The sequence below is a fragment of the Cellulosimicrobium sp. BMG9.23 genome, assembly GCF_059159985.1.
Map to the genome: position 1 here is coordinate 1 of NZ_JBZGBZ010000002.1, position 57671 is coordinate 57671.

Annotated in this window: 38 protein-coding genes and 1 tRNA gene (1 of these 39 running past the window's edge); 12 read left to right on the top strand and 27 right to left on the bottom strand. The window is 72.4% G+C overall.

Annotation, left to right across the window (positions count from 1 at the left end; translation table 11 throughout):
* Nucleotides 1-598 (bottom strand): hypothetical protein (locus AC4H2G_RS02125; RefSeq protein ID WP_494364115.1); only part of this gene is annotated, 598 nt, incomplete at its 3' end.
* 344 nt (nt 599-942) lie between these two features.
* Here AC4H2G_RS02125 and AC4H2G_RS02130 point away from each other — a divergent pair.
* The gene (locus tag AC4H2G_RS02130) at nt 943-1737 is read left to right on the top strand and encodes a metallophosphoesterase family protein (RefSeq protein ID WP_494364116.1); all 795 of its coding nucleotides are present in this window, start codon (nt 943-945) and stop codon (nt 1735-1737) included.
* Nucleotides 1738-2039: 302 nt separating this feature from the next.
* On the opposite strand, the gene AC4H2G_RS02135 is transcribed toward AC4H2G_RS02130, so the two are convergent.
* The 4 genes from AC4H2G_RS02135 to AC4H2G_RS02150 form a co-directional block, all read right to left on the bottom strand.
* Nucleotides 2040-2276, bottom strand: coding sequence for a helix-turn-helix transcriptional regulator (locus AC4H2G_RS02135; RefSeq protein WP_494364516.1), 237 nt, complete (start codon nt 2274-2276; stop codon nt 2040-2042).
* Nucleotides 2277-2800: 524 nt separating this feature from the next.
* Nucleotides 2801-3019, bottom strand: coding sequence for a hypothetical protein (locus AC4H2G_RS02140; RefSeq protein ID WP_494364117.1), 219 nt, complete (start codon nt 3017-3019; stop codon nt 2801-2803).
* A gap of 411 nt (nt 3020-3430) precedes the next feature.
* Entirely contained in the window at nt 3431-3922 is a 492-nt protein-coding gene (locus AC4H2G_RS02145) for a recombinase family protein (protein ID WP_494364517.1), read from the bottom strand.
* A 409-nt stretch (nt 3923-4331) separates the two neighbouring features.
* Nucleotides 4332-4769, bottom strand: coding sequence for a hypothetical protein (locus AC4H2G_RS02150; protein WP_494364118.1), 438 nt, complete (start codon nt 4767-4769; stop codon nt 4332-4334).
* A gap of 589 nt (nt 4770-5358) precedes the next feature.
* On the opposite strand from AC4H2G_RS02150, the gene AC4H2G_RS02155 reads away from it, so the two are divergent.
* The gene (locus tag AC4H2G_RS02155; RefSeq protein ID WP_494364119.1) at nt 5359-11901 is read left to right on the top strand and encodes a DUF7507 domain-containing protein; all 6543 of its coding nucleotides are present in this window, start codon (nt 5359-5361) and stop codon (nt 11899-11901) included.
* Between the two features lie 158 nt (nt 11902-12059).
* Nucleotides 12060-16526, top strand: coding sequence for a DUF7507 domain-containing protein (locus AC4H2G_RS02160; RefSeq protein WP_494364120.1), 4467 nt, complete (start codon nt 12060-12062; stop codon nt 16524-16526).
* Between the two features lie 86 nt (nt 16527-16612).
* On the opposite strand, the gene AC4H2G_RS02165 is transcribed toward AC4H2G_RS02160, so the two are convergent.
* From AC4H2G_RS02165 to AC4H2G_RS02185, 5 genes are all read right to left on the bottom strand, one after another.
* Nucleotides 16613-17572, bottom strand: coding sequence for an HAD family hydrolase (locus AC4H2G_RS02165; protein WP_494364121.1), 960 nt, complete (start codon nt 17570-17572; stop codon nt 16613-16615).
* On the bottom strand, nt 17569-18858 hold the full coding sequence (locus AC4H2G_RS02170) for a DUF1254 domain-containing protein (protein WP_494364122.1): 1290 nt from the start codon (nt 18856-18858) through the stop codon (nt 17569-17571). Before AC4H2G_RS02170 ends, AC4H2G_RS02165 begins: the two co-directional genes overlap by 4 nt.
* A 94-nt stretch (nt 18859-18952) precedes the next feature.
* Nucleotides 18953-20338 (bottom strand): DUF1254 domain-containing protein, encoded by a 1386-nt coding sequence (locus AC4H2G_RS02175; RefSeq protein WP_494364123.1) that lies wholly within the window; start codon nt 20336-20338, stop codon nt 18953-18955.
* A gap of 148 nt (nt 20339-20486) precedes the next feature.
* Complete coding sequence (locus AC4H2G_RS02180; RefSeq protein ID WP_494364124.1) at nt 20487-25964, bottom strand: hypothetical protein; 5478 nt, start codon at nt 25962-25964, stop codon at nt 20487-20489.
* Between the two features lie 163 nt (nt 25965-26127).
* Nucleotides 26128-26577 (bottom strand): hypothetical protein, encoded by a 450-nt coding sequence (locus tag AC4H2G_RS02185; RefSeq protein WP_494364125.1) that lies wholly within the window; start codon nt 26575-26577, stop codon nt 26128-26130.
* A 125-nt stretch (nt 26578-26702) separates the two neighbouring features.
* Between AC4H2G_RS02185 and AC4H2G_RS02190 the strand changes: the two genes are divergently transcribed.
* Complete coding sequence (locus AC4H2G_RS02190) at nt 26703-27170, top strand: Ig-like domain-containing protein (protein WP_494364126.1); 468 nt, start codon at nt 26703-26705, stop codon at nt 27168-27170.
* Nucleotides 27171-27973: 803 nt separating this feature from the next.
* On the opposite strand, the gene AC4H2G_RS02195 is transcribed toward AC4H2G_RS02190, so the two are convergent.
* The 6 genes from AC4H2G_RS02195 to AC4H2G_RS02220 form a co-directional block, all read right to left on the bottom strand.
* On the bottom strand, nt 27974-28135 hold the full coding sequence (locus AC4H2G_RS02195) for a hypothetical protein (RefSeq protein ID WP_494364127.1): 162 nt from the start codon (nt 28133-28135) through the stop codon (nt 27974-27976).
* A gap of 75 nt (nt 28136-28210) precedes the next feature.
* Nucleotides 28211-29608 carry a tyrosine-type recombinase/integrase gene (locus tag AC4H2G_RS02200; protein WP_494364128.1) on the bottom strand — a complete coding sequence of 466 codons (1398 nt, stop codon included), beginning with the start codon at nt 29606-29608 and terminating at the stop codon, nt 28211-28213.
* The gene (locus tag AC4H2G_RS02205) at nt 29608-29844 is read right to left on the bottom strand and encodes a helix-turn-helix transcriptional regulator (RefSeq protein ID WP_494364129.1); all 237 of its coding nucleotides are present in this window, start codon (nt 29842-29844) and stop codon (nt 29608-29610) included. The genes AC4H2G_RS02200 and AC4H2G_RS02205 overlap by 1 nt, the downstream gene beginning before the upstream one ends.
* 157 nt (nt 29845-30001) lie before the next feature.
* A tRNA-Thr gene (locus tag AC4H2G_RS02210) sits at nt 30002-30077 on the bottom strand.
* 177 nt (nt 30078-30254) lie between these two features.
* Nucleotides 30255-31796 carry an alpha/beta hydrolase gene (locus AC4H2G_RS02215; protein ID WP_494364130.1) on the bottom strand — a complete coding sequence of 514 codons (1542 nt, stop codon included), beginning with the start codon at nt 31794-31796 and terminating at the stop codon, nt 30255-30257.
* Between the two features lie 99 nt (nt 31797-31895).
* Nucleotides 31896-32495 carry a hypothetical protein gene (locus tag AC4H2G_RS02220; RefSeq protein WP_494364131.1) on the bottom strand — a complete coding sequence of 200 codons (600 nt, stop codon included), beginning with the start codon at nt 32493-32495 and terminating at the stop codon, nt 31896-31898.
* A 206-nt stretch (nt 32496-32701) separates the two neighbouring features.
* Here AC4H2G_RS02220 and AC4H2G_RS02225 point away from each other — a divergent pair, with 206 nt between their 5' ends.
* Both AC4H2G_RS02225 and AC4H2G_RS02230 read left to right on the top strand, forming a co-directional pair.
* Nucleotides 32702-33106, top strand: a complete 405-nt coding sequence (locus AC4H2G_RS02225) for an SHOCT domain-containing protein (protein ID WP_494364132.1) — start codon at nt 32702-32704, stop codon at nt 33104-33106.
* A gap of 81 nt (nt 33107-33187) precedes the next feature.
* A complete protein-coding gene (locus AC4H2G_RS02230) occupies nt 33188-34177 on the top strand; it encodes a TIGR03557 family F420-dependent LLM class oxidoreductase (RefSeq protein ID WP_494364133.1) in 990 nt (329 codons plus the stop codon).
* Nucleotides 34178-34268: 91 nt separating this feature from the next.
* Here AC4H2G_RS02230 and AC4H2G_RS02235 read toward each other — a convergent pair whose 3' ends face one another.
* Together AC4H2G_RS02235 and tmk are read right to left on the bottom strand one after the other, a co-directional pair.
* Nucleotides 34269-35405 (bottom strand): DNA polymerase III subunit delta', encoded by a 1137-nt coding sequence (locus AC4H2G_RS02235; protein ID WP_494364134.1) that lies wholly within the window; start codon nt 35403-35405, stop codon nt 34269-34271.
* Nucleotides 35402-36157: a dTMP kinase gene (gene tmk, locus AC4H2G_RS02240; RefSeq protein WP_494364135.1), complete on the bottom strand. Its 756-nt coding sequence runs from the start codon at nt 36155-36157 to the stop codon at nt 35402-35404. The genes AC4H2G_RS02235 and tmk overlap by 4 nt, the downstream gene beginning before the upstream one ends.
* 102 nt (nt 36158-36259) lie before the next feature.
* Here tmk and AC4H2G_RS02245 point away from each other — a divergent pair, with 102 nt between their 5' ends.
* A complete protein-coding gene (locus AC4H2G_RS02245; RefSeq protein ID WP_494364136.1) occupies nt 36260-36958 on the top strand; it encodes an HAD-IA family hydrolase in 699 nt (232 codons plus the stop codon).
* 27 nt (nt 36959-36985) lie between these two features.
* On the opposite strand, the gene AC4H2G_RS02250 is transcribed toward AC4H2G_RS02245, so the two are convergent.
* Complete coding sequence (locus tag AC4H2G_RS02250; protein ID WP_494364137.1) at nt 36986-37471, bottom strand: MarR family winged helix-turn-helix transcriptional regulator; 486 nt, start codon at nt 37469-37471, stop codon at nt 36986-36988.
* 78 nt (nt 37472-37549) lie between these two features.
* Here AC4H2G_RS02250 and AC4H2G_RS02255 point away from each other — a divergent pair, with 78 nt between their 5' ends.
* Nucleotides 37550-37780 carry a hypothetical protein gene (locus tag AC4H2G_RS02255; RefSeq protein ID WP_494364138.1) on the top strand — a complete coding sequence of 77 codons (231 nt, stop codon included), beginning with the start codon at nt 37550-37552 and terminating at the stop codon, nt 37778-37780.
* A 6-nt stretch (nt 37781-37786) separates the two neighbouring features.
* Here AC4H2G_RS02255 and AC4H2G_RS02260 read toward each other — a convergent pair whose 3' ends face one another.
* Nucleotides 37787-38863 (bottom strand): Gfo/Idh/MocA family protein, encoded by a 1077-nt coding sequence (locus tag AC4H2G_RS02260; protein ID WP_494364139.1) that lies wholly within the window; start codon nt 38861-38863, stop codon nt 37787-37789.
* 129 nt (nt 38864-38992) lie between these two features.
* Here AC4H2G_RS02260 and AC4H2G_RS02265 point away from each other — a divergent pair, with 129 nt between their 5' ends.
* Together AC4H2G_RS02265 and AC4H2G_RS02270 are read left to right on the top strand one after the other, a co-directional pair.
* Nucleotides 38993-39910: an ABC transporter ATP-binding protein gene (locus AC4H2G_RS02265; RefSeq protein ID WP_494364140.1), complete on the top strand. Its 918-nt coding sequence runs from the start codon at nt 38993-38995 to the stop codon at nt 39908-39910.
* Nucleotides 39910-42654: an ABC transporter permease gene (locus AC4H2G_RS02270; protein ID WP_494364141.1), complete on the top strand. Its 2745-nt coding sequence runs from the start codon at nt 39910-39912 to the stop codon at nt 42652-42654. The genes AC4H2G_RS02265 and AC4H2G_RS02270 overlap by 1 nt, the downstream gene beginning before the upstream one ends.
* A 125-nt stretch (nt 42655-42779) precedes the next feature.
* Here the strand turns inward: AC4H2G_RS02270 and topA are convergent, their stop codons facing one another.
* Both topA and AC4H2G_RS02280 read right to left on the bottom strand, forming a co-directional pair.
* The gene (gene topA / locus AC4H2G_RS02275) at nt 42780-45596 is read right to left on the bottom strand and encodes a type I DNA topoisomerase (RefSeq protein ID WP_494364142.1); all 2817 of its coding nucleotides are present in this window, start codon (nt 45594-45596) and stop codon (nt 42780-42782) included.
* A gap of 136 nt (nt 45597-45732) precedes the next feature.
* Nucleotides 45733-46815, bottom strand: a complete 1083-nt coding sequence (locus AC4H2G_RS02280; protein ID WP_494364143.1) for a phosphatase PAP2 family protein — start codon at nt 46813-46815, stop codon at nt 45733-45735.
* A 137-nt stretch (nt 46816-46952) separates the two neighbouring features.
* On the opposite strand from AC4H2G_RS02280, the gene AC4H2G_RS02285 reads away from it, so the two are divergent.
* Nucleotides 46953-47657 carry a TetR/AcrR family transcriptional regulator gene (locus AC4H2G_RS02285; RefSeq protein WP_494364144.1) on the top strand — a complete coding sequence of 235 codons (705 nt, stop codon included), beginning with the start codon at nt 46953-46955 and terminating at the stop codon, nt 47655-47657.
* 9 nt (nt 47658-47666) lie between these two features.
* Here the strand turns inward: AC4H2G_RS02285 and AC4H2G_RS02290 are convergent, their stop codons facing one another.
* The 3 genes from AC4H2G_RS02290 to AC4H2G_RS02300 are packed head-to-tail and all read right to left on the bottom strand — an operon-like array spanning nt 47667 to nt 53808.
* A complete protein-coding gene (locus AC4H2G_RS02290) occupies nt 47667-51362 on the bottom strand; it encodes an ATP-binding protein (protein ID WP_494364145.1) in 3696 nt (1231 codons plus the stop codon).
* On the bottom strand, nt 51362-52147 hold the full coding sequence (locus AC4H2G_RS02295; RefSeq protein ID WP_494364146.1) for a DUF4194 domain-containing protein: 786 nt from the start codon (nt 52145-52147) through the stop codon (nt 51362-51364). The genes AC4H2G_RS02290 and AC4H2G_RS02295 overlap by 1 nt, the downstream gene beginning before the upstream one ends.
* Nucleotides 52144-53808, bottom strand: a complete 1665-nt coding sequence (locus tag AC4H2G_RS02300; RefSeq protein ID WP_494364147.1) for a DUF3375 domain-containing protein — start codon at nt 53806-53808, stop codon at nt 52144-52146. Before AC4H2G_RS02300 ends, AC4H2G_RS02295 begins: the two co-directional genes overlap by 4 nt.
* Before the next feature lie 266 nt (nt 53809-54074).
* Between AC4H2G_RS02300 and AC4H2G_RS02305 the strand changes: the two genes are divergently transcribed.
* Complete coding sequence (locus AC4H2G_RS02305; protein WP_494364148.1) at nt 54075-55508, top strand: serine hydrolase domain-containing protein; 1434 nt, start codon at nt 54075-54077, stop codon at nt 55506-55508.
* Here AC4H2G_RS02305 and AC4H2G_RS02310 read toward each other — a convergent pair.
* Entirely contained in the window at nt 55505-57190 is a 1686-nt protein-coding gene (locus tag AC4H2G_RS02310) for a DUF7059 domain-containing protein (RefSeq protein ID WP_494364149.1), read from the bottom strand. The genes AC4H2G_RS02305 and AC4H2G_RS02310 overlap by 4 nt on opposite strands.
* Before the next feature lie 160 nt (nt 57191-57350).
* Nucleotides 57351-57671 carry the 3' portion of a hypothetical protein gene (locus AC4H2G_RS02315; RefSeq protein WP_494364150.1) on the bottom strand. Its footprint extends 204 nt past the window's final position, so 321 of the gene's 525 nt are visible here — the last part of the coding sequence; the start codon falls outside the window, past its right edge; it ends in the stop codon at nt 57351-57353.

Here is a 57671-nt window from a genome sequence, read left to right on the forward strand (position 1 = left end):
GAGTCACCGACCCGTCTGCGCCCAGGATCATGTCCGCGGCCCAGAAGGCGCTACGCGAGTTCACCCGTTCGGAGAAGCTGCCGGCGACTTTGTCCAGGTCGGCGGCCGTGTTCAGCGCCAGGTGCTCGTTGCCAGCCATCCGCAGCGCATCGGTGAGTGGCCCGCTCGTGAGCACACGGAGGATGTCCGGCGCCTGGGTGAGCATGTGGTCGAGCGCATCCCGGCCGATGATCGAGACTCGCACCTTGCTCTTGGCCTTGAGCTTGCGAACCCACTTGCGCTCGTCCGTCGTCGGGTTCCTCGGAACGACCAGCACCCACGAGTCGGGGTTGTGCTTCATCGCAGAATTGAAGGAGTTCGTGATCTGCGTACGACGGGTCTTGCTGAACCCACCGGAGAACCCCTCGGGGAAGTACTTCAGCTGGTAGATCGTGGAGATGGTGCCGTCCGGCTCGGTGACGTCGACGTCGATGCCCTCATCCCCACCGCGTCCGTCGATGGCTTGCGCCGTCCCCGGACCGGCCTGGTGCTTGCGCTGGAGCAGCAGCTCGACGGCACGCTCGAACGCTTCTCGGCCGCACCGGTCCCACGGGTACAACGGCTCGTCACTGCCACTCATCGTCGACCCCCCGAATGCGTTTGCTCCTGGGCACCGTAACGGCACTCACCCAGGCGGAGCCCACCGCGGCGCATGCCTACGCGGGTGAAATCTGCAAGCGGTTCGCCTGCGCACGCGCTAGAACCCACCTCCAGCCGTCCACGGTTCGTCGCGATCGGTCACCGCGGTGGCTCGCCTCACGGCAAGCTTCGTCACTTTCAGCCCGTGGTCGGTTCCTCCGGGGTGGGGTTGCGTTCCTGGAGCGCGCCGCCGGTCAGGGACGGTCGGCCGCTCAGCTCAGGGGCAGCGCTAGGCTCGACCGCGGAATTGAGGTGAGCTCCCCCATGGGAAACGAACAGCCCGGACTGGATACCACCGCAGAGATGGCCGTCGCTGTGGCGGGTGACTGGCACGGGGATCTCACGCACGCGCGCCTCGTCATCGAGCGGTGCGTCGAGTTCGGCCTGACGACAATCCTGCACGTCGGCGACCTCGGGATCGGGCCCTGGCCGGACGAGGAGGTCGACTTCGCCGGCGAGCTGAACCGAGCCCTTCAGGAGGCAGGCGTGACGCTGCTCGTGTCTCCGGGGAACCACTCACATCACGACCGGCTCGAGCGCGAACCGCTCGACGCTGCCGGCATGATCGACCTCGGCTCCCACCTGCGTGCGCTGCCCCGCGGGCATCGATGGATGATGGGCAGCCGACGGTTCGGTGCGCTCGGCGGCGCCGTCTCGATCGACCGCGACCGCCGCGTGGCCGGGCTGACGTGGTGGCCACAGGAGGCTCCGACGCAGGCCGATGTCGACCGCCTCGGCGACGAGGACCTCGATGTGCTGATTACGCACGACGCACCGGCGGGCATCGAGCTGTCCTCGTGGGTGACCGGCATCTCGGCCGAGTTATTGAACGAGGCAGCCCGCACGCGCCTATTGCTCTGGCAAGCGGTTGAGCGGACCCGGCCCGGGCTCGTGCTCTGCGGTCACTGGCACCGGCGCCGTACGCTGCCGCTCGAACGCGAGGACGACGGCGTCACGATGGTCGAGGTGCTGTCGGAGGAAGGCACCATCGGCAACGTGGTGCGCCTCGACGTCGAGACGCTGGAGGTTACGCCGATTCGCTCCCCGCGCTGGGGTTGAGTTCCGCTTTGAACACTCGGCGAGCACGCTGGGACGCGGCGTACTGGCGGTCCTCGTCATCGAGCACTGCCGCGTACGCGGCGTATCCGGCGTGGGACGCCTCCCGCTGCGAGCAGTCGCACGGCTGAGGCGTCAGGTCGAGCGCCGCGACCTCGGCGCTCAGGTCAGTGCTCACCGCGTCGTACATCGCGCGCGCTTCGTCGCTCCAGTGCAGCTTCGCCTCGCTCGCAACCTCGTCAAAGGGCTTCGTCGGGGGCGTGGGGGGCGTCCCCTCACCATCGTGCCGGTGTCGTAGGTGAGTCTCACAGATCTCCCAGCAACTCGGCGAGGACGTCCTCGATCTCGCGCTGTTCATAGTCGACGAGCGTGAGGGCTGCGTCCAGCGCGCGCATGACGGCCAGCACACGACCCAGCTCGGCACGAGGACGCCGGCCCCGCTCGACGTCGATGATGAAGGCGCGCGAGACGTTGGCGCGTTCAGCCAGGCGCCCTTGCGTCAGCCCGGCTTGCTCACGACGCTCGCGCAGAGCAGCGCCCAGGGTGAATCTCGTTGAGGACGGTTCGCATGAAAGTCATGGTCCGGTGACAAACCGGAAAGTCACGGCTCTGTGACAATCTCGCCTGGTTGGGCATGGCGCCGCGGTCGGGCTGAGCCCGTTGTCGAGCGTCGGTGTCACCGGCCAGCCGTACCGTCGAAACATGACGTCCGAGGTCGACTGGTCGCGCTGGGAGAAGGTGCGCGGCGGGTGGGTGCGCGTCTCACCGTCGGGCTGCCCGCGCGGTCACCGGTGGTCATCCTCCGGACGCAACAGGCCACGCGAGGCGAACGTGGCGTGCGCATGCACGATCGAGCGGTTCCACGTCCTGTGGCAATGCCCGGCGTGCGGGATGTACTGCGCCGAGGGATGCACAGACCCGTCGAAGTGGTCGGTGCATCAGACGCCGGTGGACGCTGCCGAGCGTGGGCGCGGCGCTGTCTAGCGCCGTGAAGTACGGACCTCGGGTCGTCGTAGACAGCCAGGTCAAGCGACCTCATCTAGTGGCGCCGGGGTGCTCTCATCGCCTACTTCAGGTAGACCGCGACCATGACCTTGCCATCGTCACGGCTCGCAGGATCCGAGGCGTAGGTGCCGCCAGCCCGGCCGAGCTTCCGGAGTGCACGGCGACCGCACCGCCGATACTGCGCGACGCCGTCGACGTCGGTCGCGTCGAAGAACGTGAATGGTTGCTGTTGATGCTGCATGATGGTCACCAGGTCCGCGGTGAGATCGTCGTCTCGCATAGTGATCCATGGTACCGGCGGCGGGCGCCTAGGTGTACTGACTCGCACCGTTGTTGACGCAGTCGATGGGGCGCTGGCCGCCGATGCCGAGCGCAGGTGTCACCTATCCGTGCGCCGAGTGCTGCTCGGGGCTCGTCTGGTGGCTTCTTCACCATGAGGGGCCTTCCGTCTCCCGGCAGGGTGTCTAGTCGCTGACACGTTCCAGTACGTCAGCGGCGACGCGGCGGCGCGCAAGTCGGGGTCCGCTTCGAGGGGGTCCACCAGGGCTCGGATGACGTCCGAGTGAGCCATCCGGGCCACGCCGCGCTGGATGGCGAGGTCGGCAGAGTGGGTCACGGGGCGGCGGAGGCGGGCGGGGTAGCCCCGAGGCGGCCTTCGCCATGCGAACGGCGGGTGACTGGGTGGTGCTCATCAGTCCTTCTCCTCGGTGTCGGTAGGTGCAATGGCCTTGTAGAGGGTGGGGCGGCTGACGCCGAGCTCTCGGGCGATGCGCGCCTTCGGGATGCCGGCGGCGATGCGCTGGCGGATCTCGTCCACCTGCGCGCCGGTCAACTTCGGGGCCTTTGCGTAGCGGCCAGCCTTTCTGGCGATCGCGATGCCCTCTGCCTGCCGCTCGCGGATCAGGCCACGCTCGAACTCGGCGATCGCGCCGAGGACGCTCAGGAGCAGCGTCGCGCGGATGTCCTCACGGCCCGGCTCGAAGGCGAGGCCCTCCTTGATGAAGATGATGCCGACGCCCGCCCCCGTGAGCTCCTTGACGAGGCGGTGCAAGTCGCCGACGGAGCGCGCGAGCCGGTCCATTGAGGCGACGAGGACGACGTCGTCAGCCCGGGTCCAGCGCAGCAGATCGGCCAGCGCGGGGCGGCCCTGGCGGTCCTTGCCGCTGACGAGGTCCTCGAAGATCTGTGGGCGGGCAGGCCACGGCGGGTGGCCTCCTCGGTCACGGCTTCCAGCTGACGCGCCGGGTTCTGGTCGACGCTACTCACGCGAATGTAGGCGGCGACGCCACCGGCGTGCGCGACTTTCTGGTTCTCGGTCATCGGGCCCTCTCGCGAACGACTGTCAACAGGTCCAAGATCCCCTGTCCTTCTGTGTAATCACTCCACGCGACAAGTTCCCTGGACATGGAGTTCCGCGGATCGAAGTAGTGGAGAACCGGTGTCAACGAGGTCTACCTCCTTGACGGCCCCTGGGTGCGGAGGATCCCGGCGTTTTACGCACCAGGGGCCCCTCGCGGCCACGTCCAACCGCGGGCTCGGAGCTCCGTGAGCACACCCACCCCTATACGGCGCCATTCGCGCCAGGGTGACGTTCAGAGCGCGAACGGCACCGCGTCGCCCGCCTCCGCCTCGTCGATGACCGCGATGGGGTGGGGCCCGAGCAGCTCCACAGTCACCGTGAACGCCTGCGGACGGACGCGCGGGTGGTTGCGGGCGTTGCGGGTCTTGAACCGCACGTCGACCGGGGTTCGGCTCTTCGTCTCCTGCACCGCCTTGAGTGCCGCGAAGGCCAGCCGGGCCAGCCCGCGCTCGTCGTCGTCCAGCAGAGCCTCGACGTCGAGCTCGCCACCACGCACCGGCGTCGCGTGCGCCAGGTAGGCCCCCGCGGTCACCAGGACGGGCATGCCGCGCCAGCCGATAGCCTCGGCGGTCTCGGTCACCTCGATGAGCTCACGACGCTGTAGGCGCCAGCCCAGGCCCTCACGGCGCACGATGCGCTCCCACTGCTCCTGCTCGCTGATCTCCTTCATGCATGGGCAGTGGATGCGGCCGCGAGGAAAATCCCCGGGCACGGCGAGCCCAAGAGGAAAACGCGGAGATCAGCCTTCGGGCCGGCCCCGCGTACTAATTCGTCGGTCGGCGAGGTCAACGAAGAAGCGCTACGCGCATGCGCGAAATGTCAGGCGGCCACGTCGAGGCCACCCGCATCGAGCCGTGCTGGACTTGAGACCGCCGGTTCAGCGGTGATCGATATCCTCAGTCGGGTCGGCACGAATTACCCCCGGAGGACGACCTCGCGCGGTCCGTCGCCGGATAATCACCGGGGCGCTTCAGTACACTATTCACGGCAGTACTTCCCAGGATCTGGGTGCACACCGGGACCGGTTCGCGCTCAAGGCAACAGTTTTCCTGTGCTGTGCGGCGTGGACGAGCCGGCACGGCTCCAGCGTCCCTGGCTGTCACGACGGCAAGTACGCCTTGCCGACCTCGAGCAGCAATAGCACACTGCGAGGTAACCGGCCTGCGGGGTGAGTCAGGGTCGGTCGGGTTCAGCGCCGCACCGGCGACCACTGGGTCGCCCTCGACCTGGCGCCTGAGGTTGTACCCAGGGTGGTTGGGATGGTTCAGCAGCGAGCCGTCATGTCGGGAGCGGGTGCCGCGCTGCGCGCGACGGTCGCAGCGGTGCTGTTGGCGCTGCTGAGCGCGACGGCGCTCGCGCCGCTGCCTGCGGGGGCGGAGGACGTCGCCGGGCCGGATGTCGCGGCCGCGGCCGCCGCGGAACCTGTCGAGGCGGTGCCCGCTGAGGTGTCTGTGCCTGAGCCGCCCGCCCCGGAGGTGGAGCCGGTCGAACCAGCAGCACCCGAACCACCAGCTCCCGAGCAAGACCCAGCGACACCGGCACCCGCGCCCGAGCCGGAACCCGCCCCGGAACCTGCCGAGGAGCCGGCGCCCGAACCGCAGCCCGAGCCTGCCCCGGAGCAGGGCGAGGAACCGGCACCCGAGCCCGCCGGTACGGACGAGGAACCGGCACCCGAGCCCGCCGGTACGGACGAGGCACCGGCCGACCAGGCGGCAGAGCCCGGTGACCTTCCCGTGCAGCCGTTCGACGTGGTGCCCGGCTCGGTCGTGGACGTGACGATCAACGTCGCGGGCCCCACCGCCGCGGTCGCCGGTGAGGCGTTCACCTACACGGTCACGGTGGGGAACAACGCGCTGGCCGACGCGGACGGGTCCGTGTTCACGGTCGCGATGCCGCTCGGTGCGACGGGGGTCCAGGCCACGTGCGCCGGTGCGGGCGGTGCGGGGTGCCCGGCCGCGCTGTCGGTCAGCAACACCCAGGTCGGCGGGACGGTCGGGCTGCTGCCGCACCAGGGCCTGGTGACGGTGACGATCACCGGGAACTACGCCGCCTCGCCCGCGACGCTGCGCCCCTCCGTGACCGCGACGGGCACCGTGACCCCGCCGGCGACCACGACGGACTCCGACCCGGCGTCGAACACCAGCACGGTGAGCACGACAGTGAACAACACCGCGAACATCACGATCACCCAGGTACAGTCCTCGACCACGATCGCGCCGGGCAGCCCGAACACGTACACGGTGACGTACACGAACAACGGCCCGGCAGCCGCCAACGGCGGCGAGCTGCGCGGCTCGCTCCAGTTCCCCACGGTCGTGTACGCCACCGCGAACATCTCCGCGACGTGCGCCTCAACCGGTGGCGCAACATGCTTTGAGCCCACGACCAGCGTCGTGATCGGCTCACCCTCCTCCTACGCCTACCGGTACACGATCGCCACCTTCCCGGTGGGGTCCACAGTGACGGTCACCTACACCGGTGACCCAGTAGCGCGTACCCCCGTGGCATGCGGGAACACCCTCACCAACTTCACCGCCTACGCCTACTACTCCGCTCCCCCGGGCCTGGCACCAATAAATGCATCGGCCACCGTCGTCGGCGCGAGTGCACCGGGCACCGACCCGTGCCCCATCACCGACCTGGGGATCACCAAGACCCAGGACAAGAACACGATCGCACCGGGCTCCCCGACGACGTACACCCTGACGGCGACGAACTATGGGCCGTTCGACGCCCATGGCGCCCGCATCGGCGACTCGTGGGTCTCACCGGACGAATCGTTCGGCACCGCGAACATCAGCGTGTCATGCACCGCCAACGGTGGAGCTGTGTGCCCCACCGTGACCACGACCTCGATCACCAGAAGCCCTACCGGCCCCAGCTGGCCCATCCCCACGTTCCCGGTCGGTGGAAGCGTGACGCTCACCATCGTCTTCGACCTCGTGCCGGGCGTGACGTGCATTCAGAACCCGAGCCCGAACCCGATCCTGACCAACACCGGCACGATCACTGTCCCAGCGGGAATCCGCGAAAACACGCAGATCGTTTCGCAACCCAACACCGCGTCCGTCCAGAGCACCTACACGCCGGCACCCCAGTGCCCGGAGACGGACGTCGCCACCACGCTGATGACGAGTTCGAACTCCATCTACCCTGGCGAACCGCTCAACCTCACGCTCACGCTGGTGAACCAGGGCCCAGCAGCAGCCGACGACGGCACCGTCTTGATCCGGCAGCTCATCCCATCTACGACGACCGGCTTCATCCAGCAGATGAGTTACACGCTGGTCGGTTGCACGGCGTCAGGTGGTGCGGTGTGCCCGCCCGTCCCGAGCGCCACCAGCAGCGTTGCCACCAACGTCGGGAACCTGCGGCCCTTCGGTGCCACCGGCACCTGGGGTCCGCTGCCACCGGGCGCGAGCCTGACGTTTGACTACCGCATTGACATCGCCCGCACCCTGCCCGCTGGCTGCGGCTCCAACACTTCCGGGACTATCACCTACGACTCGGCGTCCATCATGCCGACCACGGCCCGGGACTCGGTCCCCCTGAACAACGCGAGCAGTTTGTCGGTGACCACGTCGTGCGCGGACGTGTCAGTCAACAAGACGGTCGCCCCCGCCTCGGTGCAGCGCGGGCAGCCGGTGACGTTCACCGCCCGGGTCACCAACGCCACGGCCGTCTTCGCGGCGACGAACGTCGCGTTCTCCGACCCGCTGCCGGTCGGGTTCATCTACGGCGCGGCCACCTGCACACCGAGCTCGGCAACCTCGACGTGCGGGCCGGTGTCCTACGACCCGGCGACCCGGACCGTGTCCTCGACCATCCCGACCCTGGGGGTGAGTCCCGGGTTCGTGACGTTCACCATCACCGGGACGGCGAGCCCCGTCCCGGGCACGTTCCAGAACGTCGCCACCGCGAACTCGACCCCGGGGGCGCCGAACCGGTTCTGGGACCCGAACCTCACGTCGAACACCAGCTCGGTGTCACTCACGGTGTTCAACACCGCCTCCCAGGTGCCCGTGACCAAGAACCTGGTCGGGCTGCCGACCGGTGGCGCACCCGCGGACCTGACGTTCACCGGGACCATCACGTGCGACTTCGAGGGCGCCAAGACGTGGTCGGTGACTATCCCCGCCGGCGGTGCCAGCGCCACCGCCTCCCCCGTGGCGGTCTACGACGGGCAGCTCTGCTCGGTGGCGGAGGACCCGCCGCCGGACCTGCCGGACGGGTTCAACTGGGTCGGGTCGGGCGTCGTGTCCCCGGCGAGCCTGATCGTGGACGGCCCCACGTTGCAGTACCCGGTCACGGTGACGAACCGGCTGACACCCAACGCCGTGCTGTCGCTCGCCAAGACGGTCGACAAGACCCAGGCGACGGTCGGTGACGTCGTGACGTTCTCCTACCAGGTGACCAACGGCGGCACCGACCCGGTGAGCGACCCCGTGGTGACCGAGACCGGGTTCACCGGCACCGGACCGTTCACCGGCCCGGTCTGTCCTGCTGGTGAGCTCGCGCCCGGGGCGAGCGTGAACTGCCCCGCCCCGCCGTACACGATCACGGCGGCCGACGTCGCCGCGGGCCTGGTCACGAACTCCGCCTATGCGACCGCGACCCCGCTGGCCGGGCCCGAGCCACGCACGGAGCCGACGGCGGTGAGCGTGCGGACCGTCGAACCGCCCGCCCTCACGCTGACCAAGACCGTCAACCCGACGTCGCTGGACACCCGCACGGAAGCGGTGTTCGAGTTCCTCATCACCAACACCGGCGGGGTGCCGCTGACCGGCATCACGATCACCGAGACCACGTTCACCGGGACCGGACCCATCCCCCAGGTCGTGTGCCCCGCAGCCGGTGAGACCCTCGTGCCGGGCGAGTCGACCGAGTGCTTCGCCCCCTACGCCCCCACCCAGGAGGACTTCGACGCCGGCCGGGTGAAGAACGTGGCCGTCGCGACAGGAACCGCACCGGACGGGTTCACGGACCCGGTCTCGCCCGAGGCCATCGCGGAGCTGACGCTCGTGCCCGACACCACCGCCACCCTGGACAAGTCGGTCTCTCCGACCGGGCCCGGCGCGGTGCGCGAGGGCCAGGAGCTGACGTTCTCGTTCGTCGTCACGAACGAGGGCACCGTCACGATGCGCGGGTTCAGCATCACCGAGACGGACTTCACGGGCTCGGGTGAGCTGTCGGACGTGCAGTGCCCGAACGAGGCCGTCGCCCCGACCGAGCAGGTCGTGTGCACCGCGACCTACACCGTGACGGCCGCCGACGTCGAAGCCGGGTCGCTGACCAACACGGCCGTCGCGCACGGCGTCGGGCCGAACGGCGAGGACATCACCACCGAGCCCGACACCGTCGACGTCACGGTCGAGCCGGACCCGGCGCTCAGCCTGACCAAGACGGTCGACGCGGACGCGACCGAGGCCGGGCAGGTGCTGACCTACACCTTCGAGGTCGTCAACACCGGCAACGTCACCCTGGCGGGCCTGACGATCCTCGACGACCCGTTCACCGGCACGGGCGGCGCTCCGGCGGTCACCTGCGAGGCCGACAGCATCGCCCCCGCGCAGACCGTGACGTGCACCGCTGAGTACACCGTCACCGACGCCGACATGCGCACCACCGAGATCACCAACACCGCCGTCGCCCGCGTCACCACCCCCGCCGGCACCGAGTTCTCCTCGAACCCCTCCGACGCCGTCGCGGCCGTCGACACCGTGGACCCGACCGCGCTGACGATGACCAAGACGGCGGACGTCACCGAGATCACCGCCGCCGGCCAGGTCGTCACCTACACGTTCACCATCGTCAACACCGGCGGCACCACCCTGACGAACGTGCTCGTCAACGAAGGTCCCTTCACCGGGGTCGGCGGCCCACCGGGGGTGCTGTGCCCCGACGCCCAGGCCGCGTCGCTCGCCGTCGGCGCCACCCTGATCTGCACCAGCCAGTACACCGTCACCCAGGCCGACATCGACTCCGGTGACCTGGTGAACACCGCCACCGCCACCGCCTCGCCCCCGCCCGGCGACACCCCACCGGCCCCGGCGATCGACTCCATCGTCATCCCGGCGACGTTCGCGCCCGAGCTGACGATCGTCAAGGAGGCCGACACCGAGACGTACGCCCTCGGCGACGAGCTGACCTACACCTTCACCATCACGAACACCGGCAACGTCACCCTCGACGACATCGCCGCCGTCGAGGCCGAGTTCACCGGCAACCAACCAGTGCAGGTTACGTGCCCCGACACCGAGCCCTTGGCACCCGGGGACGTCACGACGTGCACCGGCACGACCACCGTCACCCAGGCCGACATCGACGACGGCACCATCACCAACGCCGCGCTCGCCGTGGGCGTCCCGCCGTTCGGCGGACCGGCCCAGTCCCCGCTCGACGACGTCACCAGCACCGCCGACCAGGCCCCGGGGCTCGCGCTCGTCAAGACGGCCGAACCCGCCACGGTCACGGCCGCCGGACAGCAGGTCGTCTACACCTTCGCCCTGACCAACACCGGCAACGTGACGCTCACCGCACCGGCCGTCGTGGAAGGCGACTTCACCGGCACCGGACCCGCACCGACCCCCGTCTGCCCGGACGCCCCCATCGCACCGGCCGAGCAGGTCGAGTGCACCGCGACCTACACCGTGACCCAGGTCGACATCGACACCGGGACCGTCGAGAACACCGCGACCGCCACCGGCACCGACCCCGACGGCGAGACCGGCACGTCCACCCCGAGCACCGCCACCGTCACCGCGCAGGCCGTCGCCGAGCTGACCCTGCTCAAGACCGTCACCCCCGTCGACGACACCACGGTCGCGGGCGACGAGGTCACCTGGTCCTTCCAGGTCACCAACACCGGCGCCCTCACCCTGACCGACGTCGCCGTCGTCGAGCAGGCCTTCACCGGCACCGGACCTCAGCCCGAGCCGACCTGCCCGAGCACGACGCTGGCGCCCGCGCAGGCCATCACCTGCACCGCGCCGTACACGCTGACGCAGGCCGACCTGGACGCCGAGGAGGTCACCAACACCGCGACCGCGACCGGCACCCCCCAGGTCGGCGACCCCGTCGAGTCCGACCCGTCGACCGCCGTCCTGACCCGCACCCCGTCCCCGGCCGTCGCACTGCTCAAGACCGCGGACCCGACCGTCGCCGAGGTCGCCGGCACGGTGGTGACCTACACCTACGCGGTGACCAACACCGGCAACGTGTCGCTGTCCGCCCTGGACATCACCGAGACCGAGTTCACCGGCACCGGCACCGCGCCCGCACCCACCTGCCCCGCCGTGATGCTCCAGCCCGGCGAGTCCGCGGACTGCACCGCGACCTACACGGTCACCAGCACCGACCTGCCCATGACCGAGGTCGTCAACACCGCCGTCGCATCCGGCACCTCCGGGCTGCCCGCCCCCGCGACCACGCTCGCGTTCGCGCCGTCGGGCCCGACGACGCCGACGCTCACCGCCCAGCCGTCACCGTTCGCCGCGGTGCCGCTGCTGGCCGTCGCCGCCCAGGTACAGACCGTCACCTCCGAGGCCTCCACCGCCGTCGTCACGATGCCCGGCGCCCAGCCCGGACCCGCACCCGACCCCGACCCGGGCCCGACCGCCACACCGGGACCCGCCGATCCGGGCGGACCCGACCCCCGCACCCGGGGCGGGCCGGCCGACGTCGCGACGACCGGCACCGACGTGGGACCGCTGCTGTGGCTCGTGGTGGTGCTCGCCCTGGCCGGTGTGCTCGCCGTGGTGGTCTCACGACGGCCGACCGTGCGCCCCAGGCGCTTCGACTGACGATGAGGTGGCCACTTGCCGTGAACCGGCGGCCCGCTAGCTTGATCGTTGAACGCTGCGATCCGAGAGCCGGCCGACGTGCCGGCCTCGACGCGACCGGGGCGCGACCTGCCGCCGGCCAGTACACCCGCCAGACCGCGAGCGACGAGGTCGAGCAGATGGCCGTTCTCCCCAGCCCACGCAAGTTCGTCTCGGCCGTGCTCGCCCTCGCGTTGGCGTTGGCGGGTCTGGTGGTCGCTGCCGTCCCCGTGACCGCCGCGCCGACAGGACAGGGCTGCAACTACTCGACCCTCGCGACCGACGAGGATCTACCGCTGTGCTGGCTGGACATGAGCGCGTACGACGAGTCGCTGGCGGGCAGTGCTGCGGGCCAGGAGATGGTCATGTCCTTCCGCAACAGCGGCTACACCCTGAGCTACACGCTGACGAGAACTGGTCGCCCGTTCGCGCCGTCGCCGCTGCCGGTCGTCACCGACGCCTTCCTCGGCGGCCCCTCGTCCATTGCCCGCAGTGTTGCCGGACTGCCGGGTCTGTACCAGGTGGGTGAAGCCGTCGACCAGGCGGCCACGAGCACCATCACCATGTCAAACATCGTCATGCGCGACGCCAACGGATCCCCGGTGACCCGGTACTCCCTCGTCGCGGCCGACGCGGAGACCACCACGACCGGCGAGAGCAACACGTGGACGTCGGACAAGCCGATGCGTACGCAGATGCTGCCGCGCAACGCATGCTCGGACTTCCAGGGCGTAGGCACCACGACGGTCACGTGCTCGGGCAGCGACGCGGACGTTCGCTACGGCGCCCCGGGACTTGCCGCGGACAGCCCGTCCTTCATGCAGGTGTCGATCCAGAACGGCGAGACGGGTCGCCAAGGCGTGGCGTTCGGGGTGGTGGTGGCGAAGGTCCGCATCAACAAGTACGTCCAGGACCGGGTCGACCCGGCGGACGACTTCGCGATCACGATCGCCACCAAGGGCGGGCTGGTGCTCGGGTCGGCGACCACCGGTCCAACTGCACGGGCAACGACCGTGGTGGAGTTCATCGGCGCGACTCCTGTCGACGCGTTCGTCGACGCGTCCGAGACGACCATCTCGGGCGACTCAGGCGGCTACTCGGCGTGGTTTATATGCCACAAGCGGAGCTCTCCGGAACCGCCACCACCACCAACGGGACCCCCGGGGGGCATGAAGCAGAACGTGTCCACCAATCTCCTACGGGTGAGCACGTGCGACTTCTACAACGCGCCTCGCCCCATCAATCTGACGCTCACCAAGGCCGACCAGCCGACAGACCTGGACGGCGACGGCCTGATCGGCCCCGGGGACACCATCTCGTACACGTTCACGGCCACGAACACCGGGACCCAGCCCCTGACCGACGTGACGGTGCTCGACCCGCTGCTGGCCGACCAGGTCACCTGCCCACCGGCGACCCTCGAACCGCAGGACTTCGTGACGTGCACCTCGGACGTCCCGCACGTCATCGCCGTCGAGGACATCGTCCCCGGACCGCTGACCGGCAAGGTCGTCAACACCGCCTACGCGACCGCCAACGTGCCCGACACCGGGGGTGTCGAGGTGTCGAACACCGCCAGCACCTCGACGTCGGCAGAGGTGGCTCAGCCGGAGCTGTCGTTGGCCAAGACCGTGTCACCACTGACCGCCTCCGCGGCGGGGGACGTGGTCACGTACACCTACGAGGTGTCCAACACCGGCAACGTCGACGTCACCGAACTGGGCATCGAGGAGGCAGAGTTCAGCGGCGCGGGCACGTTGCCTGTCGCCGAGTGCGACCGCAGCGTCGTGTCGCCGCAGGGTGTCGCGACGTGCACCACCACCTACGAGCTCACCCAGGCCGACGTCGATGCGGGCGCCGTGACGAACGAGGCGACGGCGACCGGGTCGAGCTCGGCCGGCCGGGTGGAGTCTCCGCCGTCGGGCGCGGAACTCACGGTGGACCGCGAGCCGGGGATCGCCCTGGTCAAGTCGGTCGCCCCGAACGACCCCGCCTCGTTCACCGTCGGGCAGCAGCTGACCTACTCGTTCGTCGTGACGAACACGGGGAACACCACGCTGTCCGACGTCGCGGTCGCCGAGACCTCGTTCTCCGGCGCGGGCCCGCTGTCGGCCATCGACTGCCCGCCGGGTGTTGCCAGCCTCGCGCCAGCGGACCAGGTCGTGTGCACCGCCACCTACACGGTGGCGCAGGCCGACGTCGACGCAGGGACGCTCACCAACGACGCCCTGGCGACGGGCACCCCGCCGGCCGGAGCGGACGTCTCGGCGCCGTCAGGCACCAGTGTGGCCGGTGAGCCCGACCCCGCGCTGATCGTCACGAAGACCGCCAAGCCGCAGGCGGTGAGCGCGGCAGGGCAGGTCATCGAGTACACCGCCAAGGTCACCAACACCGGCAACGTCTCGCTGTCCGGGTCCGCGCAGGAGGCCGCCTTCACCGGCACGGGCACACCCCCCGTGCTCACCTGCCCCGCGCCGGCGCCGTCGCTGGTGCCCGGTGAGTCGGTGGAGTGCACCGGCTCCTACACCGTGACCGAGGCGGACATGGCCGCCGCGACGATCGAGAACACCGCGACCGCGACGGGCGTGACCACCGGTGGAGTACCGGCGCCGCCCGCGGATCCGTCCACCGCGACGGTGCAGGTCGACCCGGTCGAGTCCCTGACCCTGGTCAAGACCGCATCCCCGGACCAGGTCAGCGCAGCAGGTCAGAGCGTGACCTACTCGTTCGCGGTGACGAACACCGGCACCGTTCCGGTCACGGCAGTGTCCGTGGCGGAAGCCGACTTCACCGGCACGGGCACACCGCCGGTCATCGCGTGCCCGGGCGCGGCAGCATCCTTGGCTCCATCGGACACCGTGACGTGCACCGCCACCTACGTCGTGACGCAGGCGGACATCGACGCCGGCCAGGTCACGAACACGGCGGTCGCCTCGGGCCAGACGACCTCCGCCGGTCTGATCTCCTCCGACCCGGACACCGCCGTCGTCACAGCTGTCGAGAACCCGAACCTGACCATGACCAAGACCGCGTCCGGGCCGTTCGTCAGTGTCGCGGGGAGCGTCGTCGACTTCGAGTTCATGGTGACGAACACCGGCAACCGCACCCTGACCGATGTGGGCATCGTCGAGGACGTGTTCACCGGCACCCCGGCCGCTCTCGTGCCGACCTGCCCGCCGCAGGCCGCCTCGTTGGCGCCGGGAGACACCGTCACCTGCACCGCGTCGTACCCGATCACGCAGGCCGACGTGAACTCCGGCGGCCTCTGGAACCGGGCCTTCGCCCGTGGCACCAGCCCCACCGGCGCACCGACGGACTCGGCGCCGTCGACCAAGATCGTCCAGCTCGCCTCCTCCCCCGCGCTCACCTTGATCAAGTCGGCCGAGCCGACCGCGGTGGCTGCCGCGGGTGAACAGATCACCTACTCGTTCGAGGTCACGAACACCGGGAACGTCACGGTCTCGGACGTCGCCGTGGTGGAGGACTCGTTCACCGGCACGGGGACGGCCCCCGTGGTGACCTGCCCGCCCGCGGCCGCATCGCTGGCCCCGGCGGCAAGCGTCACGTGCACCGCGACGTACGTCGCGACGCAGGCCGACATCGACGCGGGAGGCGTGCAGAACACCGCAACCGCGCAAGGCAGCCCACCGGAGGACCGCACCCCCTTGGGTACCTCGCCGCTGGGCGAGCCGTTCGCGGCTGTGGCCGCGCTGGCGGCGGCCCCGGTGCTCAGCGAACCCGACGAGGCGGTCGTGACGGCCGTCGTCGCGCCCGAGCTGTCCGTGGTGAAGAGCGCCGACGCGGCGACCTACACCGCGGGCCAGCCGATCACCTTCGACTTCCGGGTCACCAACACCGGGAACGCCACCATGACCGACATCGGCATCGACGAGGTCACGTTCACCGGAACCGGCACCACCCCCGCTCCGGTCTGCCCGCCCGGAGAGCTGGCCCCCGGCGCATCGCTGACATGCACCGCGAGCTACACCGCGACCGGCGCCGATGTCGGGGCAGCGCACGTGGACAACGTGGCCGCCGCGACCGGGACCGCCGCGGGCGTCACCGGCGAGCCGGTGGAGTCCGAGCTGTCCTCGGCGGTGCTCGCAGCCGAACAGGCGACCAGCGGCGCCGCGCTGAGCCTGACCAAGACGGTCGACCCGGACCACGTCAGCGCCCTCACCGAAGGCACGGTGCTGACCTACCGGTTCGTGGTCGCCAACACCGGCAGCGTCCCGGTCACCGGCGTGGGTGTCAGCGAGACGTCGTTCAGCGGCTCTGGGCCCACACCGGTCGTCCAGTGCCCGGCAGGGTCCAGCGAGCTCGCACCCGGCGCCAGCGTCGTGTGCACCGCGGCCTACGTGGTGACCGAGCAGGACGCCGACGAACGGACGCTGACCAACACCGCGGTCGTGAGCGGCGTCGGACCCGACGGAGCGGACGTCACGTCCGATCCGTCGACCGCCGCGCTGTCTGCGACGGGCGCCGCTGCGACAGACCTCTCCGCCACCGGCTACGACCCGCGAGGGCTGCTCGGACTGGCGCTGATCCTGACTGCTCTCGGTGCGGCCGCGATCTGGACCCGCACACGGCAGCGGCAGCCTGCCTGACCTCCGCCGGCCACAGCGGCCACCGCCGTCCCGCACGAGGGAGGCCCAGCCATCGCGCCTCGGTCGTGTGGCCCCTGACGTCCAGTTCAGCCCTGGTCGGGAAACACCCGCGCCCAGTCGTCCTGGACGCTCACGACGGTGAAGGGTGTGTCGACGGCTCGGGCGAGGGCGTGCTGTGCGCCTGTGTCGTAGGGCTGATCCCCGCGCCCGGTGTCGTCGTCGTGATGGATGAGGAGGGCGAGCGATCTGGGACTGCCGGTGGTGTACGTCAGCATGGGGATGTCTCCGTCCGCGTTGCCGGCCGCGAAGACGGGTCGCCGTCCCAGGCGTGACCAGATGCGCGCGGGCTTCTGCGGCCCGTCGTCGAGGAAGTCCAGTGCCTCGGTGTATCGCAGGTCGTTCGTGTCGGCGTCGTAGGTCAGCCCGACGGCGGAGCCGATGACTCGTTCGGGCGGGATCCCGTAGAACTCGACGCTGTTGGACCGCATGAAGTCGCGGTCGCCACCGGAGACGATGTAGCAGGTGAAGTCGTGCTCCTCGAGGTAGCGGAGGAGCTCGATCATGGGTTGGTAGACGGTGAGCCGGTAGGGCCGGCGCAGGGTGGGGTGCTCGGCGGTGCGGTAGAACTGGGTGGCCGCGTGGTGGTACTCCTGGACGCTCACGGCGGACGTCGTGGCGAGAAGAGCGGCGACGATGGCCCGGACGTCGGTGTCGTCCCCGTGCTGGTGCCGCTCAAGTGCATCCGTGAACCAGCCCATGTCTCCCGAGGACGCGGCCTGATACGGCTGGCGCCCCAGCAGCGGCGGGTCCGCTGCGGCGGCGGCGCGCCAACGCTCGAGGACGAAGTGCAGCTGCGTCGGCGCGGGCTTCTCGGGCCACAGCGTCCCGTCGTTGTCGAAGACGGCGACCCGCTCGGCTGCGGGCAACGCGTCGCCGCCTGCGCACACGTCGTCGACGAAGGACAGGACGGCCGTGCGCGCCGGACCCTCGTTCCACGACGGCAGCGGTCGTGGGGCGGCGGTGGCGCCGCTCTCGGGGACGCTCATGTGTCGGTCGGTTCGGCGTCCTCGAGCGTCCACTGCTTGTGCATCACCTCGGGTTTGACGCCGTAGAAGCGGAACATCAGCTCGAAGCCGCTCGAGCCTGCGGGGCTGATCGAGTTGGCCGCCGGCCCGTCGCTCTGGTCGCGGCCGAGGTAGACGACGACGGATCCGTCGTCGTCTACCTCCAGGCCGGGGGTCTGGGACGAGACGGAGTACTTCGTGGCGTCGCGGACGAAGGTGTGGTCCTCGGCGTCGTACATCGTGACCGACCAGAACTGGGAGACGGGTACCCCGGCCGGCACGCGGAGCCGGTACGTCCGCGCCGAGTCGAAGAGGTCGCCGTTCGCGTCCCTCAGGCATACCAGGTAGAACTGGCCGACGCCGATCCTCTTGAGCCCGATGAACGCCATCTGATAGATCACGGCGCGGTCGGTGTACGGGTAGACCTGGTCGTCGGCGTAGTTGGTGCTCTGCGCCGCGGCGAAGTCGCTCCCGGCCGGGAAGAACCACTGCCGGCCTTCGACGAACGGTGGCTTGTGCTCGTAGAGCTCACGCAGCCAGTCGTGCGCATCTTGGACAGCGTCCTCCAGGACTGCCACGTGCTGGGCATCCGGGTCGAAGGGCTCGCCCCGGCGGATGCCGATCCCCGCCAGCATCTCCGCGAAGGCGCGGTCCCGCGGCAACCACGGCTCGTCCTGGACGACCTGGTGCAGCGCCTGCCAGAACCGGACGTCGTACGGGATCCGCGTGTCGACGACCTCGCCCTGCAGGTCACGACGGGAGGTCTCCGGCGGGTCGTCCGCCTCGGCCAGCGGGTAGACCTTGATCTGCCGGCAGTACTCGAGCCCGGCGTCCAGGGCCTCCTGGGTGCCTTCGGGAAGCACCGAGCGCAGCAGCGCGTAGACACGCCGGGTGTCGGACCTCAGGACGACGTAGCCCTCGGGGACCACGCCGTCGTAGCCCGGCGGCAGGATCAGATACCTCGCGCCGGCACCCGCGTCCGCCCCGAACTTCCCGACGTCCTCGAGCGGGACCTGCCAGATGTTGCACACGTTCCCGTTGAGGGCATTGTCGCCGCTGCTGGGCGGGATGTCCAGGACGAGGGGTCCGTCGCGGCCCGGGTCCAGGAACGCCATGTAGTAGATCAGGTCGGGGTTGGGGGTGAGCGTCTGGTTGTCCGAGTCGAGCAGTCCCGACCAGTAGACGAACTCGATATCGCCCGCCGGCGCCAGCCGGGCCCGCATCAGCTCGTAGTTCACCGCCGCCATGCCCCAGACAGCGCACTCCACCGCCCTCCGGTGGACGCCTCGGTCGACCGACCCGGTACCTGCATGCTGCACGACAGCTCCTCCCACGGGCGACCGGTGCCGCCCACGCGCTCGGTCAGGACTCGATGGGCTCCACGTCACCCGGACGCCACGCGCCGTCGAACGCCGACTCCTGCGGCCCGTACACCCGGAAGTACGCGAACCACCCGCGCCCCGGCACGGTCTGCGCCCACGCGGTCTCGTCGGCGGGCGGCTGCGGGCCGAAGACCAGCTCGACCTCGTCGCCGTCGAGCCGCTGCGCGAGCTCGAACAACGACCGCAGGGCCGCACGGCCCTGCGCCGCGTCGATCTGGCTGCGTGACTTCGCGTCGTACACGGTGAGCGACCAGAACAGCGACGCGGGCACCGGGAGCGGTACCCGCAGGCGGTACGTGCGCCCCCCGTCCAAGTACGCACCGTCGGCGTCGCGGGCCACGAACCAGTACACCGAACCCGCCCCGGCCTGACGCCGGAACATCGCGGGAGAGGTCGCGATGGCCTGGTAGAACCACGTCTGCCGGGCGTCGACGTCGACGTGGCCCCCGGTCTCGAACGCAGCGTTCTCCGGGCGCAGCGTGACCCACTCCCACTCGCGGTCCTCCCAGACCACCCGGTCCGGCCGGCGGTCCGCGAACGACTGCACACGCATCTGCGCGTCCGCGTCCCTCGCAGCCGCCGTCAGGATGCCCCTGAGCCTGTCGTCGGGGTCGAACGGCTCACCGGCCCGGATCCCGAGGACCGCGAGCTCGCCGACGTAGGCGCGGTCCTCGGGATGCACAGGCTCGGTCCGCAGGTACTCGTGCAGCACGCGCCAGTACTCGAGGGTCCCCTGCACCTCGTTCGGCGTCGTGTCCTGCGAAGTCCCGGTCAGATCGACCCACGTAGGTTCCCGCCAACCATCGTCGTCCTCTACCGGGCGCACACGCACCGAGCGCAGCAGCTCCATCGCAGCCGCGACGTCGCCGCCCTGGGGGATCGCGCGCAGCCCGACCACCACCCGGCTACCCAGAGCGCGATCGACGTGGGCCCCCTCGGGGACCGGACCGTCGTACCCCGGCGGGAGCAGCACGTGCTCTCCCCCGTGGCCCGCATCCGGCCCGGGAAGCCCGACATCCGCTATCCAGCTCTGGTCGACGTTCATCGCGGCACCCAGGATCGGCCCGGGCGGGATCTCCACAACCATCGGGCCCGCCGACAGATCGAGGAGCACCGGCGCACAGGGCGTGTCGGAGTTCAGCGTGAGACCGACCTGCCCGGGCCGTGTGTCCATAGTGCCGAACACCTCGTTCGCCACCACGCCGACCTTCTCGTTGCCCGTGAAGATCGCGACCCCCGACACGGCCGGGAAGAAGTGCTTGTAGCAGACCACGGCTCGCGCGAAGTCGCTCCGGTCGTAGGCCTCCTGCACAGTCCGCTCGTCCGGGAAGCCCTGGTCGAACCGGTAGTCGGTCGTGCGGTCCATCCGTGCCTCCAAGGGCTTCCGGGCTTGCCGGAGCCGACGCTACGGCAGCCTCAACCGGGGCGCGACCGCAACCAACCCACCTTCGTGTGGGCGCCGCATCGCGTGCAACCCACCGGGGCGCGGGCTGCGCACGGTCGCAGGTACGTTGTCAGATGCCGGTCTCCCGGGCACGAGACCGCGACGTCGCGGTCAACGTCGCGCACCCGAGGCCGACGATCACGAGGGCGAAGGCGACCAGCAGGAGCTGGGACGCGTCGAGGCCCGTCTGCGCCATGTCGGGACCGCGGTCGCCGGGAGGCGCGGCGCCGCCACCGGTCCCGGCGGGGCGTTCGACGCCGACCGCAGCGTCCGCGCTGACCAGCGGTGCGCCGTCGGCAGCGGCGGTCGCGACGTTGACGAGGGAGTCCGGTGCGTCGGCGCCCACGCGTGTCCGCACGACCAACGACGTGCTCTCGCCGGGTGCGAGCGTGGCCACCGCGCAGTCCACCCGTGCCGTGCCGGCCCCCGTGGTCGAGGCGGTGCAGCGCTCGTCGGCGCCGATCAGCTCCAGTCCCGCAGGGAGCGTGTCGGTGACCGCTACGTCCTCCAGCGTCGACGGACCCTGGTTCACGAGGGCGAGGGTCCACGCGACCTCCTCGCCCACGCCGGCCGTGGCGACAGAGGCCGTCTTGGTCAGCCCGAGTACGGAGCTGCGGACGAACCGCACCGAGGCGGAGTCGACGTTGTTCTCGACGACGGGGTCCGCCACGGAGCTCTCGGCTCGCACGGTGTTGGTCACCACCGTGCCCTCCGGGATCGACGGGTCGCTCGTCACGGGGATCGTCAGCGTGAGGGACTGGCCCGGGAGGAGCTCGGGGATCTGGCAGGCGAACCTGACGCCCGTCACGGGGCACGCCGGTGCGCCCTTGGCGCCGGCCTGGAGACCGCCACCGAGTCCCCCGGCCGGACCCCCGTCGGTGAACTGGAGGTCACGCGCGGCCGACGGACCGGCGTTCGAGACGACGAACGTGTACTCGAGCGTCGACCCTGCGACCGCCTCCACGGCGGAGGCGGTCTTGGTGATCGACACGTCCGCCACCGCGACGACCTGCGTCGTCACGGTCCCGAGGTCCTGCGGCGTCGGGTCCGGCTGGTCCGCGGAGGCCGCCACGCTGTTGGTCAGCACCGAGCCGTCGGCGAGGGAGGCGTCGATCGTCGCGCCGATGACGAACGACACGCCGTCTCCCGCCGCGAGGATCGCCGTGGTGGTGCAGCCCACGGTGTTCGTCCCCGGGTCGACGAGCGTGCAGGCAGGATCCGACGACGCGGGGTCAAAGAGCAGGCTCGGGTCGAGCCGGTCCGTGAGGACGACGCCCGTCGCGACCGACGGCCCCTGGTTCACGGCCCCGAGCGTGTACGAGATCGCGGTCCCGGCGACCGCGACCTCAGGACCGCTCTTGGTCGTCACGAGGTCCGCGGCGGGCAGGAGACCCGTGGCCCCGGTGCCGGAGTCGTCGTCCGGGTCCGGGTCCACCGTCGCGGCGGTGACGGTCGCCGTGTTGGTCACGGCGAGGACCGTCTCGCCGGGCGGGACGGCGTCAGGTGGGCTCGCCGTGACGAGGGTGACCACGACGCTGGAACCGGCGCCGACCGCCCCGAGAGCGCACACGACCTGCTGGCCGACGGGCACGTCGCACGCGCCGTCCGGCCAGCTCCCCGACACCGGGACGAGCGGTGCCGCGACCAGGTCCGTGAGGACGACGCCGGTCGCGTCCGAAGGGCCGGCGTTGCTGACCGTGACGGTCCAGGTCACGTCCTCCCCGGCGAGCGCCGGGCTCCCGACCTTCGTCACGGACAGGTCGGCCTCCGGTGCGACGGTGGTGGTCGCGGAGTCTGAGACCTCGGCACCGTTCGCAGCGGTCGCCACCGCCTCGTTCACGATCTCGGTACCCTCGAGGCCGGGGTCGGTCGTGGCGCCGATCGTGACCATCGTCGTCGACCCGACCGCGAGCGTCCCGACGGCGCACGTCACCACCTGGTCGGCGGCGGTGCAGCCGTCGCTGCTCGTCGCCGTGTCGAAGGTGAGGCCGTCCGGCAGCGTGTCGGTCACGGTGACCCCGGTGGCGGTCGACGGGCCGTCGTTGCCGACCGTCACCGTGTACGCGACGGGGTTTCCGGGCGCTATATCGGGCTGCGTCGAGTCCTTGGCGACCGTGAGGACGGCCTCGCTCTGCACCTCGACCGTCGACCCGCCCGTGACGTCCTCACCCTGCGGGTTGCGTACCGTCACCGAGTTCCCCACCGTACCCGTGGGGTGGTCGGGCGAGACCGTACCCGTCACGGTGAGCGTCACGGTGCCGCCCACGGCGAGCTCGGGCAGGTCGCACGAGAAGACGGCGAGAGCGCACGCGACGCCCGGCCCGGTGATGCCCGTGATCGTCAGGCCGGCGTCCGGCGTCTCGAGGACGACCGCGCCCACGACGTTCGACGGCCCCGTGTTCGTCACGACGACGTCCCACGTCAGCGACTCGCCGGCGACGACACCGGTCTGCGACGGCGTCTTCTCGACCGTCAGGGTCGACGCCCTCGTGACCGGGGTCTGCTCCTCGGCGGTGACGGGCTCGCCGTCGAGGTCGTCGAGCGTCGCCGTGTTGACGAGGGTCGACCCGCTCGCCGCCGCGGGGTCGAGGGTGCCGGTGACAGCAACGGCGTACGGCGTGGTCCCGTCCGGGTCCGCGGGCAGGTCCGGGAACGTGCACGTGAGCGTCCCGGCGGCGATGTCGCAGCTCGCGTCGCCGCTGTCGGACACCACGGGGTTCAGCAGCTCCGGTGGCAGCGTGTCAGTGAGGACGACGTCCTCTGCCGTCGACGGCCCGCGGTTGAATGCCGTGAAGGTGTATCCGAACGACTCTCCCGCCACGGCGGGGACGGCGCTCTCGCGCTTGTCGAGGCTGATTCCGGTGATCGCGACGACGTTGACGGCGTCCGACGACTCGTTGTTCGTCGTGTCCCGGTCCGTCTCGGCCTGCGTGACCGTGACGCCGTTGACGAACGTCGAGCCGTTCGGGAGCAGCGGGTCCGTCGACCCGACGAGCGTGATCGTCGCCGACCCTCCGGCGGGCAGGACCGTGAGTGTGCATGTCATGTCGCCGTCGACGATCTCGCACGTGCCTGCGCTACCTGACGTGACCTCCGCCGAGGTCCAGGTGACTCCCGCGACGCCCGGGTCCGTCACGACGACGTCGGACGCGTCGGACGGGCCGGTGTTCATCACGTCGATCAAATAGGTGACGGACTCGCCGGCGACCACCGGCTCCGCCGTAGTGTCCTTGACGACCGCGACGTCCACGTCCCGCACGACCGGGCTCGCGACGCTCGCGGTGTCGTTCGCGGCGTTCGGGTCGGGGTCCGCGTGGGAGACCACGGCGGTGTTGGTGACGGACGACCCGTCGGGGAGGTCGGACGGGAGCAGCGCGGCGATCGTCACGCGTTGCGACCCGGAGGGCGAGAGGGTGCCGAGCGCGCACTGCACCTCCGCGTCGACGAGCGCGCAGGACGCCGACGACTCCTCGGGGACGAAGGTCGACCCGGGCGGCAGGGCGTCCGTCAGCACGACGGACGTCGCCGTCGAGGGCCCCGCGTTCGCGACGCCGACCTCCCAGCGCGCCACACCGCCGGCTGTCGCAGACGGTGTGAGGGGCCGCTTCGTGACCCCGACGTCGGCGGAGCGCGTCACCGTCGTCGTGACGGCCGACGTGTCGTTCGCGGAGTTCGGGTCGGTGGCCGTCGTGGTGACCCGGGCGGTGTTCGTCAGCGTCGTGCCGCTCGCGGTCCCGGGCGCCACGGCCGCGACGAGCGTCACCGTCGTCGTCCCCCCGGCGGCGAGCATGAAAGCGCACGTCAGCGTCGTCGCGCTGCACCCGGTCCCGGTGAAGGACACCACGGTCACCCCGACGGGCAGCACGTCCGTGAGCGCCACGTCGGCGCTGGACGGTCCGGCATTGCCCACCGCCAGGGAGTACGTGATCTGCCCGCCCGCGTCGACGGTCGCGCCTCCACCGGTCCGCGTCTTGACGACGGACAGGTCGGCCGTCCGCGTGATCGAGAACGGCGTGGTCGCGGTGTTGTTCCCCAGGACGGGGTCGTCGACGGTCCCGCTCACGGCGGCGGTGTTGCTCCGACCGCCCGGGGCCGCGGTGGAGGCGACGGCGAAGGCGAGGTCCACGGCCGTCGACCCGCCGACGGCGATCGTCCCCACCGGGCAGACGACACGGTTGGTCGCGATCTCGAGGAAGCACCCGGGCGTCGACGAGCCGGGGAGGAAGGTCAGCCCGGACGGGACGGGGTCGGTGATCCGCACCCCGCTCGCGACGCCAGGCCCGGCGTTGGAGGCGGTCAGGGTGAACACGATCGGCGGACCCCCGGCCACGACGGACGGCGTCGACGCGACCTTGCTGATCGCGAGGTCCGCCACCGCCAGCACCGTGATCGGTGCGGTGGCGACCGCCCCGCTCACGGGGAACGACGGCGACGTCGCGGAGGCGTCGATCGTGTACGTGTCGGGCACGACGGAGACGGTCACGCCGTAGTCGATGCTGATCACGCCGTCGGGTGGCACGACGAAGGGGCCGGTGAAGGTGAGCGTCCGCGTCACGGGGTCGAAGGCCGGGTCGGTGGTCGTCGCGCCCAGGGTCGATCCGGGAGTGTAGGTGAACCCGGGCGGCAGGGTCGCCGTCACCTGGCCGACCGTCGCTGCCGAGACGTTGGGGTTCGAGACCTGCAGCCGGTAGCCGTTCGCCGCGCCCGGCAGGACGCTCGGGGCGTGCGAGGTCGCCGAGACGGCGAGCGGGACGTCGCCGGTCGGGGAGAAGACCGTGGACCAGGCGAAGGTCGTGGACGCGCCGGGCGCGACGTCGAGCGGCCAGCTGATCCCCACCCCGTTGTCGATGTACTCGGTGCAGCGGCACGAGTTGGGGAACGGCCGCTGCGTGCCGATCCACGACCAGACCTGCGAGTAGCTCGCCTGGTAGTACGAGTTGCCCCCGGTGCGCGGGAGGAGCTGCTGGATCCGGGACCCTGCCGACGTGGACGCGCTGCACGCGGGAGCCGTCCCGAAGACGCGCCCGTACCCCTGGTCGGAGTTCTGGAGGTAGCAGTCCCCGGCGGTGTACAGCGTTCCGACCTGCTGGACCCCCGTCGGGTTCTGCACCGTGACCGAGGTGTTGTAGAGCTCCTCGCCCACCACGTACGAGTCCGTCTGGACGAGGGTCACCCCCGCGGAGTTCCGCACGGTCGTGACCATCGTGTACGGGTCGGCGGTGGTCCCGGCACCCGAGACGGCGGACTGTGACACCGGGGTCCACGCGGTGCGCGGGGCGGCGGAGCTTCCGGCCGGCACGTTCTGAGGCCCGAAGAGCGCGCCGTTCAGCGAGGCGAACGTCCCGCACGCGGTCTGGCCGTACCACTCCGCGGACGTGTCGAGCGTGTGCCGGACGTCGCAGTTGAGGTCCGGGGAGACCGTGATCGTCGACAGCGGCCCGCCGCTGGAGATCGTCGCGGCGGCCGCCGGCGCGGGTGGCGGCGCCACCAGGAGGACGAGGGCGAGCCCCAGGCATGCGAGCGCGGCCACAACGCGACGGAGCGACATGCGCATCGAGGACCCCCGGTACCTCTGGGGGCGGGCGACACCGACCCCTCCGTCCTCTGTTGTACTCCCCTCGGCGCGCCATGACCATCGGGAACTAGACCCGATCCAGTCCTCGAAGGCACACACTGCCCTTATAGCAGTCCAAGGAACTGGCATTGTGCGCCTACCTCCGCCCTCGCAATCGACGAGGCACACGTCCGAGCGAGTCGCGGATCAAGCAGGTCCTGCGGAGCATCACATGCGCTCTGGCACCAGAGATCGTCCCGAGCGGCCCGAGGCAGCGCGACCGCATGTCGCCGTTGTCCCACTCGAGCGTCGGACGGTCGGCGCGGTGCAGGCGGCCCGCAGCATCGCAGCACTCCACGCGGTCGCCGTGCTCGATGCGCTCGACCGGCCCGATGGCCGCGGTGTCGGGGCCGACCACGGGGCACGGCTCGGGGCCGAACTGCTTGATGCAGGCCTGGCGCTCCACCGGCACGTACTCCTCCTCGCCAGCGGCAGAAGTCACCACGGACGCGAGGGCGTCGATAACGGCCGCCGCCTCGGCGACCTGCTTCGGTGCGAAGCGGCCGTCGGCGCTGCGAGGGTGCTGGACTTCGGTGTACGTGCTCATGCCCTGGTGTTGACGGGATACCTTGGAGGTGACCCGTCGGCTCCTTCCCTGCTCGAAGATGTGGTGCTTACCCGTCCCTATGCGTAGAAGTCCGCGCGATGCCCACGGCGGCGCTAACGAGCCTCGTGCTTTGGCCGACCTTGGAGGACGACGGCACGCTGTCGTTCGTCCCGGACGACGGGTTCACCGGGGACACCACGTTCTCGTGCGCGATCACCGACGCCGTGGGTCAGACCGCGACCGCGACGGTGACCGTCCACGTGGTCGCGGCCCCGGTCGCCGCGGACGACACGGCGAGCACGACGGCTCCGGACGCGATGCGGATCGACGTGCTCGGCAACGACACGGGCGAGGGCATCGAGCTCACGGAGGTGAGCGGTTGCACCGGCGGCACGGGCGAGGTCTCAGGAGCCATGGTCGTGTTCACACCCGCGGACGGCTTCACCGGACAGAGGTCGTGCTCGTACACGAGCACCTATGCGTACGGGAAAAACTGCGACGGGCACGATCACCGTGACAGTCGAGGCCGGCGCCGCGGTGCCGGCGCCGCCTTCGGACGATGGTGGTTCCACGCCGCCGCCGGGCGAGGGTGACGGGTCGACGCCGGGCGCGCCGGGTGGCCGGTACGCACCGACGGGGTCGGAGCTGATGACCTAAGCGCTGTGCTCTCTCGCGCTGATCGGGGGTGGGCTGTTCCTGCTGGCGGCGCGTCGGCGGCAGCGCGGCGAGCGGGCGGCTGCCTGATCCTGGTCTGCGGGGCGGTTCGAGGGCCTGCGCGGTCTTGTCACCAGGTTTTCGTGCTCTGACCTGCGGTGATGGCGCCGAAATCGTCGTCTTGTCACCAGATTTTGAGCAAGTGACAAGGCAAGTGACAAGGTTGCCTCAGGCAATTCTCCTGGTGAGGGGTACTACATACCTACTTATATCGGACACGAGAGAGTACACTTGTCACTTTGTCACTGCAGATCACCTACGTTAGCGCGCATGACCTATGTATATATCTAGGGATCCGGCCTCAATAGAAACCCCCGTCCTCCCCTATAGAGCTACCTCCCGGGAAAAGTGACAAGTCGAGCTGTTTTGGCCCCAAAAAGGGCGGCTGACCTGCGAGAACGCACTTGTCACCCCAAGTGACAAGGGTGACAAGTAGCGCTGTGACCTGCGGCGATGCTCGCAGCGACTTGTCACCGACCCCTCCGGAAGTGACAAGTCAGCCGGGCTTATCTGACAGATGCGCGGTCGACCGTCAGAAACCCGTCCCACGGCCCCCTTCTGCGCTGACCGGGCACCGTGCTCGGTGCCGGGCGATCCGACCACGTAACACCTGGTCCGTCCTAGTAGAGACCCATCTATATGCATTAGTCCCGGAACGAAACCATTCGCCCCGATCCGGCGATCAGAAGTCGTCGTCGTCGACCTCGCCGCGCGAACCCGGCGCCAGGTCCTCGTACGCGTCGTCGTCGACCGCCTGAGCTTTTCTGGGCGTGCACCGCGACCATGTCCGGGCCCGGTCGCTCGCGTACTCGTTGCACCGCACCGCCCTGCTGAACCCCGACACCGCGGGGAACGGTTCGTCGATCCCGGTGCAGCAGCGGCGCCTCTACACCGCCCACCGCGTCGAAGCCGCACCAGGTTAGGTCGGTTCTTGTTCCAGGTCTTCTTCGTGCCTTCGCTCCTCCGATGCACGAAACGATCGATTGCCCCATGCCCGCGGGGCACGGTCGGCGGCGCGAGGAAAGATGAGCAACTCGGGGTCCAGGGCATCAAGCACTTCGCGAGCTCCACGTGGTGAGGTGCGGGTCGGCTCCACGTAGAACTGCTCGCCGACCGTCACGCTGCCGTGCCCCATCTGGGCAGGGACGGCACCCAGGCCGAGGTTCTGAGCGACCAAGGTCGCCACCGTCTTGCGGAAGGCCTTCTGAGGTGTGCTCTCCGGTAGGGCGTCCTGCGCCTTGAGGAATCGGCCCCACTGCTGGCGGACAGCAGACGGAGAGCGCCAGATGCACCCTGGCACAGGCGAGGGCCAGATGGGGTCCTCCGGCTCGGCGTCAGTTGGCCGCATTGCCCGTAGCTTCTCCGCCGCCCATTCGGGCAAGTCCAGGGTTCGCAGGCCGTTGCGGGTCTTGGGGGCGGGTTTGCGCCATGCTCCCCGCCCCGTCTCGACGACGACCGTTCCCGTGACGGCGACCGTCCCGCGGTGAGGAGTGAGGCTCACGTCGCACCAACGCAGCGCCAGGACCTCGCCCGGCCTAACGCCCGTTGCCGCCTGCATCGCGACGAGGGCGCCAAAGGTCTTCCAGGTGCGGCCTGAACGCTTCACACGCGGGTTGCACCAGTTCTCCACGTCGCGCACGACCTGGCGCACCTGCTCTGGTGTCAACGCCTCCGGGGCAGGTCTTGGGGTGTGCCGCAACGGCGGAAGACGGTCAGCCGGGTTCCGGTCGAGGACGCCCGACATCACCATGTGGTCGAGCGCCTGCTTCAACACCGTCTGGGCGAGCTCCGCTTGCCGGGTGCTCCCGAGCCGTGGCGGCAGGACGCGGGTCACCGTGCCGTCGGGTGCCACGACCTTCCGCAACCCACGCCACTCCCCCGGCTCTGGCTCACGCGTCTTGGCCGTTCCGTCTACGAGCCTCTGTCGCCACGTGAGCACGACGTGGGTGGTGAGGTCCTTGAGCCGAACGTCACCGAGTCCGGGCAGTACATCGCCCCGCACGGCCCGGGCGTACTGCCCATGGGTCGTGACGGAACCACCCCTCGCCGGGAGCGTCTCAACCCACGCGAGGCACGCGTCTCGCACCGTCTCGAAGGCAGGGCCGGCCGGTTCCTGCTCGTCGGACGGTGCACTGAGCTCTGCGACCTTGGCGACGAGGGCTCTGCGTGCCAGGGTTTCATTGCGGGCGAGCGTCTTTGCGCGGCGGCGAGCACCCGATGCGTCGGCGTAGTAGGCCTCGGCACGGACTCGGCCGTCCCCGTGGGGGTAGAAGCGGATGCGGCCGAGTTCGCCCGGGCGTAGTGCCTCCCGGGGCATCAGGCGGCCTTGGCGGCGGTCCGTATCGCCTGGGCCTCGACCCAGGCGTCGAGGTCGGCGATGTCGTACCGCACGGTGCGCCCGATACGGAGACAGGCTGGCCCGTCGTCGGTCGTCCGCCACGTCTCCAGGGTGTGCGGGCGGTAGCCGAGGTAGCGGGCGGCCTCGGCGGTTGTGAGGAACCGCGGGGACGGGCCGGGGATGGGGGCAGGGGTGTGGGTGCGTGAGTTCGTCATGCACGCCCTATGCGTGTGGGCGACTTCCAGCGTCTTCCGAGGCGCTCCGTGGAGCCACTTCGCCGGTGAATGTAGCCCCAAAGTGACACCTTGGAGGAGGTAGGGCGGGGCATGAAAGAAGCCCCTGACCGCGTTTCCGCAGGTCAGAGGCTTCTGGTGGAGCCGCCTGTCGGAATCGAACCGACGACCTATTCATTACGAGTGAATCGCTCTACCGACTGAGCTAAGGCGGCGTGCTGCAGTGAGGCTCGCTCGCGCGAACCGCCGCAACGATCGCCTACTGTACCCGGCGATCGGCCCAGACTCCAAAGCGGCTCGGGACCACCGGCCGGACAGGCCTCGCGGCGGCGCCGGTGAGGTGCGCGACGCGTCCGCGACGTCAGCAGGCCGGCCCGTCCGAGGTCAGCACGTCAGCAGGTCAGGCCGTCCTCGGGGACCGTCCCGTCGACGAGGTAGGCGTCCACGGCGTCGCCGACGCACGCGTTGGAGCGGCCGTAGGCGGTGTGCCCCTCGCCCTCCCACGTGACGAGCACGGCGGAGTCGAGCGCCTTCGCCAGGCCCTCGGACCAGACGTACGGCGTCGCGGGGTCGTTGGTGGTGCCGATGACGACGATCGGGGCGGCGCCGGTCGCGTGGACGTCGAACTCCTGCTCGACGACGGGGTACGGCCAGTCGGCGCACGTGAGCGCCCCGTAGGCGAAGAACGAGCCCATGGTCGGCGCCTCGACCTCGAGCCGCTCGCGCTGCTCCTCCATCGTCGCGGGGTCGGGGTCCTGCCGGCCGTCGAGGCAGCCGACGGCGCGGAACGCCTCGGTGGAGTTCGTGGCGAACGACCCGTCGGGGTTGCGGTCGTTGTAGAAGTCCGCGAGGTACAGCAGAGCCGTGCCGGTCCCCTGGTCGAGCGCCTCGGTGAGGGCCTGCGTGAGCACGGGCCAGCTCTGGTCGTTGTAGAGCGTCACGGCGATGCCGTAGAACGCGAGCGTGGACGTGAGCCTGCGGTCCGAGCTCGTGGGCAGCGGGTTCGCCTTCGCGGCGTCGAGCAGGGCGCGCACCTGCCGCAGCCCGTCGTCGACGTCGCCGTCGAGCGGGCACGACGCCCCCGCCTGGCAGTCCTCGACGTAGGCGCGCAGCGCGTTCTCGAACCCGACGGCCTGCTGCTCGCTCGTCTCCGCGGAGGACAACGTGACGTCGATCGCGCCGTCGAGCACGAGCCGGCCGACCTTGTCCGGGAACAGGCCCGCGTACGTCGCGCCGAGCTGTGTCCCGTAGGAGTAGCCCAGGTAGGCGAGCGTCTCGTCCCCGAGCACGGCACGCAGCATGTCCATGTCGCGCGCCGCGCTCTGCGTGTCGACCTGGCCCAGGAGGTCGCCGGTGTTCTCCGCGCACGCCTCGGCCCACTCGCGATAGGCGGCCCGGCGCTCCTCGAGCCCGGCCTCGCCGTCGGGCACGTCGTACTCGGTGGACAGCGCCTCGTCCTTGGCGGCGTCGTCCAGGCACGCGACAGGATCCGACTGCCCGACGCCGCGCGGGTCGAACCCGACGAGGTCGTACGCCGCCTTGACCGGCTCTCCGATCAGCTGCGCGGCGTCCCCGACGAAGTCCACGCCGGACGCACCGGGGCCGCCCGGGTTGGTGAGCAGCGAGCCGATACGGTCACCGCTCGCCGGGAGGCGCTTGAGCGCGAGCTCGGTCTCCCCCGCCCCCGGGTCGTCCCAGGACAGCGGGGCACGCGCCGTCGTGCACTCCCAGCCGCCCTCGCAGTCCTCCCAGGCGAGGCTCTGCCCGTAGAAGTCCTCGAACCCCTCGGGACCGGTCTCGCCGGTCCCCTCCGCCGCGCCGGCGGACGGGACGGCGTCGGCCGGGATCTGCACCTTGGGCGGCACGGAGCAGGCCCCGACGACGAGGGCGAGCGCGAGCGACGAGGCGGCCAGGACGGCGCGGCGGGACTTCACCCCGACACGGTAGCCGCTCCGATCGCCCCTCCTGGCAGGGGTTCGTCCGGAGGGTCGTCCTTCCACACGCTCTTCACCGCAACCGCCGGGCGGGCGGGGCTACTGCTGCTCCACCCACGCCGCCTCGCCCGTCGCCCCGTCGACCGCGGGCGGCACGACGACGCTCCCCTGGTCACCGAGCACGGCGGTCACCTCGGCGGACGCGTCGACGTCGTCGGGGACGGCGACGACCGACGTCGCCGGGACGAGGTCCATCGTGCAGACGGAGTCCGCGGGGATCTCGACGAGCGTCACCACGACGTCCGTCCCCTGGACGGTGGCGTCGGGCTCCGCGACGAGAGGGCACGTGCTCGACCCGTAGGTGATGACGTACAGCAGTCCCGGCTCGGCGCTCCACGCCGCACCGGTGCCGCCCTCCGTCGGCCCGTCGACGCCCGACGGCAGGCCCTTCCCGGTGGCGCCCGCCTCGATCGTCATCGACGCGGCGTCGGGCGCCATCGACGGCGTGCCCTCGGTGGGCTCGGCCGTCGTCTCGTCCGTCGTGCCGTCGTCGGACGGTGACTCCGACGCCGACGTCGTCTCGTCACCACCGCCGTCCGTGGACGACGCGCACGCGGCGAGCGTCGACGCGGCGAGCGCCAGCCCGACGACCATCGACAGGCGGATCGCGGGGTGCGGTGCGCGGCGGGTGGGGACCATGGTGTCTCCTTGCGTCGGAGCGGGTCGGGCTGTCGGCCCCCATCCTGGCGCAGGCCGGTCGGCACGGCACGCGCGACACGTCCGGCGTGCAGCGGCCCGGGCGGATCGGTCACGGCAGGGCGATTTCTCCCGTTCGCCGCGCGCGATGTGGTCCGTGTCGCTAGGTTCAGCGCTGCAAGCCTTCGCGCGGCGACCGTTCGCGCAGGATGCGGAACTCGTCGAGAAAGGGCGGAACCGTGGACTTCTGGGACTTTTTCTGGTTGCTCGTCTGGAGCTTCTTCTTCATCGCGTATCTGATCGTCCTCTTCCAGATCGTCGCGGACCTGTTCCGTGACCGGGACCTCTCCGGCTGGTGGAAGGCGGTGTGGATCCTCTTCCTCATCTTCCTGCCGGTGCTGACCGCGCTCGTCTACCTGATCGCCCGCGGACGCGGCATGGCGGAGCGTCAGGTCGAGGCCGTGACGCAGGCCAAGCAGGACACCGACTCGTACATCCGCAAGGTCGCCGGCTCCTCGCCGACGGACGAGATCGCGAACGCCAAGGCGCTCCTCGACTCGGGCGCCATCACGCCCGAGGAGTTCGCGCACCTCAAGGCCAAGGCCCTCGCCTGAGCCTCGACTGATCCTCGGCGGACCGACGACGGCCCGGGTGCCCCGCGTGCGGGTGCGCCCGGGCCGTCCCACGATCGGGACATGACCCGATTCGGATACACCCTCATGACCGAGCAGTCCGGCCCGCGCGAGCTGGTCGCCCACGCGGTCGACGCCGAGCGGCGTGGCTTCGACTTCGAGGTGATGAGCGACCACTACTTCCCGTGGCTCGACGCCCAGGGGCACTCCCCCTACGCGTGGTCCGTCCTCGGGGCGGTCGCCCAGGCGACGGAGCGCGTCGGGCTCATGACGTACGTGACGTGCCCGCTGCTGCGCTACCACCCCGCCGTCGTCGCGCAGAAGGCGGCGACGGTGTCGCTGCTCTCGGACGACCGCTTCACGCTCGGCCTCGGCGCGGGCGAGAACCTCAACGAGCACGTGGCGGGCGAGCGCTGGCCAGCCGTCGGCGAGCGGCACGACATGCTCGAGGAGGCCGTCGAGATCATCCGGTCGCTGCTCGACGGGGAGAAGCTGACCTTCGAGGGCGTGCACTTCCGCGTCGACTCGGCCCGCCTGTGGGACCTGCCGGACGAGACGGTCGAGATCGGCGTCGCCGTGTCGGGACCGCAGTCGATCGAGCGCTTCGCCCCGCTCGCCGACCACCTCGTGACGACCGAGCCCGACGGCGCCGTCGTGGAGCGCTGGAGCGCGGCCCGCACCGACGTCGACCTCCCGCCGTCGCGCGTCGTCGGGCAGATGCCGATCTGCTGGGACCGCGACGAGGAGGCCGCGGTGACCCGCGCGCACGACCAGTTCCGCTGGTTCGGCGGCGGGTGGCGCGTCAACGCGGACCTGCCGACGACCGAGGCGTTCGAGGCGGCGAGCCAGTTCGTCCGGCCCGAGGACGTCGCGGCGTCGATCCCGTGCGGACCGGACCTCGACGCGATCGTCGAGGCGGCGTCCGCCTGGTGGGAGGCCGGCTTCACCGACCTCGCCCTCGTCCAGGTGGGCGAGCAGGGCCAGCAGGAGTTCCTCGACGAGGTGGCCGAGCCGCTCCTGGAGAAGCTGCGGGCGGCCGCGCCCTCGTCCTGACGCCGCGGGTCCGGTCCGACGCGGGTCCGGTCCGACGCGGGTCCGGTCCGACGCGGGTCCGGTCCGACGCGAACGCGGCGGGCTCGGACGGTCAGCCCTGCGGGCGCAGCGCGACGGTCATGGCCTCGACGGCGAGCAGCGGTGCGACGTTGCCCTCGAGCCGCTCGCGCGCGACACCGATGGCGTCCATGCGGCGCACCGTCTGCTCGGGCGTCGAGTCCTCTGCGAGCGCCTGGACCGTCTCGGCGAGCCCGGTGTTGACGAGCTCGACCTCCGCGCCGAGCTGGACCACGAGCACGTCGCGGTAGAGCGAGAGCAGGTCGACCATCGCGCGGTCGAGCACGTCGCGCTGGTGCCGGGTCGCGCGGCGCTTCTGGTCCGCCTCGAGGTCGCGCAGCTGCGAGCGCAGCCGCGGCGGCAGCGTCTCGCCGTCGACGACACCGAGCGCTCGCAGGAGCTCCGCCTTCTCGCCGGCGTCGCGCTCCTCGGTGGCTGCCTTCGCCTCGGCCTGCGCGAGCTCCACGAGCTCCCCGGCGGCGAGGACCGCGTCGCCCACGCCCCGGATCCGGCGGGCGAGGGACAGCACCGAGCTCCGGCGCTCGCGCGCGCCCGCGTCCCGCGCGAGCCGGCGCGCGAGGCCGATGTGGCTCTGCGCCGCGCGCGCCGACGCCTCGGCGACGGCCGGGTCGATCCCGTCGCGCGCGACGAGCAGCCGCGCCACGGCCTCGACGGGCGGGACCCGGAGCACGACGCCGCGGCAGCGCGACCGGATGGTGACGAGCACGTCCTGCGGGCTCGGGGCGCACAGCACCCACACGGTGTGCGGGGCCGGCTCCTCGATCGCCTTGAGCAGCACGTTCGTGGTGCGTTCCGCCATGCGGTCCGCGTCCTCGACGACGATCACGCGCCGTCGGCCCTGCGACGGGCTGCGGCTCGCGACGGTGAGCAGGTCGCGCACCTCGTCGATCTTGATCGTCACGAGCTCGGTCGCCACGAGCGTGACGTCCGGGTGCGTGCCTGCGAGGACGGTGCGGCACGCCTGGCACCGGCCGCACCCGCCCTGCTCGCACTGGAGCGCGGCGGCGAACGCCCGCGCGGCGTTGGAGCGGCCGGACCCCGGCGGGCCGGTGAGCAGCCAGGCGTGGGTCATCGCGGCCGGGTCGGCCACCGCGGCGCTCAGCGTCGCGACGGCCTGCTCCTGCCCGACGACGTCGTCCCAGACGCTCACGCTCCCGCGCCCCGCGGCCGGGTGTCGAGCCCGAGCCCTGCGTCCGGCTCGTAGCCGAGCGCGCTGTCCGAGTCGTCGAACCCGTCGTCCGGACGCGCCTCGATCGTGTCCTCGGCCTCCTCGACGACGGGCGTCAGCTCGAGCCGCGCGGCGACGTCGACGCGGATCTGCGCCTGCAGGTCGTCCACCGGCGCCGCGGCGTCGAGCACGACCCAGCGCCCGGGCGCGGCGGCCGCGCGCGCGAGGAACGCCTCGCGCGTGCGGCGGTGGAACTCCGCGCCGGCGCGCTCCAGGCGGTCGTGCGTGCGGCGGATCCGGCCCGCGGCCACGGCCGGGTCGAGGTCGAGCAGGATCGTCACGTCGGGCATGAGGTCCTGGACGGCCCAGCGCGAGATGAGCTCGACCTCGTCGGCCCCGAGCTCGCGCCCGCCCGCCTGGTAGGCGACCGACGAGTCGAGGTACCGGTCCGTCACGACGATCGCCCCGCGCTCGAGGGCCGGGCGCACGAGGCTCGCGACGTGGTGCGCGCGGTCGGCCGCGTAGATCAGCGCCTCGGTGCGCGGGTCCATGTCCTCGCCGTGCAGGACGGCGGCGCGCAGCTCCTTGCCGAGCGTCGTGCCGCCCGGCTCGCGCGTCAGCACGACCTCGCGGCCCGTCAGCTCGCCGAGCCACTGCCCGAGCAGGCGGGACTGCGTGGACTTGCCGACGCCGTCGCCGCCCTCGAACGAGATGAAGTACCCGGGTGCGCTCACGACGTCCACCCTAGTCGCGGCGTCGGACAGGACGCCGCCCTCGGAGCACCCTGGCGGGCTGCCCGGCGCCGTCCGCGTGGCGACCGGGTTAGCCTCGGGACCATGCCTCGTCCTGCCCTGATCCCCGCTCCCGGTGCCGCGTTCGCGGACCGCACGTTCGACGCCGTCCTGTTCGACATGGACGGCACGCTCATCGACTCGGTACCGGCGGTCGACCGGAGCTGGAAGCGCTGGGCGGCCGAGCAGGGCCTCCCCGACCCCGAGGACTTCCAGATCCAGCACGGGATGCCCGCTCGGACTCTCATCGGGACCCTCCTCCCCGCCGACCGCGTGGAGGCCGCCTACGAGCGGATCCACGAGCTCGAGCTGGTCGACAACGAGGGCGTGACGGTCCTCGCGGGGACACGAGAGGCCCTCACGACGCTCCCGCCCGAGCGCCAGGCGATCGTCACGTCGTGCACGACGCCGCTCGCGGCCGCCCGCATGGCGGCGTCCGGCCTGGTGGCGCCGTCCGTCGTGGTCACCGCCGACGACGTCGAGCGCGGCAAGCCCGACCCGGACCCGTTCCTGCTCGGCGCGGAGCGGCTCGGCGTGGACCCGGCGCGCTGCCTCGTCGTCGAGGACGCCCCCGCGGGCATCGCCGCGGCGCACGCGGCCGGGTGCGCGGTGCTCGCCGTGACGGGGACGCACTCCGCCGAGGAGCTGGCGGCCGCGTCCCCCGCCCCCGACGCCGTGGCGACGGGACTGGCCGCGGTGCGCTTCGTCGTCGGGCCGGACGGCGTGCGCGTCACCGACGCCTGACCGCTGCGCGGGAGCGGACGGGCGAGGTCAGTACACGCCTGCGCGCAGGGCCGCCGCGACGACCTTCGACGCCGCGGCGTGCACCTCGGCGAGCTCGTCGAGGCCCAGGCCGGTCGCGGCCACGATCGCCGGCGGGATGCGCTCGGCATCCCGCCGGCGCTCGCGCCCCTCAGGAGTGAGCGTCACGCGGACCTGGCGGCCGTCGTCGGGCGAGCGCTCCCGCCGCACGTAGCCGAGCGTCTCGAGCCGCTTGAGCAGCGGCGAGAGCGTCCCCGCGTCGAGGTGCAGGCGCGTCGCGAGGTCGCCGACGGTCGAGGTGGTGCCGGCGGCGTCGTCCTGCCACAGGGCGAGCAGCACGAGGTACTGCGGGTGGGTGATGCCGAGCGGCTCGAGGAGCGGCCGGTACAGCGCGACCATCCCGCGGGCCCCGGCCGACAGCGCGAAGCAGACCTGCGCCTCGAGCGCGAGCGGGTCGACGAGCGTGGCGCTGCCGGGGTGCGAGGTGTCCGTCACGTCGCCAGGGTAGCCCGGATCGCGCTATCGTGTGGTGCACCAATAATTGGTGCACCAAGCAACGATAGGCAGGCGGCGATGACGAGAAGGTCGGCGAGAAGCACCAGGCCGAAGGACGAGCGCTCGCTCGGCATGCGCCTCACCGAGCGCTTCCTCCCGATCTTCGGCCCGGCCCAGCTGGGCCGCCACGACGCCGACGGGCGCGGGGTGTCCGATGCCGAGCGCGAGCGCGACCAGGAGCTGCGGACGCGCTTCGAGCGGGTGACGGGCCCCGACGGCCGCAGCTACGTCGTCGAGCACACCGACTGACCGGGCTCACTCGCCCGGGTAGACGACCCCCACCTGGCGGCGCACCTCGTCGAGCGTGCGCATGACCTCGAGCGTGCCGTCCCACGACATGCGCGGGCTCTGCGTCTCGCCCGCCGTGATGCGCCGCGCGACCTCGGCGGCCTGGTACTGCTTGCCCTCGCCCGAGAAGCCGTCGTAGAACCACGACGACCCGTCGTTCAGGACGACCCGGAACGACGTCGGCGCGTAGAACGCCCCCTCGACCTCGATGCGCCCTGCCGTCCCGGAGATCACGGCGCCCGTCGCGGTGCGCGACCACAGCGTCGTCGAGAGCGTCGCCTGCGCGCCGCCCTCGTAGCCCAGCACGATGCTCACCTGGCCGTCGACACCCGTCTCCGTCAGAGCCCCCACCGCGGTGACCGACGACGGCGCGCCCAGCAGGTCGTGCGCGAACGACACCGGGTACACGCCGAGGTCGAGCAGCGCGCCGCCCGCGAGCTCCGCCGCGTAGAGCCGGTGCGCCGGGTCGAACGCGAAGAGCTGGCCGTGGTCCGCGCTGAGGTTGACGACGTCGCCGATCTCGCCGCGCGCGATCACGCCGCGCAGCGCTGCGACGTGCGGCAGGAACCGCGTCCACATCGCCTCCATGACGAACACGCCCGCTTCGCGCGCGGCGTCGAGCACCTCGCGCGCCTCGGCCTCGTTGCGCGTGAAGGCCTTCTCGACGAGCACGTGCTTGCCCGCGCGGATCGCGAGCAGGGCGTGCTCGTGGTGGTGCGAGTGCGGCGTCGCGACGTACACGACGTCCACCTGCGGGTCCTCCACGAGCGCCTCGTAGCCCTCGTGCGTCGTCGGGATGCCGTGCGACGTCGCGAAGCGCTCGGCGCGCACGCGGTCGCGGGACCCCACGGACGCGACGCGGCTCTGCGTGTGCCGGCGCACCGCCTCCGCGAACGACGACGCGATCCCGCCCGCGCCGAGGATGCCCCAGCGCACGGTCGACGCCGACCGCGGGTCGGGCACGAGACCGGACAGCTCGGCCAGCACGTCGGCGGGCAGGTCGTGGGCGGAGGTCAGGGCGCGGGGGACGGCGGCGTCGCTCATGGCCACACGGTAACCCGGTGGGAGCGGTGCCAGGACGGCGTGCCCGAGGTCCGGTCCCGGAAGGCCGCACCCGGGACGGCGACGTGCCCGGGTGATGCGCGGTGGCGACCGGCACGCCACGATGAGGCCATGCCGACAGCCGCGGGCCAGCCCGCCTCGTCCCCCGACCGGCCGCGCTCGCCGGAGCACCCGCCTCCCCGCACTCCCGAGCCCCGCGCGAGCGCGCGCGGTCTCGTCAAGGTGTACGGCACGGGCGACACGTCGGTCCGTGCGCTCGACGGCGTCGACGTCGACTTCGCGCGCGGCCGGCTCACGGCGATCATGGGCCCGTCCGGGTCGGGGAAGTCGACGCTCATGCACTGTCTCGCCGGCCTCGACTCGCCGACGTCAGGCAGCGTCGTGGTCGACGGGCAGGAGATCAGCCGCATGTCGCAGCGGCGGCTCACCGCGCTGCGCCGCACGCGCGTGGGGTTCGTCTTCCAGTCGTACAACCTCGTGCCGACGCTGACGGCGGCCGAGAACATCACGCTCCCGCTCGACATCGCCCGCGCCCCCGTGGACCGGGCCTGGTTCGACGAGGTGGTCGACGCCGTGGGGCTGCGCGACCGGCTGCACCACCGGCCGTCCGAGCTGTCCGGAGGCCAGCAGCAGCGCGTCGCGTGTGCGCGCGCGCTCGTGTCGCGGCCGTCGATCGTGTTCGCCGACGAGCCCACGGGCAACCTCGACTCGCGCTCCGCCGGGGAGGTGCTCGGGTTCCTGCGCCGGTCTGTCGACGAGCTCGACCAGACAGTCGTCATGGTCACGCACGATCCGCGCGCCGCGTCGTACGCGCACCGGGTCGTCTTCCTCGCGGACGGCACGATCTCGGGCGAGCTGCACGACCCGACCCAGCAGGACATCCTCGACGCCCTCGCCGCGTCCGCGGGCGGTGACACGGACGGCAGCGCGATCCGTCCCTCCTCGGTGCCCGACGACGCCCGTACGCCGGGCGACGCCCGCGCGCCCGAGGTGCGCGGGCGTCACCTCGCGCCGTCGGACGGGCAGTGATGCTCCGCGTCGCGCTGCGCGGGGTCCGCGCGCACCTCGTGCGCTTCGTGCTGTCCGTCCTCGCCGTGACGCTGGGCGTCGCGTTCGTGGTGGGGACGTTCGCGTTCCGCGGCATGCTGTCGTCGACGTTCGACGACATCATCGCGACGACGCTCGTCGCCGACGTCTACGTGCGGGGCTCGCAGGAGGTCACGGGGGCCGCCCCGCAGGAGGGCGGGAGCGGCGGCGGGGGCGCGACCGGCGGAGGGTTCGCCGCGGAGCGCACGCTCGTCCCGGACGACCTCGTCGCGACGATCGAGGACGTCGACGGCGTGGACCGCGCCGCCGCCGACATCTCGGGCCCTGCGGTCCTCGTCGCCGCGGACGGCACGGCCGTCGTGACGAACGGCCCACCGAGCGTGGCGCTCGCCGTCGACGAGGAGGACCCGAGCCTCACCCTGCTCGACGGCGCGTGGCCGAGCACGGGCGAGATCGTGCTCGAGGAGAGCGCCGCGGAGGCCGCCGGGCTGAGCACCGGGGACGAGACGACGATCGTGCTCGGCGACGAGCCGCGGCCGGTCACCGTCTCGGGCGTGTTCGGGATCGAGGCCGCCTCCGCCGGGGCAGTCCTGATCGGCCTCGACGACGCGACTGCGCGCGAGGTCTTCGCGCCCGACGGCCAGGTCGCGCAGATCGCGGTCTGGGCCTCGGGGAGCGAGACGGGCGGCGGGTCGGACGACGACGACACGGACGGCACGGGGGGCGCTGGTGGTACCGGTGGCACCGCCGCGACCGCCGCCGACGAGGAGGCGCTCGCCGAGCGCGTGGAGGCCGTGCTGCCCGACGGCGCGGAGGCCGTGTCCGGGACGCAGGCGCGCGAGGAGGCGAGCGAGGCGGTCGAGGAGGTCCTCGGGTTCGTCGAGACGTTCCTCCTCGTCTTCGCCGCGATCGCGCTGTTCGTCGCGACGTTCATCATCGCCAACACGTTCCAGATGTCGGTGCGCGAGCGCCTGCGCGAGCTCGCGCTGCTGCGCGCGCTCGGGGCCTCGCCGGGCCAGGTGTTCTCCTCGGTGCTGGCCCAGGCCCTCGTGGTCGGTCTGGTCGGCGGGGCTCTCGGCGTCGCCGGCGGGGCGGCGCTCGTGCGCGTCATCCGCTGGGGACTCGCTGCGGCCGGCATGGAGTTCTCCGGCCGCGTCCCGCTCGGCGGGACACAGCTCGCCGCGGCGGTCGGGCTCGGCGCGGTCGTGAGCGTCCTCGCTGCGGTCCTGCCCGCGCGCAGGGCCGCGGCGATCCCGCCCGTCCAGGCCATGCGCGACGACGTCGCCCCCGAGCGCGGCACCCTCGCCCGGGCGGTCGGCGGGTTCGTGCTCGTCCTGGTCGGCGCCGGGATCCTGTGGCTCGCCGCGTACCTCGGGTCGTCCGTCGCGGGCATGCCGACCGGGTGGACGTGGGTCGACGACCTCAGCCCGCGCGTGCTTCTCGGGGTCGGAGCCGGGCTCGTGCTCGTCGGCGTCCTCGTGGGCTCGCCCGCGGTGGCGCGGGGCGTTCTCACCGTTCTGGCGTGGCCGCTCGTCGTCACGCTCCGGCCGCTCGGGCGCCTCGCGCGCGGCAACGTCACGCGCAACCCTCGACGGACGGCGAGCACGGCCGGGGCGCTGCTCATCGGCATGGCGCTGGTCTCCGTCACGGGGGTCATCGCGGCGTCCACGCAGGCGTCGGTGCGGAGCATCGTGGAGACCGAGGTGCGCGCGGACCTCGTCGTCGATTCGGCGACCCAGACGGTCCCCGGCGGCGCGGTCGACGCGGTGCGCGCGGTGCCGGGCGCCGAGACCGTCGACACGGTGCGGCTCGGGCTCGCGCCGGTCGCGACGGTCGGGTCCGGCGAGGAGGAGGCGCGCGGGACCGACGTCGCGGGCGTCCCGGCGACGTTCTTCGAGACGTCGCTCGACCCGGTGGCGCTCGAGGGAGACCCGACGTCGACGCTCGAGGACGGGGACGTCGTCGTGCACCGGCGGACCGCGCGCGAGCGCGGCTGGGAGATCGGCGACACGCTGCGGCTCGGCGGCGAGGGCGGGGGCGACGCCGCGGGTGGCGCGAGCGCCGCGGTGGTCGAGGCGCAGGTCGGCGCGATCATCGACAGCCAGCTCGTCGGCACCGGCATCCTCGTGCGGGACGACGTGTTCGACGACGTCGTGCCGCCCGCCCAGGCGAGCGTCCGGATCGTCTACGTGGGCGCCGCGGACGACGCGAGCCCCGCCCAGCTCGACGCGCTCCGGGTAGGCCTGACCGACGCCGTCGCGCCCTACCTCGTGCTGACCGTCCTGGACCGCGAGGAGACGGCGTCGGCGTTCGCGGACCAGGTCGACCAGGTGCTCGTGATCCTCTACGCGCTCCTCGCGCTGTCGATCGTCATCGCGCTGCTCGGCATCGTCAACACCCTCGCGCTGTCGGTCATCGAGCGCACGCGCGAGATCGGTCTGCTGCGCGCCGTCGGGCTCGGGCGGCTCCAGCTCGCCGGGATCATCGCGATCGAGTCGGTGCTGACGGCGGTGTACGGGACGGTGCTGGGCGTGGCGACGGGCATCGGGATCGGCGCCGCGCTGCCCGGCGTGCTCGCCGACGAGGGCCTGAGCACGCTCGCGATCCCCTGGGGGCAGGTGCTCGCAATCCTCGGCGCGGCCGTCGTCATCGGGCTGGTCGCGAGCGTGTGGCCGGCGATCCGCGCCGCGCGCCTGCCGGTGCTCGACGCGGTGACCGTCGACTGAGCCACCGTCGACCGAGCCACCGTCGACCGAGCGGCCCGCCCCGCGAGATAGAACAGCAGGTCGCGAGGTAGAACTCCGGGAGCTCTACCTCGCGACCTGCGGTTCTACCTCGACGGAGCGAGGAGCTACTTCGTCGACTTGGCGGCGGGCTTCTTCGCGGGAGTCTTCTTCGCCGCCGGCTTCTTGGCGGGGGTGCGCTTCTTCGCCGGGCCCTGCGCGCGCTTCTCCGCGAGGAGCTCGATCGCGCGCTCGGGCGTGATCGACTCGGGCGTGACGTCACGCGGCAGCGTGCGGTTCGTCTCGCCGTCGGTCACGTAGGCCCCGAAGCGGCCGTCCTTGACGACGATCGGCGTGCCCGTCGTCGGGTCGTCGCCGAGCTCGCGCAGCGGCGGGGTCGCGGCGCCCCGGCCGCGGCCGCGCTTCGGCTGCTTGTACAGCTCGATCGCCTCGTCGAGCGTCACGGTGAACATCGCCTCCTCGCTCGGGAGGGTGCGCGAGTCCGTGCCCTTCTTGAGGTACGGGCCGTAGCGGCCGTTCTGCGCCGTGATCTCCTCGCCCGACTCCGGGTCCGTGCCGACGACGCGCGGCAGCGACAGGAGCTGCAGGGCGTCCTCGAGCGTGATCGAGTCGAGCGTCTGCGTCTTGAGCAGCGAGCCCGTGCGCGGCTTGGGCTGCGCGGCCTTGGCCCGCTTCTGCGCTGCGGCGGACAGGCTCGTGTCGATCGGCGGGAGGTCCAGCACCTCCGTCACGTACGGGCCGTAGCGGCCGGCCTTCGCGATGATGTCGTTGCCCGAGACCGGGTCCGTGCCCAGCACCCTGCCGTCGTCGGCACCCGCGGCGAGCAGCTCGCGCGCCTTGGCGACGGTCAGCTCGTCGGGGGCGACGTCGTCGGGCACCGAGGCGCGGGGCGGGTTCTCGCCCTCCTTGACCTCGACCGACAGGTCCTCGACGTAGGGGCCGTAGCGCCCGACGCGCAGTTGGAGGCCCTCGCCGATCGGCACGGAGTTGATGCCCCGCGCGTCGATGTCGCCGAGGTTCTCGACGAGCTCGCGCAGCCCCTCCCCCGAGCCGCCCTTCGCGGCGTCGCCGAAGTAGAACTGCGTGAGCCACTCCACGCGGTCCCGGCGCCCGGCCGCGATCTCGTCGAGGTCCGCCTCCATCGCGGCGGTGAAGCGGTAGTCCACGAGCCGGTCGAAGTGCTCCTCGAGCAGGCGCACGACGGCGAACGCGAGCCAGCTCGGCACCATCGCCTGGCCGCGCGTCAGCACGTAGCCGCGGTCCTGGATGGTCGAGATCGTCGACGCGTACGTCGACGGACGGCCGATGCCGAGCTCCTCGAGCGCCTTGACGAGGCTCGCCTCGGTGTAGCGGGGCGGGGCCGACGTCGAGTGCCCGGCCGCCTCGAGGTCCTCGCCACGCAGCGCGTCACCCTGCGTCATCTGCGGCAGGCGGGCCTCGCCGTCCGTGTCGCCGCCCTTGCCCGCCGCACCGAGGGAGTCCTCGGCGTACCGGTCGACGTCCGAGCTCTCCTCGTAGGCCGCGAGGAAGCCGCGGAACGTGATGACCGTGCCCGACGCCGCGAACACCGCGTCGTGCCCGGCGACCCCGGCTTCCTCGGTCCCCGGTGCGGCGGCGAGCGGCGCGGCGAGGCGCACGGACGCCGTCGACCCCTTGGCGTCCCCCATCTGCGACGCGACCGTGCGCTTCCACACGAGCTCGTAGAGCTTGAACTGGTCGCCGCTGAGCTCCTTCGCGACCTGCGCGGGCGTGCGGAACGAGTCGCCCGCCGGGCGGATGGCCTCGTGCGCCTCCTGCGCGCCGGCGTTCTTCGACGTGTACACGCGCGGCTTCTCGGGCACGAAGTCCGCGCCGTAGAGCTCGGCGGCCTGACGCCGCGCAGCGCTCGTCGCCTCGCTCGACAGCGACGGCGAGTCGGTACGCATGTAGGTGATGTACCCGTTCTCGTACAGCGACTGCGCGGTGCGCATCGTCTGCCGCGAGGACATGCGCAGCTTGCGGCTCGCCTCCTGCTGGAGGGTCGACGTCGTGAACGGCGCGGCGGGACGGCGCGTGTACGGCTTGGTCTCGAGCGAGCGGACCGTGAAGTCGGCGCCGGCGAGACCGGCGACGACCGCACCGGCCGTGGCCTCGTCGAGCTGGCGCGCGCCGTCGCGCTGAGCGGCCGGCTTGAGCTGACCACGGTCGTCGAAGTCGCGGCCCGACGCGACCCGCGCGTCGCCCAGCTGCACGAGGCGGGCGCCGAACGCCTTGCCGGCGTCGTCCGGGGCAGCCGCCGCAGCCTCGCCGGCGAGGCCGAACGTGCCGGTGACGTCCCAGTACTCCGCCGCGACGAACGCCATGCGCTCGCGCTCGCGCTCGACGACGAGGCGCGTCGCGACGGACTGTACGCGACCGGCGGACAGGCCCTGGCGGACCTTGCGCCACAGCACCGGCGAGACCTCGTAGCCGTAGAGCCGGTCCAGGATGCGGCGCGTCTCCTGCGCGTCGACCAGGCTCGTGTCCAGGTCGCGCGTGTTCTGCAGCGCCCGCTGGATCGCCTCGCGCGTGATCTCGTGGAACACCATGCGCTTGACCGGGACCTTCGGCTTGAGCGCTTCCAGCAGGTGCCACGCGATGGCCTCGCCCTCGCGGTCCTCGTCCGTCGCGAGGTAGAGCTCGTCGGCGTCCTTGAGGGCGCGCTTGAGCTCGGCGACCTTCTTCTTCTTGTCCGCGTAGACCTCGTAGTACGGGTCGAAGCCGTTGTCGACGTCGACCGCGAACTTCCCGTACGGGCCCTTCTTCATGTCCGCGGGCAGCTCCGACGGCTGCGGCAGGTCCCGGATGTGCCCGACGCTCGCCTCGACCTCGTAGTCGTCGCCGAGGTAGCCCTGGATCTTGCGAGCCTTGGCGGGCGACTCGACGATCACGAGCTTGCGTGGCATCCCATCCTGCTTTCGTCGGTACGAAGTGTGTCCGTGCGCGGGCCTCTCGCGGGGGCCGGTCGGCGCCCGGTCGGCGCGTGTCCCGAGCCGCGGACCGGGCAGCCTACGACGTTACGCCATCCGCGCCAGCGGCACCCTACCCCTGAACCCCGACGGCGACCGGACGAGCCGTGGACTGGCGGACGAGCAGGAGCAGCGCGAAGACGCCGGCCGTCACCGCGGCCACGCCGGCGACACCACCGAGGTAGGCGGTCGCCTCCTGCGGGGTCGTCGTGTCCCACGTGGCCGGGGTCGCGCGCATGGCCCACAGCGCCGCGGCGCCCGACGCCGCGGCGCCCACCAGCAGGAGCACCGCCGTGGCGACGGACCCCGGCGAGGCGCCGGCGCGCGGGTCGAGCGACGAGCGCGGCGTGAACGCGCACACGAGCGCGCCCCACGCGAGCACCACGAGGACGGCCGCGACGACGTCGCTCGGACGGTGCCACTGCCCGACGAGCGTCGAGACACCGATGGCGGCCGTGTACGCCCCACCGAGCACCGCCACCAGCGGACGCCCACGCCGCGGCACCACGAGCAGGAGCGCCGCCGCGACCGACGCCGCGACGGTCGTGTGCCCGCTCGGCAGCGAGTTCTCGGCCGTCCACCCGCCGATGAGGTTCTCGCGCCCGAGGAGCACGTGCTTGACCGCCTGGGTCGTCACGTTGGCCCCCACCACGAGGAAGGCGACCTGCACCGCGAGGCCCCAGCGGCGCCGCACGACGGCGATCGCCATCGCCGCGGCGAGACCGCCGACGACGAACGTCACCGACACCGTGTCGAGCACGGGCTCGCCGAGCGTCCACAGCGGGCCCTGCCCGTTCACCGCGCCGTCGAACGCCGCGCGCTCGAGCATCTGCCCCGCGTACGTGTCGACGAAGAACCGCCACACGGCCCAGGCGAGGGCCGCCGCGACGACCGCCACCAGCGCGGCGACGACGCGCGGGGTGACCCGCGCCGTCGGGCCGGGCTGCGCCGTCGGGCGTGACGTACCGGCCCAGCCCCGCGGGCCTGCGGGTGGACGGGCCGACGGCGCGGCGCCGGACCCGGCGTACCCGGCGTACGGTCCGACGGTCGGCCCGTACGGTCCGGCCTGCCCGGCCGGAGCGGCGACCGGCAGCGGGCGCGTCCCGGTCCCGCCACCGGTCGGCAGCGGTCGCGTCGGCGCGTGGTCGGACGGCATCCTCCCACCGTAAGCGACGTCTGTGGGAGTTCGGGAAAGACGTGGAGCAGGAAGTGGTCCCTCCCGGCCGGCCGCGACCGGTCCCCACCTGCGGACAGAGCCGGGCCGACGGCGCGCGCCGCAGTAGGGTGGCGAGCATGACCGACGTCTCCTCGCGGCCGCTCCCCGCGGACGGCGACGCGCGCGTCCGTCGGCCGCGGCGCCCCCGCCCCGAGACGCTCGCGCGGCGCGAGGAGATCCTCCGTGCGGCGATGAACGTGTTCGGGTCCCGGGGGTACCACCAGGGGTCGCTGGCCGAGGTCGCGGAGCAGGTCGGCATCACGCACGCGGGCGTGCTGCACCACTTCGGGTCGAAGGACCGGCTGCTCACCGCCGTCCTCGAGTTCCGTGACCGGGAGGACGTCGCGCACCTCGAGGGTCGGCACATCCCCGGGGGCCTCGACCTGTTCCGGCATCTCGTGCTGACCGCCGCGATGAACGCCGAGCGCCCGGGCATCGTCCAGGCCTACACCGTCATCACCGGCGAGGCCGTGACCGACGGCCATCCCGCGAGCGCGTGGGTCACCACGCGGTTCGCCGTGCTCCGCGCAGACATCGCGGGCGCGCTGCGCGAGGTCGTCGAGGAGCGCCGCGCCGCCGGGGCCGACGACGTGGACCTCGAGCTCGACGACGCGGCGCTCGACCGTGCGGCGTCGTCGATCATCGGCGTCATGGACGGCCTGCAGACGCAGTGGCTCCTCGACCCGGACGCCGTCGACCTCGCCGAGGCGACGGCCTTCGCGATCGAGGCGATCCTCGCGGCCACCCTCGCGGGCGCCCAGCGACCGCGACCCCTGGACTGAGCGGCCGCGCTAGCCCGCGGGCACCTCGGCCAGCCCGGCGCTCCGTGCGTCCTCGCCGTCCTGGCGGTCGCGGCCGTCGCGGTAGGCGTCGATCGTGAGCGTCCGCAGGCGCGAGGACCGGCCGGTCGGGTTGTCGACGAACCCGACCGCCGAGATGTACGGCTCGATGACGTGGATCTTCTGCAGGGGCGTGACGATGAGCAGCTGGAGCCCGAGGCGCCGGAACAGCTCGAGCGCGAACCGCGTCGACTCGTCCGAGCCCCGCCCGAACGCCTCGTCGATGACGACGAACCGGAACGCCGTCGAGCGCACCGCGCCCCAGTCGAGCTTGAACTGGTAGGCGAGCGACGCCGCGAGGATCGTGTAGGCGAGCTTCTCCTTCTGCCCTCCGGACTTCCCGCCGGAGTCGGAGTAGTGCTCGTGCTCGGAGTCGTCGGCGCGCGACCGCTCGGACGCGGACAGCACGAACCAGTTCCGCACGTCCGTCACGCGGCGGCGCCACGCGTCGTCGAGGTCCGACATGCCCTCACGCCCGCGGAACCGCTCGACGAGCGCCTTGACTCGCAGGAACCGGTCCTCCGAGTAGGACAGCGCGCCCTCCGCGAGCGCCCCGTCGCCCTCGGCGAGCGCGCGGTCGTCCTCGGCGAGGATCCCGTCGCCGTCCGTGCAGGCGCGCAGGTCCTGCTGGAACTCGCGGACCTCGACGTTCGGTGTGCGCGACACCTCGAGACGGATGTACCGCCCGGGGTTGTAGTCGATCGCGCGCAGCGAGTCGTTGATCGTGTCGATGCGGTCGCGGATGAGGTCGGCCTGCTTCGCGAGCTCCGCGGCGAACCCGGCGATGTCGCGGATCGCGTTGGTGTTGAGGTACGCCTTGAAGTCGGCCTCGAAACGCGGCAGGTCGTCGCGCACGAGCCGGTCGTGGATCTCGCGGTAGCCGCCGGCCGAGCGCACGTCGGCGTCGAGCTCCGCGGTCTCCACGGGGTACGCCGACCGGAACGCGGCCATCTGCCCGGCGATGCGCGTGCCCAGGTCCGCGCGCTCGCGCTGCGCCTGCTCGGCCTCGGCCGTCAGGCGCGAGCGCACCGCGTTCTCGACGGCGTCGAGGTCGGCCGCGCGCGTCGGCCCTGCCGCCGGCCATGCAGCCGACCCTGCCGCCCCACCCTCCGTCCCCGCAGCCTCCGCCGTCGCCCCGGCCGACGCGAGCTCGCGGTCGAACTCCTCGGCGAGCGCCGCCGTCGTCTCCTCGTCGAGCGCCTCGCCGGCGCCGTCGAGCACCGCGCGGGCACGGTCGCGCGCGGTCCGCGCCTCGTCGAGCGCGTGCCGGTCGGCGCCGAGCGTCGCGACGACACGGTCGCGCTCCGCCTCGAGCCCGGCCTGGCGTCGCGCGATCTCGGCGAGAGCGCCCGCGATGCGGCCGAGCTCGTCGCTCGCCTGCTCGAGCCGGCTCTTCTCGGCGTCGAGCTCGGCGATGCGTGCGACCTCCGCTCGCCAGTCGAGCTCGTCCCAGTCCCGGTACACGTCCGCCCGGCCCAGGGCCGCCGACCGCTCCTGCAGGTCCGAACGCCGGGCGGCGGCCGCGTCCCGACGCCGCGCCAGCGCGTCGCGTCGCGCGGTCACCTCGGCCGCCTGCTCCAGCAGCGCGTCGACCTTCGCCTGCGTCGACCAGCCGAGCACGTACCCGCGGCGGTCGTCGACGGCGCGCACGTCGTTCTTCTCGTGGTGGTCCGGCGAGTGCTTGACCTGGCCGGAGCGGGTGACGGCCCGCGGGAGCCGGCGGAACGCGTCGAGGTCGTCGGCGCACGCGTGGTCGGCGCGGCGCTCGACCTCGGCCTCGACCCAGGCGGTGAGCGCCGGGGCGTCCTCCAGGGCCCGGACGTCGAGCAGGTCCGCGAGCAGGAGCGCGCCGTCGGGCCGGTCGGCGCGCCGGGGCGCACCGACACGCTCGGGCACCCGGTGGTAGACGAGCCGCAGCCCGAGGTGCTCGCGGTCGACCCACGCGGCGACCGCCTCGTAGTGCGCGGTCGGGACGAGCAGCGACAGCGCGAAGCCGCGCAGCACCCGCTCCGCCGCGCCCTCCCACGCCTCGTGCTCGGGACGGACCGCGAGCAGCTCGCCCACGAACGGCAGGTCGTCGGGAGTCAGCCCGACCCCGGCGCACAGGCGGTCGCGCACGTCGAGGTGGGTCCGCGGCAGGTTGGAGCGGCGGTCGGCGAGGCTCGCGAGCTCGCCCTTGACGTCCGCGGTCTCCTGCTCGACGGCGCGCAGCTCGGCCGCGACGCCGGCCACGTCCTCCTCGGCCCGGGTCAGCCCGTCGCGCACGACCGACGCCGCGGCGTCGACCTCGCGGCGGAGCGCCGCGAACGCCTCGGCGTCGACGAGCGCGTCCGCGAGCGCCCGCACGGCGTCGCCCTCGCCGCCGAACCCCGACTTGTGCGGCGCTGGAGCGTCTTCGTGGCGCACAACCCGGGGTTCGGCACCGGTGCCGTCCGCGGCGGGAGCGTCGGCACCGGAGGTGAGCGTGAGCCCCGCCCGCACCGCGTAGCCCGCGAGCTGGGTGGCGCGGCGCTCGCGGGCCGCGCGCTCGACCTCGCGCCGCGCGATCTCGCCCTCGATCGCGGCGAGCCGGTCGCCGCCGTGCCCCGCGCGCTCGAGCTCGAGCCGCTGCCGTTCCGCCCTGAGCTCCTCCAGGGCCGACGACGCGCTCGCCCGCCGCGACTCGCCGTCAGTGACCCGCTCGTCGAGAGCGGTGATGAGCCCGTCGAGGTCCGCCACCCGTCGCGACGCCGTGAACGCGCGCAACGCGTCGCGTCGCGCGGTCACCGCCTCGGCGTGCCGCCCGAGCGCGTCGTGGGCGTCGACGTCCTCGAGCAGCGGCGCGAGGCGGTCGATCTGCGCCGTCGCGCGGACGACCGCGTCGTGCGCCGAGGTGAGGTCGTCGAAGTGCGCGACGAGCCGGTCGGTCCAGCGGTCGGCGTCGAACGGCTCGAGCATGTGCTCGCGCACGAACTCCCCGAGGTCCCCGACGGACTTCATCGACACGGTCTGGTGGAACAGGTCCATCGCCTGGTCGGACGGGATGCCCAGGAGCCGGCGGAAGTCCCGGCCGTACTCGGGGAAGTGGTCGCGCACCTGGGCGCCGGACTCCCGCAGCCGACGCCGCAGCGCGGCCACGTCGCCCCCGAACCCGGCGAAGTCCTCCGTGATGGTCAGCGGCCGGTCCGTCGTGACGAAGAACCGGTCGGGCTGCCCCGACTGCCCCGGCGCGAGCCAGAACACCTGCGCGAGCGTCACCTGCTGGTCGAAGCCGCGGTTCGCGAACCGGCCGAGCACGACCGAGTACGTGCCCCGCTCGCGCAGCCCGACGTGGCGCGTCGTGCCCGTCGCCTCGTCGCGCTCCGACTTGAAGTGGCCCGCGACGTACGAGCGCAGCGACCGCTCGCGCGCCCCCGCGCCCGCAGCCTTGTTGTACGAGATGCGGTGCGACGGCACGAGGAGCGTCGTCACGGCGTCGACGATCGTCGACTTGCCGGACCCGATGTCCCCCGTGAGCAGCGCGTTGCGTCCGTCGAGGTCGAACGCCCACACGCGCTGGTCGAACGTGCCCCAGTTGAGGACCTCGAGACGCTCGAGCCGGAAGCCGGCGCGCGCGTCGAGGTCGGTCGCCGGGTCGTGCAGCTCGACCGGGCTGAACAGGCCTTCCATCACTCCACCGTCCCCGACGGCGAGCCCGCCGCCGCACCGCTCGTCGCTCTCGTCCCCGTGCTCCCCGATCCGCCCACGCCGTCGTCCCGGCCCGCGGCGACGTCGAGGTACTGCGCGAGCCGCGCGTCGAGGTCCGCGAGCCACTGCGCGTCCACGAACGCCTTGAGGATGCGGCGGACCTCGTACCGTCGGGCGTCGCCGCCCTCACCGTCCCCGGCCGAACCCGCCGTGCCGCCCGCATCGACGGTCCCGGGTCCCGGCCCCCCGTCGTCGGGCAGCGCCTGACGGCCCGCGGGACGCAGGAACCCCAGCTCGACGACGCGCCGCACGAGCGCGTCGACGCGGTCCACGAGGCGCGCCTCGTTCGTCACCGCGCCGGCGTCCTGCGCGAGGAAGACGCGCAGCAGCTCGACGATCTCGGAACGCGTGAGCACGAGCCGCGTGTCCCCGCCCTCGGAGTCGGACTGCGCGAGCCGCTTGCGCAGCAGCGCGAGCAGCAGGCTCACGTCGAACGGCAGCTCGCGCCGCGGGATCAGGCGCGGCACGCGCTCGTCGCGCTCGTGCTCGGGCTGCGAGCGCAGGTACGCGTACCCGTCGCCCACGTCGACGACCACCTGCAGGCCGAGCATCGCGACGGCGTCGCGCACCTGCGCCTCGTGCGCGAGCAGGTCGCGCCAGGTCTCCTCGCCCGACTCCCGGTACACGACCCCCTTGAGCAGGGACGTGACGACGACGGACAGCTCCGGGCTGCGCGCGGGTCGGGCCGTGCTGACCGGTGTGCTCACTGCTCCTCCTCGGGGCGGGGGTCGGGCGCGCCCGCGGCGGCGGCGGGAGCGCGGCGAGCGAACGTCACGCGCGGCAGTCGCGCGACGCGCACCACCGGGTCGGGTGCGGGGACGTCCTCGTCCGCGTGCCCGACGACGGGTGGCGGCTCCCCGAGCCAGCTCACCTCGTCGGTCGCCACGTCGTCGTGCACGACGGCGAAGCGCGGGTCGTCGAGCGACAGGTAGGACACGAGCTCCGCGAGCCCGTGCTCGAGCGGGACGTCGCGGACCAGGTCACCGAGCGAGATGTGGCCGCGGCTGCCGGGGCCCGACAGCGCGTCGCGCACCGTGCGGGCCAGACGCTCGGGGTCGACGTGCACCTGCTCGTAGAGTGCGGCGACCTCGAAGTCCTCGTCGCCCTCCTCCACATGGTCGGAGTCGAGCCGCGCGCCGGGCCGCGGCGTGAACAGCGGGCGCTCGGTCGGCAGCACGACCTCCGGCGCGACCGCGTCGATCGCCATCCCGGGCGGGCCCGCGGTGGTCGTGCCGGGCGGCGTGCGGACCGCTCCCCGTGCGACGTCGCGCGCCGCGAGCGCCTTCGCCTCGATCCCGCGCAGGATGTCCATGACGCGACGGTTCTCGAGCCACACCTGGTCGTCGAGGAAGCGGCGCAGCTGCTCGGAGAGCGTGCGGACCGTGGCCTGGGTGCGCTCCCCGGCGTCGAGCCAGTCGTAGTGGATGCGCCGCAGGCGGCGGTGCGCGGCGTCTCGCGGGGTGTCGTGCGGGGTGTCGTGCGGGCCGTCGTGCGCAGCGCCCCGCTCGACGACCGGCGCGACGTCCGCGGCGATCGCGTCGAGCGACTGCACCTCGTCGACGAGCGCGGCGAACTCCTCCTGCCGCCGACGGTCGAGGAGGAAGTCGTAGAACGCGTGGAACGACCGGCCCTGGTCCGACTCCGCGATCGCCGTGCGCGAGCGCACGACCTCTTCGAGCAGCTCGCCCTTGGCACCGTCCCAGCCCGTGATGCGCTCGCGCAGCGCGCGGTCGAGGGACCGGAAGTTGGCCTCGACCTCGCGGAAGTCCGAGAGCAGGTCAGCCGCGGTCTGCGTGAGCTGTTGGTACCGGTCGCGCTGCGCCGCGGCGTCGAGCACGGCGACGCGGCCCGCGCGGACCTGCGCGATCTCGTCGTCGATCCGGTCGCGGCGTTCCTCGAGCTCGCGCAGCCGCTCCGCCGGGTCGGTCTGGGCGCCGACCGTGAGCTGGCGCAGCAGCTCGAACACGGTGTTGAGCCGTGACTCGGTGCCGACGAACGCCCGCCCCCGCAGGGACGCGACCCAGCGCACGGCCTGCTCGACGGCGGGCGTCGCGTCGTAGTGCGGCTCCGTAGAACCCGGCGGGTACCACGCGCGCAACCAGCCCTGGTCGGGGTGCGCCCAGTGGTCGACGTACGCCTGCGGGCTGCGCGGGTATCGCGGTTCCGGCGCGCCGGCGCGCTCCGCGCGACGCAGGGCCCAGAGGTGGTCATCGAGCCGCGCGACGAGCTCCGCCTCGGGGATGGCCCGCACGTTCTCCTCGACGAACACCGTGCCGAGGAACGACAGCACGAGCGGCGCCGTGTCCGCGCGGAGCAGCCGCCACGCCGCGTTCGATCGTCGCAGGGCGTCGACGTCGTCGTGCAGCACGCAGGTCCTCTCGGGTCGTCCGGTCGTTCTCGGCGGGGGCGCCGTCGGCGGGGCTCGGGAGCGAGCCGCGCGCGCGAGGCGCCCCGCGATCCTAGGTCGCCCGGCCGCCGTCGTGCGGCAGCGCCACGGGCCGGGCACCGATCGACAGGACACGGGCCCGCGCTCTTCGCGTAGCCGCTTCGCAGGTCGCGGCGCGACGTCGGCCGCACCTGCAGGAGGACGATATTCGTACCGGGTCGACGGGACGGTCTGGCTAGGGTGCCGGGATGCCTCCTCGACGCGACCTGCTGCCACGGTCGACGCCTGCCGCCGCGAAGATCTCCTCCCGGGCGGTCACCGCGCTGCTGGACCGGCTCGAGGCGGACGGGGTCGAGTGCCACTCGATCATGGTCGTGCGAGGCGGCCACGTCGTCGCGGAGGGCTGGTGGTCGCCCTACTCGGCCGGACGCCCGCACCTGCTCTACTCGCTCACCAAGTCGTTCACGTCGATCGCCGTGGGGCTCGCGGTCGGCGACGGGCTGCTCTCGCTCGACGACCGGGTGGTCGACGTGCTGCCCGACCACGTCCCGGCCGACGTCACCGACCAGGCGCGCCGCCTCACCGTCCACCACCTGCTGTCGATGACGACCGGCCACGACGGCGACAGCCTCGGCGAGGCCTGGCGCCTGGAGCCGGGCGACCTGACCCGGGGCTTCCTGCGCGTGCCGTTCCCTGCGGTGGAGGGGACGCGGCATGCGTACGACAACGCCACCACGTACGTGCTGGCCCGGATGGTCGAACGCGTCACCGGCCGCGGACTGCCCGAGCTGCTCGACGAGCGCCTCTTCACCCCGATGGGCATCGACCACGCCGAGTGGGACCGGGTGGCGAGCGGTGCAGCCTTCGGGTTCCACGGGCTGCACCTCACGACCGAGGCCGTCGCCGCGTTCGGCGAGCTGCTGCTGCGTGGCGGCCGGTGGGGCGACCGGCAGCTCGTCGCCCGCGAGTGGGTGGAGCTCGCGACCAGGAATCACGTCGCGACGCACCAGGTCGAGGGCTGGTCGGACAACCCCGACGCACTGCTCGGCTACGGCTACCAGTTCTGGATGTCGCGCCACGGGTACCGCGGAGAGGGTTCCTTCGGCCAGACGTGCGTCGTCGTGCCGGCGCACGACCTCGTGGTTGTCATGACCAGCGCCCTCGACCGAGGCGGCGAGACCCTGCTCGACCCCGTCTGGGAGTGCCTGCTGCCCGGCCTGGACCACCCCGACGGCCCCGAGGACGACGCGGCCCTCGCCGAGCGCCTGCGGCACCTGGCGCTCGCACCGCCGACGGGCACCGCCGACCCGGTGCGTGCCGTCACGGCGCGGGTCGACGCGTCCGCGGAATCCTCTCCGCTGCCCGAGGGAACCTCGGTGGTCGTCGAACCCGCGAGCGGCGGATGGGTCGTCAGCCTGGGTGGGCCGCTCGACGTCGAGGTCGGGCACGGCGCGTGGCGGGAGAGCGCACCGCTCGGCCGCCCCGTCGTCGCGGCCGGCGCCTGGAACGGTGACACGTTCGTCGCCGACCTGTACGTCGTCACGACCCCGCACCGGGTGCGCCTGGTGGTCGACGCCCGGACGGCCACAGCGGTCGCGACGTGGAACGTCGTGCCGCTGACCGGCCCGCGTCTGGAGCTCCACGTGCGCGCACCGCTGATGACGCGGCCGGACGTCGCCTAAGCCTCGGGGCGGAGGAAACCGTCGCGGACGAGGCCTCGCACGCCCGGGAGGAGCTCCGCCGCGAGGTCGGCGGCCGGGGCCTCGAACAGCGCCGCGATGGCCCCCACGAGCTGGCCCACGCTCAGCTCGCCGTCGCTCGCACCGACGAGCGCGGCGAGGCCCGTCGAGGCGTGGACCGCGCGGCCGAGCCCGCCGCCCTGACGCAGGAGCACGACGCTCGGGTCGGCAGCACCCGGGGTATGGAACCGCTCCTCGGTGACGTCCTGCGCGACGGTCAGCCGCTCGCTCGCGAGGGCCGCGTCGTCGCGCGCCTCGAGCCAGTCGTGCGCCGCGAGCGACGCCGCGAGGTGGCCGCCGAGCGGCTGGTGGACGGATCCCGTGTGCTCCTCGAGGCGGCGCAGGGTCGGGGCTCCGGAGACCGGGCGCCGCAGCGTGACGATCCCGAACCCGATCGCCTCGACGTCGCGCGAGGCGAAGTCGTCGAGCCACGCGTCGTACGCGGAGGCCCAGGCCTGCGGCTCGCGGTCGGCGGTCGTGCCGCCGTCGCGGATCCACGTCTCGGCGTACTCGGCGGGGTCCAGCAGCTCGCGCTGGATCACCCAGCCGTCGAGCTCGGCAGCGTCCAGCCACGCGCCGACGCGCTCGGTCCACGGCTCGCCGCGACGGTGCTCCCAGTTGCCGAGGAGCTGCGCGACGCCGCCGGGGGCGAGGACCGCTCCGACCCCGGTGACGAGGTCACGCACCACGTCGTCCCCGGCGCGACCGCCGTCGCGGTACTCGTACTCCGTCACGCCCGGACCGCCAGCGCCGGCCCGCGGCGTGATGACGAACGGTGGGTTGGACACGACGAGGTCGAACGACTCGCCTGCGACGGGCTCGAGCATCGACCCGGACCGCAGGTCGAGCGCGCCCGCTCCCGTCCCGGGCACCCCGGGCGACAGGTCCAGCGCGGCGTTGAACGCGGTGAACCCGAGCGCACGCGCCGAGATGTCCGTCGCCACGACGTGGCGCGCGTGCCGGGCCGCGTGCAGCGCCTGGATGCCGCACCCGGTGCCGAGGTCGAGCACCCGGTCGACGGGCGTGCGCGTCGTCACCTGGGCGAGCGTCAGCGACGCGCCGCCGGCGCCGAGGACGTGGTCGGCCGCGAGGCGGCGATCGGTCGCGAGCTCGCCCAGGTCGGACGAGAGCCACCACGAGACCGGGCCAGCGGCGTCCGACGACGCGTAGGGGCGCAGGTCGACGAGCGCGCGCACCGCGTCGTCGGGCGCTCCCCCGGCCGCCTCCACGAGGCCGAGGCGCACCGCGCCGTCGGTCCCGGTCCGCGCGAGCGCAGCGTCCAGGTCGCGGCGCGGGACGTCGTCGCCGAGGAGGAACAGCGACGTGAGCGTCCCCGCGGCGTCGCGCGGGCCCGACGCCGCGTCCCGCCCGCGCTCGTCGCTCCCGCGCTCGTCGCTCCCGGCCGGACCGGGGCCGGCACCGCGCAGCACCCGCCGCGCGGGGACCGCCTGCTCGCGGTGCAGCGCCGCGGCGGCGACCGGTCCGAGCCGGCGCTCGACCCCCTCGACGGTGAAGTCGGCCGCGCCGAGGTCGGCGCAGAGGTCTTCGGCAGCGCTCTGGAGCACGTCCGGGGCGAGGCCGGTCCCGGGCGCGGGCGGGCTCGACGGGGCGTGGGGTGCGGGCATGGGTCCATCCTGCGGGATCCCGGCGTCGACGGCTCGCAGGCGGTCCACCGGGCAGGACGGACCCGGGCACGACGGACCCGGGCACGACGGACCCCGGGTCGCGCGGGACGACGTGGTGTCGTGCCGGCGACCCGGGGTCGGGTCGGTCAGGGTGGAGGCGTCAGCAGTTCTGGGCGCCGTAGGTCGCGATGTTGGTCGTCGCGCTCATGAACTCCTCGCCCGTGAGCGCCGTCGTGGCCTCGCTGAGGGCGGTGACGTCGGCGTTCGCCGGGTCCTCGGCCGCGGCGGCCATCGTGTCCGTGAAGGTGCGGAACGTCGTGGTCAGGTAGTCCCAGTCGCTCGCGAGGTCCGCGGGCGGCTCGGCCGCCTCGAACGCCGACGAGATGTCCTCGAAGGCCTGGACCGCTGCGGCCGGGTCGCTCGTGTCGACGCCGCTCACGCCGGTGAGCTCGTCGATCGCGGCGCACACGTCGCCCGACGC

Bases quoted from the DNA above. Each gene is read 5' to 3' on its own strand.
- AC4H2G_RS02140 (WP_494364117.1), bottom strand. From the start codon at position 3,019: ATGCGAGACGACGATCTCACCGCGGACCTGGTGACCATCATGCAGCAT.
- AC4H2G_RS02180 (WP_494364124.1), bottom strand. From the start codon at position 25,964: ATGTCGCTCCGTCGCGTTGTGGCCGCGCTCGCATGCCTGGGGCTCGCC.
- AC4H2G_RS02150 (WP_494364118.1), bottom strand. From the start codon at position 4,769: ATGAAGGAGATCAGCGAGCAGGAGCAGTGGGAGCGCATCGTGCGCCGT.
- AC4H2G_RS02305 (WP_494364148.1), top strand. From the start codon at position 54,075: ATGCCTCCTCGACGCGACCTGCTGCCACGGTCGACGCCTGCCGCCGCG.
- AC4H2G_RS02265 (WP_494364140.1), top strand. From the start codon at position 38,993: ATGCCGACAGCCGCGGGCCAGCCCGCCTCGTCCCCCGACCGGCCGCGC.
- AC4H2G_RS02280 (WP_494364143.1), bottom strand. From the start codon at position 46,815: ATGCCGTCCGACCACGCGCCGACGCGACCGCTGCCGACCGGTGGCGGG.
- AC4H2G_RS02285 (WP_494364144.1), top strand. From the start codon at position 46,953: ATGACCGACGTCTCCTCGCGGCCGCTCCCCGCGGACGGCGACGCGCGC.
- AC4H2G_RS02165 (WP_494364121.1), bottom strand. From the start codon at position 17,572: ATGAGCGTCCCCGAGAGCGGCGCCACCGCCGCCCCACGACCGCTGCCG.
- AC4H2G_RS02225 (WP_494364132.1), top strand. From the start codon at position 32,702: ATGCGGAACTCGTCGAGAAAGGGCGGAACCGTGGACTTCTGGGACTTT.
- AC4H2G_RS02155 (WP_494364119.1), top strand. From the start codon at position 5,359: ATGGTTCAGCAGCGAGCCGTCATGTCGGGAGCGGGTGCCGCGCTGCGC.
- AC4H2G_RS02130 (WP_494364116.1), top strand. From the start codon at position 943: ATGGGAAACGAACAGCCCGGACTGGATACCACCGCAGAGATGGCCGTC.
- AC4H2G_RS02200 (WP_494364128.1), bottom strand. From the start codon at position 29,608: ATGCCCCGGGAGGCACTACGCCCGGGCGAACTCGGCCGCATCCGCTTC.
- topA (WP_494364142.1), bottom strand. From the start codon at position 45,596: ATGCCACGCAAGCTCGTGATCGTCGAGTCGCCCGCCAAGGCTCGCAAG.
- AC4H2G_RS02220 (WP_494364131.1), bottom strand. From the start codon at position 32,495: ATGGTCCCCACCCGCCGCGCACCGCACCCCGCGATCCGCCTGTCGATG.
- AC4H2G_RS02290 (WP_494364145.1), bottom strand. From the start codon at position 51,362: ATGGAAGGCCTGTTCAGCCCGGTCGAGCTGCACGACCCGGCGACCGAC.
- AC4H2G_RS02160 (WP_494364120.1), top strand. From the start codon at position 12,060: ATGGCCGTTCTCCCCAGCCCACGCAAGTTCGTCTCGGCCGTGCTCGCC.
- AC4H2G_RS02245 (WP_494364136.1), top strand. From the start codon at position 36,260: ATGCCTCGTCCTGCCCTGATCCCCGCTCCCGGTGCCGCGTTCGCGGAC.
- AC4H2G_RS02310 (WP_494364149.1), bottom strand. From the start codon at position 57,190: ATGCCCGCACCCCACGCCCCGTCGAGCCCGCCCGCGCCCGGGACCGGC.
- AC4H2G_RS02230 (WP_494364133.1), top strand. From the start codon at position 33,188: ATGACCCGATTCGGATACACCCTCATGACCGAGCAGTCCGGCCCGCGC.
- AC4H2G_RS02205 (WP_494364129.1), bottom strand. From the start codon at position 29,844: ATGACGAACTCACGCACCCACACCCCTGCCCCCATCCCCGGCCCGTCC.
- AC4H2G_RS02175 (WP_494364123.1), bottom strand. From the start codon at position 20,338: ATGGACCGCACGACCGACTACCGGTTCGACCAGGGCTTCCCGGACGAG.
- AC4H2G_RS02270 (WP_494364141.1), top strand. From the start codon at position 39,910: ATGCTCCGCGTCGCGCTGCGCGGGGTCCGCGCGCACCTCGTGCGCTTC.
- AC4H2G_RS02255 (WP_494364138.1), top strand. From the start codon at position 37,550: ATGACGAGAAGGTCGGCGAGAAGCACCAGGCCGAAGGACGAGCGCTCG.
- AC4H2G_RS02260 (WP_494364139.1), bottom strand. From the start codon at position 38,863: ATGAGCGACGCCGCCGTCCCCCGCGCCCTGACCTCCGCCCACGACCTG.
- AC4H2G_RS02185 (WP_494364125.1), bottom strand. From the start codon at position 26,577: ATGAGCACGTACACCGAAGTCCAGCACCCTCGCAGCGCCGACGGCCGC.